The organism is Stenotrophomonas sp. YJH_SMC_27 (assembly GCF_059369815.1).
The window spans coordinates 338,687-394,532 of record NZ_JCAFTA010000002.1 but is presented as its reverse complement, the minus strand read 5'-3'; the positions used below and the strand labels follow the sequence as shown (position 1 = coordinate 394,532).

Below are 55,846 nucleotides of genomic sequence, written 5' to 3'. Positions count from 1 at the left end.
ATTGGCGGCCATGCCGACAAGGGCGTGATCGGTGGTGGTGGTTCGTCGATGGTGGGCGTGACCGCCAAGGGCACCAATGCGGTGCCGGGCGTGCTGCCGACCACCTGGCCGGGCCCGGTGATCTTCCACCCGTCCTCGCCGCTGGAATCGCTGCGCGCAGCGCGTCCGGACGCGACCATCGAGTACGTGGACGGCACCAACGTCGCCGCCGCGGCCAAGGCAGCCGCGCAGGCGGATGTGGCCATCGTGTTCGCCACCCAGTGGGCCGCCGAATCGGTGGATCTGCCGGACATGCAGCTGCCGGACAACCAGGACGCGCTGATCTCGGCGGTGGCCAAGGCCAACCCGAAGACCGTGCTGGTGCTGGAAACCAATGGCCCGGTGCGCACGCCATGGCTGGCACAGGTGCCGGCGATGCTGCAGGCCTGGTACCCGGGCATCCGCGGTGGCGAAGGCATTGCCGCGCTGTTGACCGGCCAGGTCAATCCGTCGGGCCGCCTGCCGGTGACCTGGGTGGTGGACGAATCGCAGCTGCCGCGCCCGCACATCGACGGCCTCGGCTTCAAGCCCGCCAAGCCGTTCGGTGATGTGTTCGATTTCGATATCGAAGGCGCCAACGTCGGCTACAAGTGGATGGCGGTCAAGGGCCTGACCCCGACCTTCGCCTTTGGCCATGGCCTGTCCTACACCTCGTTCGCCTATGACAACCTGAAGGTGAGCGTGGAAGGCTCGCGCCTGGTCGCCAGCGTGGACATTCGCAACACCGGCAAGCGCGCCGGTGCCGACGTGGCCCAGCTGTACCTGAAGCTGCCGGCCGGCAGCACCACGCCGATCCGCCTGATCGGCTATGACAAGGTGACCCTGCAGCCGGGCGAACAGCGCCGCATCCGCATCGAAGCCGAGCCGAAGACGCTGGCGCACTACGATGCGCAGGCCCGCCAGTGGAAGATCGACGGCGGCACCTACCAGGTGCAGCTGTCGCGCAATGCGGCCGAGCCGCTGCAGAGCGTGGACGTGCAGCTGGTGGAGCAGGTGCTGCGCTGATGCCTTGAAGACACGGCCCCGGAAGGGGCCGTGTTTGTTTGTGGGGTACCGCTGCGCTCGCCGGGCGTGGCCCGGCGCTACCAGGGCTGTGGTGATCGGGTAGCGCCGGGCCATGCCCGGCGAGCGCGGAAGTCACACAGGCGCGCTGCCAAACCACCCGCGCAGGAAATCGATCAGCTGCCGCACCTTCGGCGAGGGCTGCGTGCTGTGCGGGTAGACCGCGTACACGCTCTGCTGCGGGAAGCGGTGCTGGCGCAGCACCGGGCGCAGCCGGTCCTGGGCCAGGTCGTCCTCGATCAGCCAGCGTGGCAGCACGGTGACCCCGGCGCCGGCCAGGGCGAACGCGCGCAGGCTGCTGGCACCATCCACGCGTACCACCGCGTTGCCCGGGTTGGTGGCAAACAGGGCGCCGCTGCCATCAGGCGCGATCACCGGCACGTCGGCCAGGCGCGGGTAACCGAGGCGGGGCAGGGCGCCCAGCTGCACGGGGTCGTCGGCAGCATCGGCAGAGGGCAGGCGTGCCAGTAGGGACGGAGCCGCCACGGGGCACAGTGGATGGCGTTCCAGTTCGCTGGCGTGCAGGCCCGAATCCGGCAGGCGGCCAAGACGGATTGCCAGGTCGAACCGCTCGGGAATCAGGTCGGCCGGTGCCGGTGAGGTCGACAGGTGCAGCTGCAGGGCCGGGTGCCGCGCACGAAACGCCTCCAACGCAGCAATCAAGCGTAGCTGGGCGTACTCCGGCGTGGTGGTCAGGCGCAGCACACCCTGCAGCTGGTGCTGGTCGCGGCGCGCGGCATCGATGGCTGCCTGTGCGGCATCCAGTGCCTGCACGCAGTGTTGCAGGAACTGTTCGCCGGCCTCGGTCAGGGCCAGGTGGCGGGTACTGCGCAACAGCAGGGTCACGCCCAGCTCCTGCTCCAGCCGCTTCAGGTTGAAGCTGACCACCGCGCGGCTGAGGCCGAGGCGATCAGCCGCAGCGGTCAGGCTGCCGGCCTCGACCACGGCGCGGAAGATATCGAAGCGATCGAGGCTGACCATGGCAATTCATTGTCAAAGTGGATTTGACAGTGTTGCAGTTGCTGTCGTGTTTTTCCAACAAGGCCCGCACGGCATGCTGGCCGCTTCCCTGTTGGAGCGCCGCCGATGCCGTCTCCCCGCCTGCGCCATGAGGCGATCTTCCTGCTGGTGTTCGCTCTGGATCTGGTCAACATGTTCATCGCCACGGTGGCCTATCCGGTATTGGCAGCGGAGCTGCACGCCGATATCAGCACCCTGGCCTGGGTGGGCACCGCCTACATGCTGGGCCTGAGCGTGGTGATCCCGCTGGCGCCCTGGCTGGCCGCGCGCTGTGGTGAGCGTCGCCTGCTGCTGGTGGCGTTGCTGCTGTTCGCGGTTGCCGCTGCGCTGGCCGGCGCAGCAGCGGGTATTGGCTGGCTGCTGGGCTGGCGCCTGCTGCAGGGCCTGGCCGGTGGCCTGCTGATTCCGGTGGCACAGGCGGCAGCGTACCGGCAGTGCACGCCCGACCAGCGTGGCGCGCTGACCCGCCGCATCCTGCTGGTTGCGCTGCTGGTACCAGCACTGGCGCCCGCGCTCGGTGGGCTGCTGGTGCAGTGGTTGTCCTGGCGCGGCGTGCTCTGGGCCAGCCTGCCGCTGGCCGTGGTGGCGATTGGACTGGTGCTGGCGTGGATGCCGGCCGATGGCGCGCGCAGTGCGCCGCGCCTGCAGGCCTATGCGCTGTCCACCGCGATGCTGGCGCTGGGCGCGCTGCTGCTGGCGTTGACCTGGCTGGGTGAACCCGGCCATCGGGCCGCCGGTGCCGTACTGCTGTTGATCGCAATGCTGTTGGCGGCGGCCCACCTGCGGTATGCACGGCAGCAGGCGCAGCCCCTGCTGCGCTGGTCGCTGCTGTCCCATCGGGGCCTGCGCCTGGCGATGCTGGTCTATCTGGCAGTGCCCGGTGTGTTCATCGGCAGCCAGCTGGTCAGTACCCTGCAGCTGCACCAGGCCGGTTACAGCGCGGCACGCATCGGCGCGTTGATGCTGCCCTGGGCGCTGGCCTCGGCCGTGGCGATTACTGCCAGCAAACGCCTGCTGGCCGGTTTCGGCCCGGCCACGGTACTACGCGTGGGCATGCTGCTTCAGGCCAGCGGCCTGCTGTTGATGGCGCTGCTGCCACAGCCGGCCTTCGCGTTGGCCGGGCTGCTGTTCGCGCTGATGGGCGCCGGCGGCAGCCTGTGCAGCAGCACCGCGCAGACGCTGGCTTTCCACGGCGTGGAGGGTGAAGCGCTGGGCGATGCCAGTGCCCTTTGGAACCTCAACCGTCAGCTCAGTTTCTGCCTGGGTACTGCCGCCATTGCGCTGTTGCTGGCGCTGGCCATGCAGTGGCTGCCAGCACGCGCCACCAGCGTGGCTCTGGGTCTGGCCGCCGCAATGACGCTGTTGCCGATGGCGTTGCTGCGTCGGCCGCAGAGGATCACCCTTTCGCAACCGGAGAACACTTGATGGCTACGACCGCAGAACATGAAATCCACCACCTGCACGACAAACTGCAGGCCTGGTTCCGGGCCGAGGTGGCTGCGGATGCGCTGGATGATCTGATGGCGCATTTCTGCGCGGACTTCAGCATGGTCGGCATCGCGGGTCGCAGGCTGGACCGTAATGCCGTGCAGGCACTGTTCGCGGGTGGCCATGGCGCGCGGCCGGGGCTGCAGACTTCCATCGAAGCCGTGCAGGCGGTGGATGCGATATCACCGCTGGCGGTGCTGCGCTATCGCGAAGGTCATTCGATCGACGGTGGCGCACCCGCATGGCGGGAGTCGCTGGCGGTACTGAGGCAAGAACAGGGGCGCTGGTGCTGGCTGGCGCTGCATGAGGTAACGGCAGATTGATCGGTGGTGCCGGCCGCTGGCCGGCAACCGTCGTAACGTGCCGCAGGATCATGAAGTTGCCGGCCAGCGGCCGGCACTACCTGTCGTCGGCAAACGTAGCGGCACATGTGCCATCAGTCCTACCCGCATCCACCGCAGAATGCAAAGCCTGCACACACTTCACGGCCCGGGGCAGGAGTAGGCTTGAGGCTTTCCTGCCGGGAGGGGTTGTCCATGCGTGTGCGTGCCGTCGCTGTAGCCATTGCCCTTTGCCTGTCCAGCACCGTGCTGGCCGCCGATACCCCGCCGATGACCCCGGATATCAGCGGCAAGCCCTTCGTTGCCCCGGATGTCGGTCGCGACTACGACAAGCGCGTGGTGATGGTGCCGATGCGTGATGGCACCAAGCTGTATACGGTGATCGTGGTGCCCAAGGGCGCCCACAATGCGCCGATTCTGCTGACCCGGACCCCCTATGATGCTGCCGGTCGCGCCAGCCGCAGTGATTCGCCGCGCATGCGCGACCTGTTGCCGCAGGGTGACGAGGTGTTCGTCGACGGCGGCTACATCCGCGTGTTCCAGGATATCCGCGGCAAGTATGGCTCCGAGGGCGATTACGTGATGACCCGGCCGCTGCGCGGGCCATTGAACAACACCAAAGTCGACCATTCCACCGACGCCTGGGACACCATCGACTGGCTGGTGAAGAACGTGCCGGAGAGCAATGGCAAGGTCGGAATGCTCGGTTCGTCGTACGAGGGTTTCACCGTGGTGATGGCGCTGACCGACCCGCACCCGGCACTGAAGGTGGCCGCACCGCAGAGCCCGATGGTTGATGGCTGGATGGGCGACGACTGGCTCAACTACGGTGCGTTCCGCCAGGTCAACTTCAACTATTTCGCCATGCAGACCGAGAAGCGCGGCAAGGGTACGTCGCTGCCCAGCCTCGGCTACGACGACTACAGCACCTTCCTCCGCATCGGCTCGGCAGGCGACTACGCGCGTTTCACCGGCGTGGACCAGTTGACCTGGTGGAAGAAGCTGGTCGAGCATCCGGCCTACGACGGCTTCTGGCAGGGCCAGGCGCTGGACGCGGTGATGGCAAAGACACCGCTGAAGGTGCCGACCATGTGGCTGCAGGGCCTGTGGGACCAGGAGGACATGTGGGGTGCCAACCACGCCTACCAGGCGATGGAAGGACGCGATAGCGGCAACAACCGCAATTACCTGGTGATGGGCCCGTGGCGACACAGCCAGGTGAACTACAGCGGCAGCGAACTGGGTGCGCTGAAGTTCGACGGCGATACCGCGCTGCAGTTCCGCCGCGACGTGCTCAAGCCCTTCTTCGACCAGTACCTGGTGGATGGCGCGCCGAAGGCCGATACGCCACCGGTGCTGATCTACAACACCGGCGAAAACCACTGGGACCGCCTGAAGGGTTGGCCGCGCAGCTGTGACAAGGGCTGTTCCGCCAGCAGCAAGCCGCTGTACCTGCGCGCCGGCGGCAAGCTGGCGTTCCAGGCACCGGCGGCGGGCGAGGGCGACTTCGAGGAATACGTGTCCGACCCGGCCAAGCCGGTGCCGTTCGTGCCGCGCCCGGTCCGCTTCGGCGACCGCGACATGTGGACCACCTGGCTGGTCAAGGACCAGCGCTTCGTCGATGGGCGCCCGGACGTGTTGACCTTCATCACCGAACCGCTGACCGCGCCGCTGCGCATCGGCGGCGCGCCGGTGGTTCACCTGCAGGCTTCGACCAGTGGCACCGACAGCGACTGGGTGGTGAAGCTGATCGACGTGTATCCGGACCAGGAAGCGTCCACGCCGGAGATGGGGGGCTACCAGTTGCCGGTGTCGCTGGCGATCTTCCGTGGCCGCTACCGCGAGAGCTTCACCGATCCGAAGCCTCTGGCCGCCAACCAGGTGCTGCCGTATCGCTTCGATCTGCCCAACGCCAACCACACCTTCCAGAAGGGCCACCGGGTGATGGTGCAGGTGCAGTCCAGCCTGTTCCCGCTGTATGACCGCAACCCGCAGACTTACGTGCCGAATATTTACCTGGCCAGGCCGGGCGATTACCAGAAGGCCACGCAGCGCGTCTGGCATAGCGCGGCACAGGCGAGCTACATCGATCTGCCGGTGTATTGAGCTGCTCATGATGAAGCCGGGCCATGCCCGGCAGCACGTGGAAGTGCCGGCCGCTGGCCGGCATCCGCGATGGCGCAGGAGCGTGTCGACCAAGGTCGACACCTGCCAGGGCCCGGGCCTTCAGTCCACCTTCGATGGGCCCGTGCGCCAGCGGCTGGGCACCAGTCCGAAACGCTTGCGGAACGCCGCAGCGAAGTTGCTGGGATGGCGGTAACCACAGGCCGCAGCGGCCTGTTCAACTGTCCAGCCGTCCTCGCGCAGGCCCTGTTCGGCGTGGCGCATGCGCTGTTCGTGCAGATAGTCGAACACCGAGCTTCCATACTGCTGTGCGAAGTGGCGGCGCAGCGAACTGGGACTCATGCAGGCCAGCTGGGCCAGTTCGATCAGGCTGTGGGCATGGCTGGGGTCGTCATGCAGGTAGGCACGCACGCGCTCCAGCCGCTCGCGCTGGCCGGCGCGCAGTGTGCGTACATGCTCGGTCTGCATATCCTCGGCCTGGAGGCCGACGGCCAACACCTGCAGGGCCACGCCTTCGCGCCACAGCGCATCGATGTCGTCCTGCCAGGGACTGTCGAACAATTGGGCGAGCGTTGGCAGCAAGGCATGCGGAATGGCCCAGTGGCGGCACTGCAGAGGGGAATGAAGGACCCGTTGCAGTGCCGGCAGGCGCAGCGTGTCCACGTCCAGATCGGCCGGTACGCTCAAGCTGACCCCGCGCAGGTGGCTGCCACCAGGATGCAGACCGGCCATGGAAACAGGTTCATGGTGACTTGTGGTCATGCCTGTGCCGGCGCGCAGCGTGAACCCCTTGCGACGAGGAAACTGGACATCCACTTCGCCCTGCAGCATCAGGCGGATGGTCAGGCCGGCACCGTGCACAGCGGTGGCCGTGTAGGTGAACCGGTTGTGCACGTCCGAGGCGATCAGGCCCAGGCCACCGCGCAGTGACTGCTCGTGGACGTCGCCACGCCCTGCCCATTGGTCGTCGCGCAGTTCACTCCCTTCGATCCGGTAGTCGTAGCCATGGCGTTCGCCGAAGTGGCGGTAATCAGCAAAAGTGAAATATCGGGACATCGCTCTGCGCAAACACAGGTTGAATTGGATGTGTCGAAGAAACTGGAAGTGTTTCCCATTGTCGCCGCGATTCGCGCGCTTTTGACCTCAATAAGGTCAAAACGATTGGCGATTACGGCCAAAGTGAAATGCTGCCGAACATACGCCGGCGTTTTGCATGCATATCCGTACGTAATTCCATACATAAACTTCAGTTGAGGTCTTATGGCTGGAACGATCACCTGAAGATGCGATGTCAGCCTGGCCGTCACGGGCGCGCGCGTAGGGTGGGGCGGTTGGCTGTTGCAGGCCACTTGGATACCCCCCACCGACGGAGAACGCAGATGATTGACTACCAACTCACCGGCAAGACCGCGATCGTGACCGGCGGTGTGTCCGGCATTGGTCTGGCCGTGGCGCAGACCCTGGCGGCATCCGGCGCGCGGATCTCGGTCTGGGACTTGAAGCAGGATGCGGTGGATGCCACCGTGGCGCAGTTGCGCGATGCCGGTGCACAGGCGATTGGCATCGCGCTGGACGTCACCGACGATGCAGCGGTGGAGGCGGCGGTGCAGCGCACCATCAAGGAACTCGACGGCCTGCATGTGGCGGTCAACAACGCCGGTATCGGTGGGCCGGCGGCCAGCAGCGGTGACTATCCGATCGATGGCTGGCAGCGCGTGATCGACGTCAACCTCACCAGCGTGTTCCTGTGTCAGCGTGCGCAGATCCACGCAATGCGCGCTGCTGGAACCGGCGGCAGCATCATCAACATGGCCTCGATCCTGGGCCAGGTGGGCTATGCCGGTTCCACTGCTTATGCGGCGGCCAAGCACGGCGTGGTCGGGCTGACCCAGACCGCAGCGTGGGAACATGCGGGCGACGGCATCCGTGTCAACGCGGTGGGTCCGGGCTTCATCGGCACGCCACTGCTGGAGAAAATGGACCCGAAGGTGCGCGCCACGCTGGAAGGGCGGCACGCGTTGAAGCGGCTGGGTACGCCGCAGGAAGTGGCCGCGTTGGTAGCCTGGCTGGCCAGCGACGATGCCTCGTTCGCGACCGGCGCGTACTATGCCATCGATGGTGGCTATCTGGCACAGTGAGCGAATGCGGTCAGTAGATCCACGCCATGCGTGGATGAAAGCGTGCGGTGAAGAAGGCGTGCCATCGCCTTCACCGCCGTCCCACGATCGTCGCGCGACGCTCCGGGAAAATTCCGGACCTTTCCAATGGAACTTACCCAGGATGTCTCGATCCTGCTGCGCGTTGCCGCAGCGATGCTGTTCGGCGGCGTGCTCGGCGTCGAGCGCGAGATGGGCAAGCACGCCGCTGGCCTGCGTACGCACATGCTGATTGCCGGAGCAGCAGCATTGATCGTTGGCCTCGGCGACTCGGTGGCCGAACATTTCCAGCAGGAGCGCTACCGCGACCTGCTGCAGGTCGACCCGGTACGCCTCATCGAGGCCGTGGTGGCCTGCGTAGGCTTCGTTGCTGCCGGCACCATCCTGCGCGGCTCGCGCGAGGACCAGGTCAGCGGGCTGACCACGGCCAGCTCGCTGATCATGGCGGCGGCCATCGGGATTGCGGTGGGTATCAGCAAGTACGTGATCGCGATCGGGGTGAGCGTGCTGTGCGTGCTGGTGCTGGCGGTGATGCGGCGGTTGGAGAAGCGGATTTCGTAGGGAAGGTCGCGTTGCCGGCCAGCGGCCGGCACTACCATGAAGTTTGTAATGGTCGGACCAATATGACGGCTAGCCCTATGGTCTAATAGGCTCGTCGTCGGAGTGGCGGTTAAATCTGCTAGAAGTGGTCTGATCGAAATCATCAATGGTAATACCAATGATCGACGGCCACGGCGACCCACCGCTTGCGGTGGGCTCCTCCGTTCCCAGTCGAGAATCTTCATGCAGCCTTGGCAACACCTGTACGACCCCGCCGGCAACCTGTGGTTGTCCAGCCTGATCGCGCTGCTGCCGATCGCGTTCTTCTTCATTGCCCTGGCCGTGCTGCGCATGAAGGGCTGGCTCGCCGGCACGATCACCGTGGCCATCGCGCTTGGTGTGGCGCTGTTGTTTTACCGCATGCCGTTGGCCCAGGCGCTGGGCGCGGCCGGCTTCGGCTTCGTCTATGGCCTGTGGCCGATCGCCTGGATCATCATCGGTGCCGTATTCCTCTACAAGGTCTCGGTCAAGACCGGGCAGTTCGACATCATCCGCGCCTCGATCCTCTCGGTCACCGAGGATCAGCGCCTGCAGATGCTGATGGTCGGCTTCGCCTTCGGTGCCTTCCTGGAGGGCGCGGCCGGTTTCGGTGCGCCAGTGGCGATCACCGCGGCACTGCTGGTCGGGCTGGGCTTCAAGCCGCTGTATGCCGCCGGCCTGTGCCTGATCGTCAACACCGCACCGGTGGCGTTCGGTGCAATGGGCATTCCGATCATCGTGGCCGGGCAGGTCACCGGCCTGGATGCATTCGAGATCGGCCAGATGGCCGGCCGCCAGCTGCCGTTCCTGACCATCATCGTGCTGTTCTGGATCATGGCGATCATGGATGGCTGGCGCGGCATCAGGGAAACGTGGCCGGCGGTGCTGGTTGCGGGTGGCTCGTTCGCCATCGCGCAGTACCTGACCTCCAACTTCATCGGCCCGGAACTGCCGGACATCACCGCGTCGCTGGCGTCGCTGGTGTGCCTGACCCTGTTCCTGCGCCGCTGGAAGCCGGTGCGGATCTTCCGCTTCGATACCGAAACCAGCGCCGAGGCGGCCGCACAGGCACTGGAAGCGCCCCGCTACAGCATTGGCCAGATCGCCAAGGCGTGGTCGCCGTTCCTGATCCTCACCGCGATGGTCACGCTGTGGAGCATCAAGCCGTTCAAGTCGCTGTTCGCGGCGGGTGGCCCGCTGGAAAGCTGGGTGCTCAAGATCCCGGTGCCGGGCCTGGACCAGATGGTGCAGAAGATGCCGCCGATCGTGGATGCACCGTTGAGCTACGAAGCCGTCTACAAGTTCGACTGGTTCTCGGCCACCGGTACCTCGATCATCCTCGCTGCGATGATCGCGATCATCGCGCTGCGTATGCCGGCCCGTTTGGCGCTGCGCACCTTCGGCGAAACCGTGCGTGAGCTGCGCATGCCGATCTACTCGATCGGCATGGTGCTCGCCTTCGCCTTCATCGCCAACTATTCGGGCCTGTCGGCGACGCTGGCGCTGGCACTGGCGCACACCGGCGACGCGTTCCCGTTCTTCTCGCCATTCCTGGGCTGGCTGGGCGTGTTCCTGACCGGCTCGGACACCTCGTCCAATGCCTTGTTCTCGGCACTGCAGGCCACCACCGCGCAGCAGATCGGCGTGTCCGACGTGCTGCTGGTAGCGGCCAACACCACCGGTGGTGTCACCGGCAAGATGATCTCGCCGCAGTCGATCGCCATTGCCTGCGCGGCGGTCGGCCTGGCCGGCAAGGAATCGGATCTGTTCCGCTTCACGGTCAAGCACAGCCTGATCTTCACCACGATGGTCGGCCTGATCACCCTGGCCCAGGCTTACTGGCTGACCTGGATGATTCCCTGAGCCATGCGCGGCTGGCCAACCACCCGCTGCGCGCTTCGGGCCACAATGGCGCCATGAGCACGCAACGTATTTCGGACAAGGTGGCTGCGCAGCTGCGCGGCCTGGTGCAGGAACAACAGCTGCGGCCGGGCGACCGGCTGCCGGCCGAGCGCACCCTGGCGGTGCAGCTGGGGGTCTCGCGCACCGCGCTGCGCGAGGCCATCGCGCAGCTTGCCAGCCAGGGTCTGTTGACCGCACGGGTCGGTGGCGGCACCTACGTGGCCGAGCCTGCGGCACGCGCGCGGCAGGCACTGGATGAACCGCTGGCGCCGTACCTGCCGCTGTTCCAGGGCGACCCGGAATACCGCTTCGACGTGCTGGAGATCCGCCACGCGCTGGAAGGTGCCACCGCCTGGCATGCGGCGCTGCGTGCCACCGACGAGGACCGCGCGCGCATCGCACAGGCCTTCCAGACCATGATGGACGCGCACGGCAAGGACGACCCCACCGGCGAGGCGGAGGCCGACGCGGCCTTCCACCTGTCCATCGCCGAGGCCTCGCACAACCTGGTGCTGCTGCAGGTGATGCGCGGGCTGTTCGAACTGCTGCAGACCAACATCTCGCAGAGCCGCGAAAAGCTCTACACCTCGGCGAGGACCTTCTCGCCGTTGTCCGACCAGCACCGCGAGATGATGGACGCGGTGCTGGCGGGCGACCCCGAACGCGCGCGCGCCGCCGCGCATGCCCACCTCGAATTCGTGCACACCACGCTGCGCACCCTCGATGACAACGAAGCCCGGCGTGCGCGGGCCTCGCGCCTGCCTTCCCCACACGGTTGACCCCATGATCATCTCCGCCTCCACCGATTACCGTGCCGCAGCGCAACGCCGGCTGCCGCCGTTCCTGTTCCAATACATCGATGGCGGCGCGTATGCCGAGCACACGCTGAAGCGCAACGTTTCCGACCTGTCCGACATCGCGCTGCGCCAGCGCATCCTGCGCAACATGTCCGACCTGAGCCTGGAAACCGAGCTGTTCGGCGAAAGACTGGCGATGCCGGTGGCGCTGGCGCCGGTCGGCCTGACCGGCATGTATGCCCGGCGCGGTGAAGTACAGGCAGCGCGCGCGGCCGACAGCCGCGGCATCCCGTTCACCCTGTCCACTGTATCGGTGTGCCCGATCGAGGAAGTCGCCCCGGCCATCCAGCGGCCGATGTGGTTCCAGCTGTATGTGCTGCGCGACCGCGGCTTCATGCGCAATGCGCTGGAGCGGGCACAGGCCGCGGGCGTGACTACGCTGGTGTTCACCGTGGACATGCCGGTGCCGGGTGCGCGCTACCGCGATGCACACTCCGGCATGAGCGGCCCGAACGCCTCGCTGCGCCGTATCGGCCAGGCCATCACCCATCCGCACTGGGCGTGGGACGTGGGCCTGTTCGGGCGCCCGCATGACCTGGGCAACATCTCCACCTACCGCGGCAACCCGACCGGGCTGGAGGACTACATCGGCTGGCTGGGCAGCAACTTCGATCCCTCCATTTCCTGGAAGGACCTGGAGTGGATCCGCGAATTCTGGAAGGGCCCGATGGTGATCAAGGGCATCCTCGACCCGGATGACGCGCGTGATGCGGTCAAGTTCGGTGCCGATGGCATCGTGGTCTCCAACCACGGTGGCCGCCAGCTGGACGGCGTGCTGTCCACCGCACGCGCACTGCCGGCCATCGCCGACGCGGTGCAGGGCGACCTGAAGATTCTCGCCGATTCGGGCATCCGTACCGGCCTGGACGTGGTGCGCATGCTGGCGCTGGGTGCCGACACCGTGCTGCTGGGTCGCGCCTTCGTCTATGCGCTGGCTGCGCAGGGCGAAGCCGGGGTGGCCAACCTGCTGGACCTGATCGCCAAGGAAATGCGCGTGGCGATGACGCTGACCGGCGCGCGCCGCATCGCCGACATCGGCCGCGATTCGCTGGCCAGTCTGCCATGAGTGGCCACGATGCGGTGCTGGCGCAGTTGCGCGATACGGTCGGCGGTCGCCATGTACTGACCGGTGACAAGGCCACGCGCCGCTTCCGTCGCGGCTACCGCTTCGGCGATGGCCCGGTACTGGCGGTGGTGCGTCCGGGTACCTTGCTGGAACTGTGGCACGTGCTGCAGGCAGCGGTGCAGGGCGGCGCGGCGATCATCCTGCAGGCGGCCAACACCGGCCTGACCGGCGGCTCGACCCCGGACGGCGATGACTATGGCCGGCCGATCGTGCTGGTCAGCACGCTGCGCCTGACCGGCATCCAGTTGTTGAACGAAGGCCGCCAGGTGCTGTGCCTGCCGGGTGCCACGCTGGACCGCCTGGAGCAGACGCTGGCCCCGCTGGGTCGCGAACCGCATTCGGTGATCGGCTCGTCCTGCATCGGTGCCTCGGTGCTGGGCGGCATCTGCAACAACTCCGGCGGTGCGCTGGTGCGCCGCGGCCCGGCCTACACCGAGCTGGCACTGTATGCGCAGGTCGATGCGCAGGGCCAGCTGCAGCTGGTCAATCATCTGGGCATCGCGCTGGGTGATACGCCCGAGCAGATCCTGCAGCGCCTGCAGGCCGGTGACTACACGGCCGCCGACGTGGGCGATGGCGACGGCCGTGCGGCTTCCGACCCACGCTATGCCGAGGAAGTGCGCAAGGTCGACGCCGATACCCCGGCACGCTTCAATGCCGACCCCAGCCGCCACTTCGAGGCAGCGGGATCTGCCGGCAAGCTGGCAGTGTTCGCGGTGCGCCTGGACACCTTCGAAAAAGAGGCTGCAGAGGTCTTCTATATAGGCAGCAACCGCATCGACAGCCTCACCGCGATCCGGCGCCAGCTGCTGACCGGCTTCGAGCGCCTGCCGATTGCCGGCGAGTACATCCACCGCGATGCCTATGATATCGGCGAGCGCTACGGCAAGGACAGCTTCCTGCTGATCGACCGCCTTGGCACTTCCCGCGTGCCCGCCGCGTTCGCGTTGAAGAGCCGTGTCGATGGCTGGTTCGAGCGGTTGGGCCTGCGCGGCGTGACCGACCGTGTGATGCAGGTGCTGACGGGCCTGCTGCCCTCGCACCTGCCCAAGCGCATGGGCGAGTTCCGTCAGCGCTACGAGCATCACCTGTTGCTGAAGGTCTCTGCCCAGGACGCTGCGGAAACCGAGGCCTGGCTACGCAGCTTCTTCGCCGGCCACGAAGGCGGCTATTTCCACTGCACGGCGGAGGAGGGACGCAAGGCGTTCCTGCATCGCTTTGCCGTGGCCGGTGCCGCGGTGCGCTACCGTGAAGTGCATCGTGACCAGGTGCAGGACATCGTCGCGCTGGACATCGCGCTGCGACGTGACGATGCCGACTGGTTCGAACAGCTACCGGCGGATATCGACGCGCGCCTGCTGCACAAGCTGTACTACGGCCACTTCCTGTGCCACGTGTTCCACCAGGACTACATCGCGCGCAAAGGTGAAGACCCGATGGCGATCGAGCATGCGATGTGGGCGCTGCTGGACCAGCGTGGCGCCGAGTATCCGGCCGAGCACAATGTCGGCCACCTGTACCCTGCCAAGCCTGCGCTGGCGGGCTTCTACAGGCAGCTGGACCCGAGCAATACGTTCAACCCGGGCATCGGCCAGACCTCGAAGGCCAAGGGGTGGGGTGGCTGCGACTGTAGTGGGCATTGACGGATACAAACTGGCTTTGCTGTAGAGCCGAGCCTATGCTCGGCTGCTCTTTCCGACAGACAGCAGTCGAGCATGGCTCGACTCTACAACGGCAGCGGTTACCATCTGGATCCCACGAGCAGGAATCTCCTCAATGCCCATCATCGTTGCCCGCACGACCATGGGCGTCGCATTGCTGGCGACCCCGCTGCTGGCGCTGGCCCAGTCCGCGATCCTGCCGCAGCAGCGCGATACCGCCGGCAATGTGATGGAGCCGCTGGGACAGGTGCTGATCGCGAGTGAGACTGGACCGTCGGGGCTTTATGACTGCACGCGGGACGGCAACTGGTGCATGCGCGTGCAACCGGTTGCCGAGGAGGGTGACCGGCCGAGCGTGCTGGAAGTGCTTGAGAAGGTGCAGGGCCGGGGCAAGCCGCACACCTACCACGTCAGCATCGACGTGCCGCAGAAAGCGAGCTGTCGCTGTGGCCATGGATCGTGCGGCTGGCCCCTGGCGTGGGCAGCGATGAACCGGTGACCGACCCGCAGCAGCGCGCCCGCCAGAATGTGCTGGTGGGTGGCATCGTCACGTTCAGCACCATGTACTCCGGTGGAGGTGCCGACGCGTCCACGCTGCAGCTGGCACGCGTGCGCCACCTGCAGGACGACATCCAGGTGGACGACGACGTGCTGACCGTGCCATGGCTGGGCAATGCGATGATCCGCGCCTGTTTCAGCGAGCAGGACATCAGGCAGCGCGCCGGTGCCTGCCACGACGAATACGGCTTCTCGGCGAGGCTGGCGCTGGACACGGCTGCCGAGGGTATGCCGGTGCTGCGCTACCAGACCGTGGCGACCCGGTTCCCGGCCGGTGTTTCGCGCTTCGAGGATTCGCTGGCCAAGGGGCCGCTGAAGAAGAAAGACCTGCGCACCGAGCAGGATCCGGCGTGCACCTATACGCGGTTGTTCCACTTCCGCGAGGGCATGTTCCACCCGGACCAGGCGCTGCCGGACTGCGCCGGCTATACCGAACCCTGAAGTGTAGAGTCGAGCCATGCTCGACTCGGGTTCTCGCGTGGCCCGGCCGCAGAGCAGCCGAGCGTGGGCTCGGCTCTACAAAAACTGTGGCGGCGCTTACTCGCAGCGCGTGGACGTGATGACGTTGTCCTTGTCCACGAATACGCGCAGGCGGTCCTGGCGGATGTCCTTGGTGGTGATGGTGCTGGGGCCGATCGGGTTGACCAGGCCGGCACCACTCTCGCGGGACAGGCGGCGGATGTTGGGCTCATTGGCCGGCTGGCCGATCGCCCAGCCCAGCTGGCTGGCGTCGCAGCGGCCGCTGCCTTTGACTTCCGGGCCAGGGGTGCTGACGCAGGCCGACAGCAGCAGGGCAGAGGCTGGCAGCAACAGGGACAGACGGAATGCGGACATGCGAGCGCTCCTGCGCAGGGGAAGATGACGGGAACGATAGCACCGGGCGTGCGAACGGCGTCAGCGCCCCGGTCATTGCCGGCACAGCGTGGTCATTGCATAGTGGGAGCAATGGCTGGCAGTACGCCAGCAGGCAGGCCGGGCCCTTCCGGCGCAGGTGTTGGGTACGGTATGACGTCAGGCAGTTTCCGCGGCAAGAACAAGACGATGACGGCGCTGGCGCTGTCGTTGCTGGGCGTGGCGTCTGCCGCCTCCGCTGCCGATCCGGAACCTGCGGCGGTCGAAACCCCGGTGTTCGGCGCCTGGCGCAACCTGCAGACCGAAGCGGGCTACGAGCCTGCGCAGCGTAATCTGGCCTTTGCCATGCTGCCGCAGGCGGCGACCCGTGGCGACCGTTTCGCTATTCTCGACCGTGAAGGCAAGCGGACGGTGTGCTGCCTGCAGGTGGCCAGCCCCTCGCTGGGGGTGGCCGCGCTGCGTGAGCAGTACCACCTGCCGCAGGCCTGGGTGACCGACCTGAGCAATGGCCGCAGCCCGGTACGTCCCTATGTGCCGCACGTCTATGCGATGCAACGGGTGGACGAACTGGCCGACTACAGCTTCGCCGACGTGCCGTGCGCCTACAGCGACCTGGGCGGGCTGCTTATTCCCGAAGGTGCCGCGCTGGAGGCCGACGGCAGCGCCGTCCGCCTGGGAGACATTCGCTATCCGCTGCATTTCCAACGCCAGCCGCATGCTGATGACGATGGTGCGCTGGACCGCTACAGCCTGCAGGCGGGCGAGGGCGGGGCACCGATCGTGGTTGAAGTGCCGTTCGGCACCTACTGATTGCAGCAGCGCACTGGCTAGAATGCAGCGCGGCGCTGTGTGCCGTGCCTGTTCCGTGAGTTGTTTCCGTGTCCCTGCGCCCCTTCCTGCTGCCGTCCCTTCTGCTCTTGTCTGCCTGTGCAAGCGCGCCGCCGCCACCGGCTCATGCCGATGCGCTGTGGCGGTTGATCGAGCGTGACTGCCGTGGCGCTGGAGGGCCGCGGGGTGACTGCCTGCGGGTGGAGCCGGCCGCAGACCGCCGCGATGTGCTGGTCAAGGACGCGCACGGCGACTACCAGTTCCTGCTGATGCCGCTGGACAAGGTCAGCGGTATCGAGAGCCGCAGCCTGTACCAGCGCGGTGCACCGAACTACTTCGCTGCGGCCTGGCAGGCGCGCAGCCATACCGAGCAGGCCTTGCGGCAACCGCTGCCGCGCAACGTCGCGAGCCTGGCGTTGAACTCGCCGCACGGCCGTTCGCAGCACCAGCTGCACATCCACGTGGATTGCCTGCGTGCCGACGTGCTGCAGGCGTTGGACGCGCATGCCGTTGCCCTGGGCAGCCGCTGGGCACCGCTGCCGGTGCCGCTGCGTGGTCATCAGTACCAGGCCCGCCTGTTGCCGGGCGCGGAACTGACCGCCAATCCGCTCAATCTGCTGGCCTATGACCTCGCCGGCGTGGACGACGTGGGCCAGTGGAGCCTGGTGGTGGCGGGACGGGACCCGGTGCAGGGTGGCCCGGGTTTCATCCTGCTGGCCACCCGTGTGGACCCCGGCACCGGTAACGAGGCCAGCGCTGAAGAGCTGCAGGACCACGCCTGCGCGGTGCTGACCGGCGCAGGCGTATCGCTGGAGCGGGTCCGCTAACTCTCGGGGTGCTGGCGGCTGCGCCAGACCGGCGCGGTCAGCGCCAGCAGCTGGCGATCCTGCCAACCGTCCAGATCCAGGTGATGGTCGCGCAGCAGCCCTTCCTGTTCGAAGCCGAAGGCGTGCAGTGCAGTGGCGAACGGGCTGCTGCAGTCCGGTGGCAGCATCACGAACAGGCGGTGCACGCCCACATCCTCGAAAAGGAACGGGCACAGCGCCCGCAGCGCTGCATCCGCGTGCGGGTGCCAATGCTGCTGCGACAGCAGCTCGGCGCAGCGCGTCTGCAAGCACTGCAGGCGGACATGCAACTGGTCCAGTACTGTGCCGTGCTCGTCATCGAATACTCCCAGCATCAGCTGATCGTTGTCCTGCTCCAGCCGCGAACGGTGCATGTGGGCCAGGAAGCGGGCTTCCTCGTCGATACCCGCCGGATGGCGTCGGCCGCGCCGGCGGCGATCATCGAACAAGCGCCAGCGCGGCAGGTCGGTACGCTGGAACGGGCGCAGGGTGACCGGTGCGGCCTGCAGCTGCAGCAGGTGACGGCGCAGCACCGGCCGCAACGGGGGGAGAAGCGGGGTGGGATACGGGATCATCATCCCCGGCACGATGGCCGTGCCCGCCCCCCTGCACCATTCAAAACATTGCAAAAATGCGGTGAGCGGCGCCGGGGGACTGATTCGGTTCAGGCATAAGGCCATCAGGCCTGGTCATTTCCGTTGAAACCACCCATTCAGGACACTTTCGTTACGGGATCGTTATGTGCCCCACAGGCCGCTCCCGCTACCACCCGCCCAACTCCCCCCAGGAAGCCCATGTCCGCCTCCCCCAAGGCGCTGCGCCCGCGTCCGCTGGTGCTCGCACTGTCGTCCCTGATGCTGGTTTCGCTGCCGGCCTTCGCGCAGGAAAGCGCGCCCACCACATTGCAGGAAGTGAAGGTCACCGGCTCGCGCATTCCGCGCGCCAGTGTCGAGGGGCCCTCGCCGGTGACGGTGATCAGCCGCGAGCAGATCGACGCGCAGGGCTACCGCAATGCCTTCGATGCGCTGAGCGCGCTGACCGAGAACACCGGCAACGTGCAGGGCGAGGACTTCGGCAATACCTTCACCCCGGCCGCCAACACCATCAACCTGCGCGGGCTGGGCCCGAACCGCACGCTGGTGCTGGTCAACGGCCGCCGCCAGGCCGACTATCCGCTGGCCTACGAGGGCTCGGTGAACGTGGTCAACCTGGCCAACATCCCCAGTGCGCTGATCGAGCGCATCGAGGTGCTGGCGGCCGGTGCGTCGGCGGTGTACGGCTCCGATGCCATCGCCGGTGTGGTCAACATCATCCTCAAGGACCGCTTTGAGGGCGTGGACGTGAACGTGCGGGCCGGCGGCACCCAGCAGGGCGGGGGTGACAACCAGCGCGCGCAGGTGGTCGGTGGCAGTTCCGGCGAGCGCTGGGATGCCCTGTTCGGCTTCGAGTTCGACGTGCGCAAGGCGATCCATGCGCGCCAGCGCGATTTCATGGACTCGCTGGATGATGACCCCGCCGGCAAGGCGCCGCAGGCGACCGCGATCGCGTATCGCCGCAACGCCGCTACCGGTCGCAACATCGATCCGGGCGCCAATGGCTGCGACGCGGCGTCGGACATCTATGGCGGCAGCGTGTTCCGTGCCTTCAACCCGCGCCAGGGCTGGTACTGCGGCAGCAACGAGGCCGCCGCCAGCTACTGGACGGTGCAGACCGAGAAGCGCAACCTCAACGGCTACGGCCTGCTGACCTTCCACGTCAACGAGACCACCGACCTGTTCGCCGACCTGGCCGTGGGCAGTGCACGCATCACCAACAACACCCGTGCGCCCACCTGGACCTCGGCGCGCAACTACTTCTACAACCAGACCACCGGCAACCTGGAAAGCTGGTACCGCCGCTTTGCGCCCGAGGAAATCGGTGGCCTGCCGCGCAACGCCAACCGCTTCCTGGAAAACTCGTGGTCATTCAACGTCGGTGCGCGCGGCCAGATCGGCGACACTGGCTGGGACTATGAGGCGGTGTACGGCCGCTCGCGTTACGAGAACCGCACCCGCCGCCCGGTGCTGCTGGCCGGTATCAACGAATACCTGCTTGGCCCGAAGCTGGGCGTGCGCAATGGCGTAGAGGTCTATGCGCCGGATCCGGCGCGCCTGTTCCAGCCGCTGAGCCCGAACGAGTACCAGAGCCTGTCCGGCTACCAGGAGAGCCGCAACGCGGCGTGGCTGCAGACCTTCAGCGCCAGCGTCAACGGCCGGCTGTTCGCACTGCCCGGTGGCGACGCTGCGCTGGCCGCGGTGGTCGAGGCTGGCAGCCAGGGCTATCGCAATCGACCGGACCCGCGACTGGGCACCGGTGAATTCTGGAACACCAGCGCCGGTATTGGTGCCGGTGGCGAGCGCGACCGCTATGCTGCCGGCGTGGAGCTGCAGCTGCCGTTGCTGCAGTCGCTCACCACCACCCTGGCCGGGCGCTATGACCAGTACCGTGCCGGTGGTGAGCACATCGGCAAGGCGACCTGGAGCTTCGGCGTCGAGTTCCGCCCGATCGAGAGCCTGCTGATCCGTGGTACCGCTGCCACCAGCTTCCGGGCGCCGGACATGAACTACGTGTTCGCGACCGAGACGCGTGGTTACAACCCGGGCATGACCGATTACTGGCGCTGCCGCACCGCAGGCCAGTCGTATGACAACTGCGATTACAACGGCCTGTCGATCGACTACAGCAACCGCGCCAACGCACAGCTGCAGCCGGAAACCGCCAAATCCTATGGTTTCGGCGTGGTCTGGTCGCCGCTGTCCGGGCTGGATTTCAGTGCTGACTACTACGACATCCGTATCGACAATGAGGTCACCAGCCTCGACACCAGCCGTATTCTTCGTGATGAAGCCGATTGCCGCCTGGGCCGCACATTGGGTGGCGAAGCACGCGATATCGGTTCACCGCTGTGCCAGGACGCGCTGTCGCGGGTGATCCGCAACCCGTCCAATGCCACGGTGCAGCCGGACCAGGTAACCCGCGTGCTGATCAACCCGATCAACGCGGCCTCCGAATCGGTGCGCGGCCTGGACCTGAAGGGCAACTGGCGTTTCGATGCCGGCCACTATGGCCGGTTCACCACGCGCCTGGCCTACACCGTGGTGCTGGAGCACAAGTACCGGCAGTTCTCCGATGATCCGGAGCGTGACATCCGCAATTCGCTGGATGACTACCAGTGGCGCAGCAAGGCCAACGGCAGCATCACCTGGAACCAGGGTGACTGGACCACTACGCTGTACGGCAACCGCTTCGGCTCGCTGCCGAAGACCGATGGCAGTGGCCGCATCGCGCCGTACATGACGTACAACGCCAGCGTGTTCCGCCAGTTCGGCGAGAACCTGTCGGTGGGCGTGATCGTCAACAACCTGCGCGACAGCCGCCCGCCGGCGGACAGGAACGGTGGCGGCTGGCCGTTCTACCCGGTCGGCAACTACGACCCGTATGGCCGCCAGTACTGGGTGCAGCTGGACTACCGGTTCCGCTGATCGGGCGGGCAGACAGAAGGCCCGGCAATGCCGGGCCTTCTGCTGTGTCCCTATCCGCTGTGATGGCGCGCGCCGGCGGCCTAGGGCAGTGCCTGCTGCAGGTACGACTCGATGACGTAGCTGAAAGGCTGCTGCTGGCGGTCGCGCAACAGGGCACGCACCTCCAGGATCACGCCGCGGTCGCCTTCGCCCCGCGGCGGCCAGAACGTCTGGTCGGCCAAGGTCTGGCGCTGGAAACCGAGCGGGCCGACCACGCGACCGAAGGGTTCGTCGGTGCTGTCCAGCACCTGGTTCATGGCCGGGCTGAGATGGCCGGGCAGGTACCAGTTGTCGGCCTCGGACAGCACGCGGCTGCCGCAGACCAGCTGCACGCGGCGATAGCGCAGGTCGGCACCCGGCTTCACACCCAGCGCCTGCAGCACATCGGCCGGGGCAGGCTTGTCCTGGCCGTGCACACGCACCGCGCGGACCCGCGCCTGTTCGGCCAGGCCATGTTCGGCACACCAGTGTTCCAGCGTGGCAGTGGCGCTCTGCCCGGACAGCACGCGCTGGTGCAGGCGCTCGACCAGTGCAGCCGGGGCAATGCGCTGCTGGCCCGGCGGCGACTGCAGCGGCGCAGCGGCCGCCGCATCAGTGGCGGACAGGCTGGCGATCGGGGCGGCGGCAAGCAGGGACGCGGCCTGCCAGCGGCGGAGACGATCGTGGCGGTCGGACGGGCCCATGCGGCATCACAGCGGAAACAGGCGCCCATGTTACCCGTTCAGGGGTGTGCACGGCGTGGCTGCGACCGGTTGTCGCAGGGCAGTCATCGTTCTGGTGAATGCGTGCCATCCAGATATTTCGTTGGCCGATGGCTGCGGCGAGGCGCACGATGGCGCCATTCTTGGCATTCCGGGAGTTCCCGATGACCCTCCAGTTCGTCCATGGCGGTGTCGACCGCGACGGTGCGCCACTGCATTTCCATATCCGTGATGGCCGCATCAGCGGGCTTAATGGCGAGGCGGCGCCAGCCGACGGGGCGGAATGCGTCGACCTGCAGGGCTTCGCGGTGCTGCCCGGGCTGGTCGACGGCCACATTCACCTCGACAAGAGCTTCGTCGGCGACCGTTGGCACCCGCACCAGCCGGTGAACAGCCTGCGCGAGCGGCTGGCGGTGGAGAAGGCGGCGGTGGCGGGTGCGGCACCGATGGTGGACCGTGCCGAGGCGCTGATCCGCCAATGCAGTGCTTTCGGTACGGTGGCGATGCGCTGCCATGTCGATATCGACGGCAGCACCGGTCTCGGCCATCTCGAAGCGGTGCGCGAGGCGGCACTGCGCTGCGCCGACATCATGCGGATCCAGCTGGTGGCGTTTCCGCAGGCCGGGGTGATGTCCTGTCCCGGCACCGCCGCCGTACTGGAGCAGGCGCTTGCCGCGGGCGTGGAGGTGCTCGGCGGCATCGACCCGACCACGCTCGATGGTGATGCCGAAGGCCAGCTGGCGCTGCTGTTCGGCCTGGCCGAGCGTTACGGCGTGCAGCTGGACATCCATCTGCACGAGCCCGGCGAAACCGGCCTGGCCCAGCTGCTGCGCATCGCGGCGCGGACGCGGGCTGCCGGCCTGCAGGGGCGGGTTGCGGTCAGCCATGCCTATTCGCTGGGCGAAGTGCCGCTGGCGCGCGCGCTGCAGGTGGGCGAAGCACTGGCCACGGCGGGTGTGGCGATCATGAGCAACGCGCCGGGCGATCATCCGTTCCCGCCGCTGCGCGCGCTGCATGATGCCGGTGTGCGCGTGTTCGCAGGCAATGACAACATCCGCGACTGCTGGTGGCCGTATGGCAATGGCGACCTGCTGCAGCGCGCGATGTTGCTCGGCTATCGGTCGGGCTTCTACACCGATGCCGACCTGATGCTGGCGCTGGACATGGTCACCACCCATGCCGCGCAGGTGATCGGCCTGCCGCAGCATGGTATTGCCGAAGGCCGGCCGGCGACCTTCGTGGCCGTGCGTGCCGACCACGGCCCGGCCGCCGTGGCCGGGGTGCCGGTGGAGCGCAGGGTGGTGGTCGACGGCCGCTGGCTGTAGATCCACGTCATGGCGTGGACGGCACCATCGCGCGGTCTCATTCATCCACGCATGGCGTGGATCTACCCCGATATGCCGTCAGGCGTAATCGTCGGCGCGGGTAGCGACGAACTCTTCCAGCCACGCAAGCAGGTGGGCGATGTCGATGATCTCGCCCTGCTCCACGCGCTTGAGCAGCAGGGTGCTGGCGCCGATCTGCAGGCTGCTGTCGGCATAGCGCAGCACTGCATCGATGCCCCAGGCATCGGTGACCTGCATCCAGGCCAGGCCCGGCACGCGCTGGGCCAGGATGTCACCGAACGCAACGCCCAGCGCTTCCCAGCCATCGCCGTCGTCACGATCGATCAGCTCGGCATCGACCACGCGCTGCAGGGTGGTGGCCGCCAGCGGCCACTGCACCGGCAACGTCGGAAAGCCGGCGGCCACGCGCGCGGCGATCAGCGAACGCTGGTGCTGCAGATGCGTCTGCAGTGCAGCAGGCAGGGGATCGAAACGGGTGGGAATTTCGTCGGACATGGCAAGGCGCCGTGGAGCACGGAAACAAGAGTCACTGTAGCCGGCGATGTAGTGCCTTGGCGTGGCAGGTCTGATCAGATATCGATGATCAATGCGCGAACTCTGATTGCTCCCGCAGGTGCAGCATCAAGGTCCGTATACGTCATTCTGCGAGGCTCAATCGTGCTCTCATGGGCTCAGTTGGACTTTAGCGCTTGCTGGATGATGAGCTCCTCGAGGGCTTCAAGCAGATGATTGATCTCGATGGCCTCGCCTTCTTCGACGCGCTTGATCAACATGGTGACGGCGCTGACGATGCTGTTGGCCTCTCCATAGCGTAGAACCGCATCGACGCCCCAGGCATCGGTTACCTGGGTCCAGGCAAGTTCCGGTACACGCTGTGCTAGACAGTCACCGAATGCGACCCCTAGTGCTTCCCAACCGTCACAATCATCGCGATCGATCAGTTCTGCATCGACTACGCGTTGCAGCGTGCTCGGCAGCAGCGGCCATTGAACAGGAACGGTGGGGAACGCAGATGCGACGAGGGCAGCAACCTGTGCACGCTGCTGCTGCATGTGCACGATGAGTGCAGGTGGCAGCGGATCGAACCGCATGTCGGCTTCGTCCTTCGGAGCAGGGGTCAAAGTAACCTGGTACGTGCTGGTCATAGGCGGGGTAATCCGGAGAAGGGCGTTCACCACCCTATCGCCCAGACTTTGGGTACGCGATCAGTGGGCCGTTTGCGACAAGCATGTATTTGCTGGCGCACGAGCGCCCTTTCCGATGCCGGAGGGTCGTTTCCATCCACGCATGGCGTGGATCTACTGTGGTCAGTCCGGTTCGCGCCGTACCTGCCGCCACAGCTCGCTGGCCAGTGCCCGCACCGCATCATCGGCGTCGGCACGATGCAGCAGGCCGATCTCGTAGTTGTCGACCACCGGCAGCCCACGCTCGCCATCGATGATGCGGTGCTCGCGGCTGACCGCGCGGCGTGGCAGCAGGCTGATGCCGATGCCATCGGCCACCGCGCCCTGGATGCCGCTCAGCGACGAGCTCGTGAAGGCGATGCGCCAGCGCAGGCCCAGCGCTTCCACGGCATGGATCATCTCGTCGCGGTACAGTCCGCGCGGCGGGAAGGTGACCAGCGGCAGCGGGTCCTGCTGCAGGCAGCTGCTGCGCAGGCTGTCGATCCAGTGCATCGGCTCGCGCCGGCAATGCACCGCCTGGCGGCTGTTGCGGCGTTGCTTGACCAGCACCAGGTCCAGCTCACCGTGGTCGAAGCCCTGCGCCAGGTCGCGGCTGAGGCCGCTGCTGATCTCCAGCTTCACCTGCGGGTGGCGACGGCTGAAGGCGGCCAGCATGCGGGTGGTCTGCGCGTTGACGAAATCCTCGGGCACGCCGATGCGGACCGCGGTCTCCACGGTCGCACCGGCCAGCGCCTGCGCCATTTCCTCGTTCAGGTCGAGCATGCGCCGCGCGTAGCCGAGCAGGGTGTGGCCGGCATCGGTGGGGTGCACGTCGCGATGGCCGCGTTCGAGCAGGCGATGCCCGGCCAGTTCCTCCAGCCGGCGCACCTTCTGGCTGACCGTGGACTGGGTCGAATGCAGGCGCGTGGCCGCCGTGGTGAAGCTGCCGCAGTCGGCCACCATCACCAGCGCCCGCAGCAGGTCCAGTTCGAACAGAGTTCTATTCGATTTGGCACTGTCTTGCATTTGAACATTTCACTTCTGGATACCCGGGCCGACTTCTACCATGCAGGACAGGGGCCGGCAATGCCCGGCTGTTGCTACCGTCGCACGGCGTTCCGTGGCGACGGACATGAGGAGACACTGTCATGCGCGTCCATCATTCCGCTGGTTGGCCTGCGCCGTTCACGCGCGTGCTGCTGTTGTGCCTGCTGGCCATGGTCACCCCTGCCTGCACCGCCACGTCCAGGGCCGACGCAGACGCGCGCCTGCGGGATGCCGCCAGCCGCGGCGACGCCGATGCGGTGCGACAGGCGATCGAGGATGGCACCACGCTGGAGGCGCGCGATGGCCAGGGCCGCACCGCGCTGCTGCTGGCCACGCACGGCAACAACGTGGATGCCGCGCGTGAGCTGATCGAGGCCGGGGCGGGAGTCAACGCCAAGGACGCGTTGCAGGACAGCGCCTACCTGTACGCCGGCGCGCGCGGCCTGGATGAGATCCTGGCGATGACCCTGGCGCATGGCGCCGATCTGCGCAGCACCAACCGCTATGGCGGTACCGCGCTGATTCCGGCCGCCGAGCGTGGCCACGTCGCCACCGTACGTACGCTGCTGCGCGCGGGCGTGGCGGTGGACCATGTCAACCGCCTGCACTGGACCGCGCTGCTGGAAGCGATCCTGCTCGGCGATGGCGGTGCGCGCCACGTGCAGATCGTGCAGCTGCTGCTGGAGGCCGGTGCCGACCCGGAGCTTGCCGACGGCGATGGCGTGACGCCGCTCACGCACGCGCGCCAGCGCGGCTATGCCGGAATTGAGACCCTGCTGCGCCAGCACGGCGCGCTCCGCTGAATGCAAACCCCTTCCACCCGCACGCTGGGCGTGCCCATCAGGATGCTGTCCATGTTCCGTTCCCGTCCGTTGTCCCTTGCCATCCTCCTTGCGGTAGCACCTCTGTCGGCGTCTGCCGCCGAGCGCGCCGACCTGCTGATCCGCAATGCCACCGTGGTCGATGTCGAGCACGCCAGCACCCTGGCCGGGCAGAGCGTGGTGATCCGCGGCGAGGACATCGTCGCCGTCGGTCCAGATGCGCAGCTGCGCAGCCAGTGGAGCGCGGCCCGCCAGATCGATGCCAAGGGCAAGTACCTGATCCCGGGGCTGTGGGACATGCACGTGCATTTCGGCGGTGGCCCGGCGCTGATCGAAGAGAACAAGGCACTGCTGCCGCTGTACATCGCGCACGGCATCACCACCGTGCGTGATTGTTCCGGCGATCTGCCCGAGCAGGTGCTGCAGTGGCGTGGCGAGATCGCCAAGGGCACGCTGTTCGGCCCGCGCCTGCTCAGTTCCGGCGCGAAGATCGAGGGCATCAAGCCGGTGTGGAAGGGCACGATCGAAGTGGGCAGCGAGGCCGACGTCGACAAGGCGATTACCCGACTGCAGCACGACAAGGTCGATTTCGTGAAGATCACCGACAGCACGCTGACGCCGGAACTGTTCCTGTACTCGGCCAGCGCTGCGCGAAAGGCCGGCTTCAAGGCCTCGGGCCACATTCCAATGGCGCTGACCGTGGAGCAGGCGGTCGATGCCGGCCTGGCCTCGATCGAGCATCTGGACTACGCATTCAAGGCCGGCAGCAAGGACGAAGCGCAGATCGCCGCCGACTTCGGCGCCGGGCGCATCGATCGCGCCGAAGCCAATCGCCGCCTCGACGCCAGCTTCGACCGTGACACCGCGATGCATGCCTACCGTGATTTCGCCAAGCGTGGCGTGTTCGTGACCCCGACCCTCAACGGCGGCCGCATCCTCGATTTCCTTGACCAGGATGACCACGCCAACGACCCGTACCTGGCCTACATCGGCCCCGGCCTGCGCGCGACCTACCAATGGCGCGTGGACCGTGCGGCGAAGGCGACGCCGGCGCAGATCGAAGCGCGCCACGCGCAGTACCACCAGGTGGCCGCGGTGCTGCCGATGCTGCAGGAAGCCGGCGTGACGATCATCGCCGGCACCGATGCGGGCTTCCTCAACTCGTTCAACTTCCCGGGCATCGCCCTGCACCAGGAGCTGCAGCTGTTCGTGAAGGAAGGCCTGAGCGCGCCGCAGGCGCTGTCGGCCGCCACCCGTTCCGGCCCGGCCTGGTTCGGCCAGATGGACCGCTACGGTGGCGTCGCGCAGGGCAAGGCTGCCGATCTGGTGCTGCTGACCGCCAACCCGCTGCAGGACATCGCCGCCACCGAGAAGATCGACAGCGTGATCCTGCGCGGCAACGTGTATGACCGCGCCGCGCTGGACAGGATGCTGGCCGACACCAAGGCCAAGGTCGCGGCGTGGAATGCCGAGGCGGCGAAGGCCAATTGAGGGTGGGGCGGGGCGGAATCCACGCATGGCGTGGATCTACCGGTTGCCGTACGGGCATCCATACCCGCGATCAGCAGTAGATCCACGCCATGCGTGGATGATGCGGCCGATGACCTAACGCGGTGCCGGCCGCATGCCATGCAGCTGCGGCAGTGCGGCCTTCATCGCATCGATGAAGGCGCGCAGCCGCGGCGGCTGCTGGCGCGCGGCAGGAAACACGACATGCACCGGCAGTGCCGGCGCCTGCCAGTCCGGCAGCAGCTGCACCAGACGCCCTTGGGCGAGGTCGTCGGCCACCAGCCAGGCCGAGACCACCGCTGCGCCCAACCCGGCGCGTGCAGCCTGCTGCACCACGAACAGGTTGTCGCTGAGCAGGCGCGGGCTGATCGAAAGGGTATGCGCGCGCCCCTGCGCGTCATGCAGCAGCAGGCGTTCGCGGTAGTAGGTGACCAGCGAGATCCATGGCAGTGCCTGCGCCTGTTCCGGCGTACTGACCGCCGTGGCGTCCACCAGCGAGGGCGCTGCCACGACGATGCGCGGCACTTCGGCCAGCGGCAGTGCCACCATGCGCGGTTCGTCGACCGGTCCCACACGCACCGCGCAGTCGATGCCTTCGGCGATGAAATCCGGGCGACGATCTTCCAGGATCCACTCCAGGCTCAGCTGTGGGTGCTGGGCGAGGAACGCGAGCATGGTCGGAAGCAGCTGCGCCTGGCCAAAGGCATGCGGCACCATCACCCGCAGGCGTCCGCGCAGCGTTTCCGGTTCGCCGTTCAGTTCGGCCTGCAGCGACTCCCATTCGTCGACCACGCGTTGTGCATGACGCTGGCAGCGCAGGCCGTCCTCGGTCAGTTGCAGGCCGTGGGTGGAGCGCTGCAGCAGGCGCAGGCCGAGCTGTCGCTCCAGTGCCTGCAGGCGTCGGCTGACCGTCGGCTGGGTGGTGCCCAGCTGCAGGGCCGCAGCAGACAGGCTGCCGGCATCGACGATGCGCAGGAAGGTGCGCAGCAGATCCAGGCGATCAGCGCCAGCGGTGAGCTCGGTCATGCGTATGGCGTATGAATTATATGTATTTCAGCCTACTACAGACGTTGGGCGAATGCGGGCAGGATACGCCCACTTCTTCCACCGGACTCCCCCATGTCTACCCCCTCGCTGTCTGTTGCGGCCGCACCGGCGACCGTACCTTCCACCCCGTTGGTGCTGGCAATGGCTGCCGGTGCCGGCTTCTCGGTCGCGTCGCTGTATTACAGCCAGCCCATGCTGGGCCTGATAGCCCAGGACCTCGGCGCAGGTGAGCGCGCCGCCGGCCTGGTGCCAACCCTGACCCAGCTCGGCTACGCACTGGGCATCCTGCTGCTGGCACCGCTGGGCGATCGCTTTGACCGCCGCCACCTGATCCTGTTGAAGTCCGCGCTGCTGGCGCTCGCCCTGGGCGCAGCAGCAATGGCCGGGCAGCTGCCGGGCCTGCTGGTGGCCAGCCTGCTTGTCGGGCTGACGGCCACCCTGGCGCAGGACATCGTGCCCGCAGCGGCGGTGCTGGCGCCGGACGCGCAGCGCGGCCAGATCGTCGGCCGGGTGATGACCGGCCTGCTGCTCGGCATCCTGCTGTCGCGGGTGGTCAGTGGCGTGGTGGCTGAAGCGTGGGGTTGGCGCACGCAGTTCGTGCTGGCGGCGGTATCGGTGGCGGCGATGGGCGCGGTGATGGCGCGTGCGCTGCCGCGCTTCGCGCCGACCAGCACGCTGCGCTATCCGGCGTTGTTGGGTTCGTTGTTGGCGTTGTGGCGCGAGCAGCCGCAGCTGCGCCGTGCGGTGGCCAGCCAGTCGCTGCTGGCCGTGGGATTCAGCGCGTTCTGGTCGACCCTGGCGCTGATGCTGCATGCCCGCCTGGGGCTGGGTAGTGCGGCGGCGGGTGCGTTTGGTATTGCGGGTGCGGCCGGTGCACTGGCCGCGCCGTTTGCCGGCCGTTTTGCTGATCGACTGGGGTGCCATGCGGTGGCACGGCTGGCGATTGCGGTGGCGCTGCTGGGCTTCGGCCTGCTGCTGGCCGAAGCCTGGTTGCCGGCCGCCGCGCTGCTGCCGTTGCTGGTGGTGAGTGCGCTGCTGTTCGACTTCGGCTTCCAGTCGGCGCTGGTGGCGCACCAGACCCTGGTCTACGGCCTGGTACCGCCGGCACGCAGCCGGCTCAATGCGCTGTTGTTCACCGGCATGTTCATCGGCATGGCCGCCGGCGGTGCGCTGGGCAGCTTGGCGCTGGCGCAATGGGGATGGCACGGCGTGGCCTGGTTGGCGGTGGTGTGTGCGGGCAGCAGCCTGCTGCTGCGTTTGAAGTAGGGGGGTGTTTGGCAGGGCTTGCAGCCCTGCACCTGCTGGAGGCAACAGCAACAGCAACAGCAACAGCAACAGCAACAGCAACAGCGGGGTTACTGTAGGGAGGCGGGGTGGGTCCGGTTGCGGGGGACGCCGTGAATCCCCAGTCCGGCCCAGCCGCTGGCGGCTGGGCGTTCGGGCGCTTGCGAAGCAATGCTTCGCAAGCGAAGCGCCCTCACCCATGGGGGCTCGGTCGCGCCTTGCTCGTGTGCGCTGTCCTGCGCACACGGCAAGACCGGGGTTGGGCGTCCTGCCCAACCCGCCCGAGGCATGCCTCGGGCCCATGGCGCTCACGCCCCCGCAACCGGACCCACCCCGCCTTCGACAGGTTCCTGCGGTCTGTTGGAATGGCTCTTGGGGTCAGATCCGTTTTCCTTCGGAAAACGGATCTGACCCCTGATTGATTTCGATATCTGACAGAAGTGTCGACCAAGGTCGACACCTACCAACCGCCATCGGAATCTGTCAGAGGTGGGGCGGTGTCGGAGTGCGGGGTGTCAGCCGCATGGATGCGGCTGCCAAGCTTACAGGGACGTACTTGCAGCGTCCCCGCAGTCCGACACCGCCGCGCCATCCCACGGAGAGCCCGCTTTTGATTTTGCTGTTGAGGTTGCCGGCCAGCGGCCGGCACTACCGCGGGTGCAGGGCTGCAGGCCCTGCCGAACCACCCCCCCTAATCGTGACCGCTGTCGTCCAGGCTGATGATGCCGCGCCGCAGCGCCTGGGTGACCGCATGGGTGCGATCACCCACGCCGAGCTTGTCCATCAGGCTTTTCATGTGCGCCTTCACCGTCTGCTCCGAAATCTGCATGCGCTCGCCGATGCGCTTGTTCGACAGCCCTCCGGCCACGTACCGCAGTACCTCGGTCTCGCGCGGTGACAGGCGGTCTTCGATCACATGCGCGGCGATGCTGGCGGCCACCGCTGGAGGAATCGGCGCACGGCGGCCACCGGCCACCATGCGGATGGTGTCGACCAGTTCGTGGCGCAGCATGTCCTTCAGCAGATACGCGCTGGCGCCGGCCTGCAGTGCCCTCACCGCACGTACGTCACCGCGATAGGTGGTCAGCACGATGATGCGGGCGCGTGGGTCCAGCGCGCGGATCCGCACGATGGCTTCCACACCATCCAGGCGGGGCATCTGCAGGTCCATCAGCACCACGTCGGGCTGCAGCTGCTGGTAGCGTGCGATGGCTTCCTCGCCATCGGCGGCTTCGCCCAGCAGGCGCAGGTCGGCATGAGCGCCCAGCAGTGCCGCCAGGCCATCACGCAGCAGCGGGTGGTCGTCGACCACCAGCACGCCGATCGGGGCAGGGGACTCAGTCATGGTTTTCTCTACTCCAGGGCCAATGCCAACGCGATCGGCTGCGCTGATACAGCCGCCGGGCCGGAACTGCCAGCGCGACTTCGGTACCCAGCCCGGGGCGGGTCCACAGCTGCAGTTCCGCGCCGAGGCGCTGGGCGCGCTCACGCATGCCCTGCAGGCCCCAATGGCCATGGCCGGCATTTTCGTGGGTGATGCCCACGCCATCGTCGCGCACGTGCAGCAGGAAGCAGCGCGTTCCGTAGGAAAGTTCCACTTCGATGGCGCTGGCGTTGGCATGACGCAGCGCATTGCGGATGGCCTCGCGCCCGATCAGGAACACCTCCTCGGCCGCGTCGGCCTGCAGCGGTGGCGTCGCGCCTTCCACGGTCAGGCGCAGGGGATTGATGCCATGCCCGGCGTATTCGGCGTGCACGTCGGCCAGCGCCGAAGCGAGGTCGCGGCCCGCGAACGGCGCCTCGCGCAGCGCATTTACCCGCTCGCGACCCTCGGCCAGGTTGCGCTCGGCCAGCTGCATCGCTGACTCAAGCTGGCTGCGCACCGGTTCCGGCGTCTGCGCTGACTGGCTGATCGCGTGCAGGCGCAGGATCAGGCCCTGGCTACCCTGCAGCAGGGTGTCGTGCAGGTCGCGCGCGATGCGTTCGCGTTCGCCGTTGCGCTCCTGCAGGCGCGCGCGGAACAAGGCTGCCAGCTGGCCGCTGCGGATGCGTACGGCCAGCACCAGCAGTGCAAGCACGGCGGCGGTGCACAGCAGCTTGAACCACAGGGTCTGCATGAAGGTGGGAGCGATGCGGAAGCTGCGGCTGGCCGGTGCGGTGCTCCAGATGCCATCCTCGTTGGCGGCTTCAACCTCGAACCGGTAGCTGCCGGGCGCGAGGTTGGTGTAATACGCACGTGTGCTGCTGCCAGCGTCCTGCCAGCCGTCATCCACGCCCGACAGGCGGTAGCGGTAGCGGTTGCGCTCCGGACGTGCCAACGACAGCGCCACGTAATCGATCTGCAGCTGGCTGGTGCCGGCCGGGAGGCGCAGACCATCGCGTAGCGGCGCGTGCTCGCTGCCATACAGCACCTCGCCGATGCGCACGCTGGGAGCCATCGTATTGACGTGCGAGCGGGTGGTGTCCAGCCAGGCCAGGCCCTGGTTGGTGGCCAACCACAGCAGGCCGTCGTCGGCCAGCGTTGCGGTGGCGATCGGTCCGCTCTGCAGGGCAATGCCCGGCATGCCGTCAGCTGCGTCGAACAGGCGTGGCATGACCGGCAGGCCGCTGCGCACGGCGCGGCGCAGCAGGCCGGTTTCCAGGCGAACCAGGCCACGGCTGCCGTTGAGCCACAGGTATCCATGTGCATCGGTGACCATGCCGGTGATGCCTTCCAGTACGCCGGCCATGTCAGTGCGCACCGGAACGAAACGGCCATTGCCCAGGCGTGCTGCCAGCCCGGCCTCGCCGGCGATCAGCAGAAGGTCCCGGTGGTGCAGCATCGCGGTGATCGGCCCTACCGACAGGCCGTCCCCGGAGTCGAAGCTCTCGGTGCCATTCGCACCCAGGCGGCGCAGGCGGCCATCGGCATAGCCGAGCAGCAGCTGGCCATCGGCATCCAGCGCCAGCGATGAGCAGGCCTGCTCGGGCAGGCGGATTTCACGTTGCCACTGGTCATGCTGGTAGTGCAGCACCCCGCGTTCGCCGGTGCAGACCCAGGCCTGTCCGTCATCGGGGAACAACAGGGCATGCAGCGGCTGCCCGGTGAACGGCGCCGGCAGCGGGATCAATGTGGTGTGGCCGGCGACCGTGCGCGCGAGGTTGACCCAGTCGAACTGCCAGATCGGCGTGGGTGCCTGGCGCGCGGCAGCCTGCAGCTGCGTGGCGCTGCCATCCAGCAGGGTGCGCCGCAGGTCGTAGGGCTTGAGGTCTTCGCCATAGCCATACACGCGGCCATCGCTGGCCCGTACCAGCGAGCGGTAGGGATCGCTTGGACCCACCGCCAGGGTGTGCACGCTGCGTGCGCGGAAACGGTTGAGGCCGAGATTGGTGCCAATCCAGAGATTGCCTTCGCGATCGACGATGATCGGCACGGCCGAGGTGGCGGTCAGTCCTTGCGGCGAATCGAAGCGTTCCATGCGCACGGCCCGGGTGCCGGCGAAGGTGATGTGGGCAACGCCGCCGTGCGGACTCATCGTGGCCCACAGCGCGCCATCGGCAGTGAACTGCAGGCGCGCAGCGACCAGTTCCGGCAGCCGCCGTGCCTCACGTTCGCTGTCTGCCAGCAGACCCTGCGCGTTCGCCAGTGGCGAGGTGCCGCGCACCCGGTCGGCCAGCCACACTTCACCCTGCGGGCTTTCGGCCAGCGTCGCCATCTGCGAGACCGCGATGCCGGTGTCCTCGAACGCGGTCTGGCCCGCCGCGCGCATCCAGATCTTCAGGCCGGCCAGCACCCAGAACCTGCCCCGGCTGTCGTGCAGCACCCACTGCACACGGTGCTCGGGCAGGCCGGCAGCGGCCGGCAGTGGCTGCCAGCGGTGTCCGTCAAAGCGGCGCAGCCCGCCATTGATCGCCGCCCAGAGTTGGCCATCGCGATCCTGGCTGAAGCGCGGCACCACGCCGACCGGCACCCCCTGCTCACGGCCGTAGCTGTGCAGCCGTCCCTGCGCGAAGCGGCTGATGCCGGCCTGGAAGTAGCCGATCCACAGGGCGCCGTCGGCGGCATGCGCCAGCGTGACCATGTTGGTGGACGGGAACTGGCTACCGACGGGCGCTGCCTGCCGTTCGAAGCGACGGCCATCGAAGCGGTACAGGCCCGAGCCGGTAGCCAGCCACAACAGGCCCTCACGGTCCTGGGCAATGTCCCATATATCGCCTGGGGCGCCCTGGCCGACACGCCAGGCGGTATGTTCGTAATCGGGCAGGCCACCGCTCACCGGCGGGCGCTGCACGGCAAGGGCGGGCAGGGCGGTCAACAGCAGCAGGCACGTCAGCAGCGCCGGCAGGCGACGCAGGAACGGGAAGGGGCGGCCACGCATGGCGCGCATTCTGGCAGGTGTGGGGCAGCCCGGGGTGACCCGAACGGGGTAGGCGGTGGCCGCTGCGGTCGGCTATCACGCCGGCATCTCCTCCTGGAACCTGGCCATGCAGCGCCTGTTCGTGATGTTCCCTGATCGGGGGCCGGGCATCGGCCTGTTGTGGTTCCGGCTGTGCGTGACCGCCGCGCTGTGCGCGCCGGATGCTCATGGCAGTGGGTGGTCGGCGCTGTGCCTGCTTGCAGCGGCCATGCTTGCACTGGGTATGTTGACGCCACTGGCAGCGCTCACGGCGGCCGTGGGCCTGTTCGCGCAGCAGGCGCCCTGGCCACTGGTGGCATTGCCGCCGGCGCTGCTGCTTGTGGGGCCGGGGGCCTATTCACTGGATGCGTGCCTGTTCGGGCGCCGCCTGCTCGGCCGTCGGCCTCCCCCATTCGGGTAGGTGCCGGCCTCGACCGACGGGGGTAGGGCATCGCGCAACGGCCACGCACCATGGGGCACCCCCTCGCGGCGCCCCGCATGGCCACCGTCACTCCGCCCGATCCGCCCGCCGCGCCACTGGCACCGCAGCAGGCCGCCGCACTGCAGCGCGCCCTGCGCTATGTCGATGAGCATCTGTCGCAGCCGCTGCGGGTCACCGAACTGGCGGCCGCCGCCTGCGTCAGCCGCTTCCACCTTGTGCGCCTGTTCCGTAGCGGCACCGGCGCCAGCCCGCTGCGCTATGTGCGCCGTCGCCGCATCGAACGCGCACGCCAGCTGCTGCCTGGCGCGCAGTTGCCGATGGCGTGCCTGGCCCAGCAGCTGGGCTTCTTCGACCAGAGCCACTTCGTCCGCAGCTTCCGCGCGGAGACCGGCTGCAGCCCCGGCCAGTACCTGGCCGGCGATGCCGCCCTGTCGCTTCCCCTTGATCGTGTTTCCAACGGAGTCCATCCATGACCCATGCCACCGCCACGCCCGCCCCGGCCCTGCTGTCGCCCACCGACCATGCCCTGGTGCTGATCGACTTCCAGTCACAGATGGCGTTCGCCACCCACACCATCGATATCTCCACGCTGCGCAACAACGTGTCGCTGATCAGCAAGGGCGCCAAGGGGTTCAAGGTGCCGGTGGTGCTGACCACGGTCGCCGAAGCGTCGTTCTCCGGGCCGATGTTCCCGGAACTGCCGCAGATCTTCCCCGGCCAGCCGGTGTTCGACCGCACGTCGATGAATACCTGGGAAGACCGGCCGGTGATCGACGAGATCAACCGCATCGGCAAGCGTCGGCTGGTGCTTGCCGGCCTATGGACCAGTGTCTGCATCGTGGGTCCGGCGCTGTCGGCGCTGGCGCAGGGCTTCGAGGTCTACGTGATCACCGATGCCTGTGGCGATGTCAGCGAAGAAGCGCACGAGCGTGCGATCACCCGCATGGTGCAGGCCGGCGCGGTTCCGATGACCAGCGTGCAGTACCTGCTCGAGCTGCAGCGCGACTGGGCGCGGGGTGAAACCTACGACCTGACCACCGGCATCGCCCGCGACCACGCCGGCGGCTACGGCATCGGCATCCAGTATGCCAAGCGCATGTTCGGCGCGCAGGAAGGTGGGCACTGAGCATGCTGGCCGGCCATGGCCTTGACCTGGCCCTGCTGATGCTGCGCGTGGCGGCAGGAGGCTTCCTGCTGCCGCACGCGCTGGGCAAGCTGTTTGGCTGGTTCGGCGGACCGGGGCTGGCCGGCTTCGCCACCGAGCTGCGCGGTTTCGGGCTGCCGGCAGTGGCGCCGTTGCCGCTGCTGTTGTCCCTGCTGCAGGTGCTGTCCGGGCTGGCCGTGCTGCTGGGATGGCAGACCCGCATCGCCGCGCTTGCGGCGGCCGCCTTCATCGGCTTCACCGCACTGTTGGCCGTGCCCAGGGGCTGGTTCTGGATGCGCGGTGGCAGTGAGTACCCGTTGATGTGGACCACGGTGCTGTTGGCCATCGCGCTGGCCGGGCCCGGCAACTGGGCGCTGGACGGCCAATACTTTCCGGGAGATTTCACTTGAGCCACGATCCCCTCGACCACGGCCGCCGCAACGTGGTGCTGGCAAGCGGTGCCGCGGTTGCGCTCGGCCTGGCCGGTCGCGCCGGTGCCGCACTCGATTCCACTTCCAAGGAGCGTCGCATGAGCACGCTGGTCATCCGCAATGCCCGCATCACCACCCTCGACCCACAGCAGCCGCATGCACAGGCGCTGGCCGTGCAGGAAGGGCGCATCGTTGCCGTCGGCAGCGACGAGGAGATCATGCGCGGCTGGGGCAATGAAGCGACGCTGATCGACGCGCAGGGCAGGCGCCTGCTGCCCGGCCTCAACGACAGCCATACCCACCTGATCCGTGGTGGCCTGAACTACAACCTTGAACTGCGCTGGGACGGCCTGCGTTCGCTGGGCGACGCCCTGGACATGTTGAAGGCCCAGGTCGACCGCACCCCTGCACCGCAGTGGGTGCGCGTGGTCGGTGGCTTCACCGCCGCACAGTTCAACGAGAAGCGCCTGCCGACGCTGCAGGAGCTCAACGACATCGCGCCGGATACGCCGGTGTTCCTGCTGCACCTGTACGACCGCGCGCTGCTCAACCGCGCCGCGCTGCGTGCGTGCGGCTACAGCAAGGACACACCGGATCCGCCGGGTGGCCAGATCGTGCGCGATTCGCTGGGCAACCCGACCGGGCTGCTGCTGGCCAAGCCGAATGCGCTGATCCTCTACGCGACGCTGGCCAAGGGCCCGCGCCTGCCGATCGAGTACCAGGCCAACTCGACGCGCCACTTCATGCGCGAACTGAACCGGCTTGGCATCACCTCGGTGATCGACGCCGGCGGTGGCTTCCAGAACTACCCCGAGGACTACCAGGTCATCGAGCAGCTGCACCGCGATGACCAGCTGACAGTGCGCATCGCCTACAACCTGTTCACCCAGAACAAGGGCAAGGAAGTGGATGACTTCCGTGGCTGGAGTGAAATCCTGCAGCCGCGCCAGGGCGATGACCTGCTGCGCCACAATGGTGCCGGCGAGATGCTGGTGTTCTCCGCCGCCGACTTCGAGCTGTTCAACGAGCCGCGCCCGGAACTGCCGCCGGAGCTGGAGCCCGAACTGCACGACGTGGTGAAGCTGCTGGTCGAGAAACGCTGGCCGTTCCGTATCCACGCCACCTACGACGAGAGCATCACCCGCATCCTCGATGTGTACGAACAGGTCAACCGCGAGGTGCCGTTCGATGGCCTGCACTGGTTCATCGACCACGCCGAGACCATCACCCCGCGCAACATCGAACGCATCCGTGCGCTGGGTGGCGGCATCGCCGTGCAGCACCGCATGGCCTACCAGGGCGAAGCCTTCGTCGAGCGCTACGGTGTGCAGGCTGCGCGGCACACGCCGCCGGTCAGGCGCATGCTGGCCGAAGGCGTGCCGGTCGGTGCCGGTACCGATGCCACCCGCGTGGCCAGCTACAACCCGTGGGTGGCGTTGTCCTGGCTGGTGACCGGGCGCACCGTGGGCGGCCTGGCGCTGTATGGCGAGGAGAACCTGCTCGAACGCGAGCAGGCGTTGCGCCTGTGGACGCAGGGCAGTGCCTGGTTCTCCGGCGACGAAGCGGTGAAGGGCACGCTGAAAGCTGGCCAGCTGGCTGATTTCATCCTGCTCTCGGCCGACTTCTTCCGCGTTGATGACGCGCAGATCGCCGACATCACCAGCCTGCTGACCGTGGTCGGCGGCCGCATCGTGCACGCCGACGGGGATTACGCCGGCTTGGCGCCGCAGCTGCCGCCGGCGATGCCGGACTGGTCGCCGGTCAACCGCTTCGGTGGCTACCACGTCGGCGGTGCCGCCACCGGGTTAGCCGCCGCGCATCGCCACCATCACGGTGTGGCCTGTAGTACGCATGGTGCTCACGGCCATGCCGCGCTGCATGCGGCGCCCACCGACGACCTGAGCGCCTTCTGGGGTGCGATGGGATGCTCGTGCTTCGCGTTCTGAGCCTGGCGCTGCTGGCCATGCCATGGATGGCGCTGGCCTGTGACGCCCCCCGCTGCGCCGACGTGGGCGGCGGGCAACTGCAATGGGACGCCTCGCTGCGCCTCAGGGGGATGTACTACGACCCGGCCCGATTCGGTATCGGCGGCAGTGAAGACGGCTACGGCCTGCTGCGTGCACTGGCGTCGGCCACGTATGTCGAGGACAACTGGCAGGCACGGCTGCAGCTGGGCGTGCATGCCGAGAATGGCAAGGCAGGCGGCCCGGGCCGTACCGACAGTGGCGCGTTGGACGTGCAGCAGGCCTACTGGCGCTGGCAGCGCGGTGGGTTCCATCTGCAACTCGGTCGGCAGGAAGCCGGCTATGGCAGTTCGCGGCTGTTGTCGGTGCGCGATGGGCCGAACATCCGGCTGGCATTCGATGGCGCCCGTGCAGGCTGGAAAGGCCGCCTCGGCACGCTGGACCTGATGGCGCTGCGACCGCTGGAGAACCGACCCGGCGCCTTTGATGACCGCGGCGAACGCGGTGCCCACCTGTGGGGCGCGTATGCGACCACCGCGCGGGGTCGTGGCCCAGGGCAATGGGATCTGTACCTGCTGGACTACCGTCGTGAAGGCGCGCGCTTTGCGGCGGGCTCCGGTACCGAGCGGCGGGAGACCCTCGGTGCGCGTTGGTTCGGCCAGTTCGGTGCGCTGGACTGGAACAGCGAGCTGGTGGCGCAGGGCGGTGAACTGCAGACGGTTGCCGGCACGCTGGATGTCCGCGCCTGGACGCTCGCCACCGACACCGGCTGGCGCTGGACCGAGCGGCCGCTGCAACCGAGGCTGGGGCTGAAGGCGGATATCGCCAGTGGCGACGGCAAGCTGCATGACGGCCGCCTGGGAACCTTCAATGCACTGTTCCCTAAATCGGCCTACTTCAGCGAGGCCAGCCTGCTGGCCCCGGCCAACCTGATGGACCTGCAACCGACCCTGACCCTGCGCCTGCATCATGCGGTGACCACGGAACTGGGCGTACAGATGGCGTGGAAGCAGCGTCGTGCCGATGCGGTCTACACCACACCGGCACCGCTGCTGGCGTTGCCAGGGAGCGCCGGTGGCGCGCGCCGCATCGGCACCCAGTACAAATCTGAAACCCGCTGGCAGGCCAGCAAACACTGGCAATGGCAGCTGCAGCTGGCCTGGGTCGACGCCGGTCCTGCACTGAAGCAGGCCGGAGGCCAGGACACGCTGTTCGCCTCGATCGTTGGAGCATGGCAATGGTGAACGCAACCGCGTCGCAACACTCCACACAGGCCGCAGGCGCCTGGTCCCCGCTGAAGATCCAGATGTTCCGTTCGATCTGGCTGGCAATCCTGGCCAGCAACATCGGCACCTGGGTCAATGATGTAGCCGCCGCCTGGGTGATGGCCGAACGCACCGGTTCGCCGTTGATGGTGGCCCTGGTGCAGTCGGCCACCACTGTGCCGATCGTGCTGCTGGCGCTGGCCGCCGGAACGCTGGCCGACATCGTTGATCGCCGCAGGTACCTGCTGGCGACCCAGGGCTGGATGCTGCTGGTGGCCGCAGCGATGGCCGCGTTGACCGCGATGGACCTGCTGACCCCGCAGTTGCTGGTGCTGCTGACCTTCTGCATGGGCTGTGGTGCGGCGATGGCAATGCCCGCGCAGGCCGCCATTGTCTCCGAGCTGGTACCGCAGCCGATGCTGGCCTCGGCGGTGGCGCTGAACTCGATCGGCATCAACATCGCGCGCTCGATCGGCCCGGCCATTGGTGGCGTGATCGTGGCGCAGCTGGGTGCGGTGTGGGCATTCGGCTTCAACGCCATCACCTTCGCCGCGATGCTGTTCGTCGTGTGGGGCTGGACGCGTGATCCCAAGCAGTCCAGCCTGCCACCGGAAGGTTTCGGTGCCGGCTTGAAGGCGGGCCTGCGTTACGCCAGCCGCGCCGGGCGGCTGCAGGCGGTGCTGATCAAGTCGGTCGGCTTCTTCTTCTTTGCCGCGGCGATGAACGCGCTGTTGCCGGTGGTGGTGCGTGGGCAGATGCATGGCGGGGCGGGGCAGTACGGCATGCTGCTGGGCTGCATCGGCATCGGCGCAGTGGGCGGTGCGCTGCTGCTGCCGAAGCTGCGTGCGCAACTGGATCGTGACCTGTTGGTACTGCTGGCGACCTTGTCGCTGGCCCTGAGCCTGGTCGGGCTGGCGCTGACCCGCAGCTGGTACGTGCTTCCGGCGGTGATGCTGGTCAATGGATTTGCGTGGATCACCGTGCTGTCGTCGCTGCAGATCGCTGCGCAGACTGCGGTTCCGGCATGGGTACGTGCGCGTGCGCTGGCGCTGTACATCATGGTGTTCTCTGCCGGCATGGCCGCCGGCGGCCTGAGCTGGGGCGCGCTCGCACAGCGTACGTCGCCGGAGCTGGCGTTGCTGGTGGCTGCCGCAGGTGCGGTGATCGGCGGATTGCTGGTGTGGCGCGTGCGCATTGCTGGCACCGAGGATCTGAACCTGCGTCCGGCCGGGCACTGGCCGGCGCCGGAACAGTCGGTGCCGGTGTCGAATGATCGGGGGCCGGTGCTGGTTACCATCGAGTACCGCATCGACGATGCTGACCGTGCCACGTTCCAGGCGCAGATGCGCGCGCTGGGCACGATCCGTCGCCGCGACGGTGCGGTGGTCTGGGGTGTGGTCGAGGACGTGGCCAGCCCGGGCATCCACCTGGAGTATTTCGTGACCCCGTCGTGGCTGGAGCACCTGCGCCAGCACGAGCGCATCACCGCGGATGACAAGGCCATCCAGGAAGTGCTGCGGGAGCTGCATCGCGGCGAGCGCGCCCCCGTGGTGCGTCACTTCGTGGGAGGGCATGACCCGCTGCCTGCCGCCGTGCCGCATCACCACACCGACATCTGACCCGCAGGTGGCAGAGCCGGCCGCTGGCCGGCTCCGCGTGATCACGATGGATGATCGGGTTGCCGGCCAGCGGCCGGCACTACCGAAGGAGCGGCGGTGCCCTGGGGCGCCACCGCGGGACATCATTTGCGTGCGAACGCCAGCAGGTCGGCGTTGAACTGGTCGGCGTGGGTGATGGTCAGGCCATGCGGCGCGCCGGTGTACACCTTCAGCTCGGCGTCCTTGATGATCTGCGAGGACAGCTTGGCCGAAGCATCGAACGGCACGATCTGGTCGTCATCGCCGTGTACCACCAGCGCCGGCACGTCGATCTTCTTCAGGTCTTCGGTGTAGTCCACTTCCGAGAATTCGTGCACGCAGTCGTACTGGCCCTTGACGCCACCGAGCATGCCCTGCAGCCAGAACGCATCACGCATGCCTTGGGTGACGGTATTGCCATCGCGGTTGGCACCGAAGAACGGTGTGGTCAGGTCCTTGAAGAACTGCGAGCGGTCACCGCCCGTGCCCTTGCGGATGCCGTCGAACACCTCCAGCGGCGTACCGGCCGGGTTGGCATCGGTCTTCAGCATCAGCGGTGGCACCGCGCCGACCAGCACCACCTTGGCCACGCGCTTGCTGCCGTGGCGGCCGATGTAGTGGGCCACTTCACCGCCGCCGGTGGAATGGCCGACCAGGATCGCGTCCTTCAGGTCCAGCGCTTCGATCACCGCGGCCAGGTCATCGGCATAGGTGTCCATGTTGTTGCCGTTCCAGGTCTGGCTGGAGCGTCCGTGGCTGCGGCGATCGTGGGCGACCACGCGGAAGCCGTTCTGGCCCATGAACAGCATCTGCGGATCCCAGGCATCGGACGACAGCGGCCAGCCGTGGGCGAACACGATCGGCTGGCCGGTACCCCAATCCTTGTAGAAAATGCGGGCGCCGTCGGCGACGGTGACGAAGTTGCTCATTGCGGTTTCCTTGGCGGAAGGGAGGGAAGGCACTGGCAGTTGTGCCGGTGCCTCCGGCAGTACAGCGCAGCGCCAGAGCGGCGACTTGCACGGCTGTGCTGGATTGCGCCGGATGTGACGCATATCGCTCTAGCACGAAGCCGTTCCGGCATTGACGATGGCGGCTGCCCTGTCGAGGAGCCTGCAATGTCGCATGCGTTCTGGAGCCTGTGGGTGTGCCTGCTGCTGACCACGGCGGCGCACGCCCGGACCAACGTCTACAAATGCGTGGACGGGCCGCATCCTGTCTACCAGCAGACGCCGTGCCAGGGGCGTGCGGAATGGCGCTGGGAGGTGCCGCCGGAGCCGCCTTCGACAGGTGCGACCATGGCCAAGCCAGCGAGCCTGGCCTCAAGCCGTCCGCGTGTGGTGCAGCAGGGGCGTGCGCGGGCCGCTCTGATACCCATCAGCACCGATCCCGCCGCCTGTGAGCACGCGCGGCAGCAACGCGGAAAGGCGCTCGCCCAGGCGAAGCGCCTGGACTTCGTAAAGCGGCGGCAGCTGGATGACGCGGTGCATGACGCGTGCCGTTGAATCCAGGTGCCAGAAACGACAACGGCGCCCAAGGGCGCCGTTGAGAGCAGATGCCAGGTGCCGGACCTCAGCGACCGTCGCTGGCCGTCGCCGGTGCCGGCGAGGGCACGCTGTCCGGTTTGGGCAGGCTCAGCTCCGGGTTGCCCTGTTCGGCCTGCAGGATCTGGATGCGGCGCTGCAGGGCGTCCAGCTGGCTGTTCGTGCTCTGCACGTCGCTGCTCAGGCTGACTGCCTGCTGCTGGGCCTGCTGCAGGGCCGCGCTGACCTGGGCCGACTGCGCCTGCTGCTGTTCCATTTCCTGCTGCAGGGTGCGCAGGCGTTCCTCGTTGTAGGCCACCAGGCGCTCGGTATAGCGCTTGCCGGCTTCCAGGCGGGTGGTGTCGATGTAGACCTGGGCAAGCTGCTCGGACTGTTGCGCGAAGGTGCGGTAGACACGCTCGGCGTTGTCGACGGCGTCAGTCTTGATCACCCGCCAGAAATTCTTCTCCTGGAACAGGGCGACGTAGTAGGTCAGGGTGTTGGCGTTGAACAGCAGGCTGGCGCCGTAATTGCCGTTGTAGGTGGTGCGCAGCTCGGTCAGCTGGCGGGCATCCATCAGCTGCTTGAGCTCGTCAACGGTATTGCGCACCACCGGTGCGCTACGAGCGGCCGGCTCTGCGGCAGCTTCGCGGTCGCCACGGGCAGCCATCGCCGCTGGTGCCACCAGCATCATGCTCACGGCCAGCAGTGCCGCGCCGTACGCGCGCCGGGCGAAGACCGCGCCCCCTGAAGTTTCTCGCATGTCTAGACCATCCACGGATGAGTGTGGGTTGAGATGAAAGTGGTTCCCCGCCGGGAGTCTAGCATGTGCGCGGGCGCCGCCAAGGGCGCCCGTCACGGGTCAGTAGACCAGCTGTGCGGCGCTGCACTGGATCGACTGCACGTTGACGTCGGTGCGCCCCAGCTCCAGGCCCAGCACGCTGGCCAGCAGGTTGGTCAGCAAGGTGCCGACGCTGTTGAGGACCGGGCGCAAGGCGGACAGGATCGGCTTCAGCAGCGTGCACAGCAGGCCGCTGCAGCTGACCGTGCCATCGGGGTTGGTGACGCCGGTGTCGCCGGTGCCGTCAAGGAACCCGGCCGGCGCGGTCTGTATGTACGAGGCCAGGTTGTTGCGCACGCAGCCGTTGTAGTCGATCAGGTTGCCCAGCAGGCTGTCGCAGCGGTTGATCAGCAGGCCGCCCACCAGCGAGCCGAGCAGTCCATCGAGCACGCCCAGTCCTTGACCGGTGACCGTCACCTTGAACGCATCCCAGACCGGACCGTCCTTGTGGCAGGTGGACAGGTTCAGCAGGCCACAGGCGTAGGGCAGGCCTCCGGGTACGGTCCAGCTGTTGAGCGGGGCCAGTTGCCGGCTGGCGTCGCCATCGCGCAGCAGTGGAATCAACTTGTCCACCTCATACCGGGTGTTCGGCGGGAAGGTGGCCTGCAGGTAACGGTCGGCCAGGGCCTTGGCCGTGTCGTTGGCACTCATGCCCTGCTTGGGTGAACTGAGCATGCCCGAGAGCACGCGCAGCAGCTCATTGACAAGGTCGGATACTGCGTTGCCGAGAGCAAGTGGATTGATGCGCGTCGAGCCGGTTTCGCCAGCGGCCAGGGTGAGGTTCTGCGAGCTGGTCAGGGCCGGCAGCGTGATCTTGTCGTTGATCAGGGGTTGTCCGAGCAGTTTCAGCAGCTGTTCGTTGTTCAGCGTCGCGTCGCAGACATTGTTCTTCGAGAAACGCTGCGATGGATCGACGTTGCCGACGCAGGCCCGCAGGACCGACGAATCCACCTGGATGGTGGCCCTGGGTGGATTGGCGCCACACTGGATTCCGGTCAGCGTTCCCATTCCGTTGGCGACATCGACATGCAGCGGCAGGTGCAGGCGCGTGCCCAGCAGGTTCAGAAGTGGCCCCAGTGCGAACAGGTTGTTGCTGTCCACGTCTGCCACCAGCCTTACCTGCGCGTTGTAGGCGCGGCTGCCGACACCGCCGATGGCGATCGATGGCGGCTCGACAACGCCGGCCTGGATCTTGATGCCCAGCAGGTCCAGCCCCTTGACCGCCACGCCGTTGCCATCGTTGGCGATGGAGATCGCAGTGTTGATCAGGTTGAGCACGTTGATCTGTGACTCCAGTGCACTGCCGACCGTGCCGTCGGGCGAGACGACTTCGGCGAAAAGGCCGCCGCCGCCGGACTGGCTGCCCAGCACGATGTTGAGCTTGTTGATGTCCAGCTGGGTGGCAACCAGGTCGGACAGGGCGCGCAGCTGCACGCCCACCGTGGAGTCGCGGCCGACCACGGTGGCGGTGGCGTCGACCAGCTGCGCCAGCGAAACCTTGTTGACCGACAGAAGCCGGTTGAAGTCAGCCACGCTGAGGTTGGCGCTGACCGGGATGTTCAACGCCTTGAGCAGGCCCGATGGCGTGATGTTGGCCTGGGCGAGGCCGTCATAGGAGAGCACGGTGGCGTTGGTCACATCCAGGCCGACCAGTCGCAGGGTCGACAACAGTACCGAGTCGCCATTGGTGCGCAGTAGCTGCGAACCGACCGCAAACACGGCCGTCGGTTCGGAACGGCGGGCCACGGCCTCCACGCTGACGGTGGGCAGGGTGGTGTTCTGCCCGAAGAACGGCAGCACGCTGCGCTGCGCGACGACCTGCACGGCATTGCGCGGGTTGCTGGCATCGATGGTGGTGACGAAGCGGTTGGCGGTGGTGCGGTTGGCGCTCCAGTTGCCGCAGCGGATCTGCAGGCTCCCTTCGAACGTGTTCTGGGTGAGTGCGCTGTGCCGCGCAGCGCTGTTGTCGCTGTTGTCCGAGGTGCACAGCTCCAGTCGTTGCGCTCCGGCCAGTGCGGCCAGATCAGCAACTTTCTGCGCATCGCGCTTGGCCCAGAACAGGTAGCCGATCTCGATCAGGCCCAGCATCGCCAGCAACGCCAGCATGACCAGCATCATGGTGATCGACATGCCGCCCCGTGGGCGGCTGAAACTGAACTGGCGTGGGCGTTTCATGGCCTACCTCAGCGTCCGGATGAGGATGATCCCTTGGACTTGGCGACATCGGTTTCAAAGAAGTCCGGGATCTCGTGTTCGAAGCTCTTCATGTAGCGTGCGTAGCTCAGCGTCGCCTGGTCGCCGAGGATCGGCAGGTGCTGCCCGGCCTGCTGTCCGGACGCCTGCAGGCGGAACAGGTTGCGCGCGGTATCACCGATCTGGCTGCGGCCGGGTCGCGCGGTTGCAGCGTTGCCGTCGGTGATGTCCACTGCGGCAGGCGCCGCCTGCGGCAATGGTGCGGGCCGGGCCGCCAGGTCCACGGCGGGCAATGACTCGGACTGCAGCGGCTGCGCAGCCGGCGCTGCCGGTGTGCTGCGGCCAAGCATCTGTCCGGTGAGCGGCTGTTGCTGCGCCTGCACTGCGGCGGCCGGCAGCAGGCAGATCAGAGCGGGCAGCAGGCGTCGGGCCAGGGGCGTCGCGGTCATGGTGTGTTTCCGTTCGGGTGGTCGGAGGCGCTGAAGCGTTCCAGCATCGAGGGCGGCAGGCGCTGCGGATCGCGTTCGTCGCGGCTGTCGCGGCGTGGTTCCGCCGCCAGTCGCGTGGCGGCGGGCGGGTTGCCGACGGCATCTCTGGCGAGAGCACGCGCGGTGGCCGGCACGGCTGCGGCAGCGGCCGATGCGGCCTGGCGTTGCTGCAGGCGGGCACGGATCTGCGCCGCCTGCTGCTGGATGCTGAGCCGGGTCTCGTCGTTGAGGTTGGCCTGCTGGGCGAGGCGTTCGGCGGTGGTGGTGTCGCCACGCAGCACCGCCCACAGCGCGAGGTTGGCAGTGGCCTTGGCATTGCCCGGCGACAGCTCCAGCGCCTTGGCGAGGGGTTCGCGCGCGCGCTCGAACTGTCCGGCGCGCAGCCGCGCATAGCCGAGGTCGCCGAGATAGCTTGTATTCAATGGCTGCAACTCGGTCGCCCGCGCCAGTGCCTGCTCACTGCCGGCGTCGTCGTCGCGGCGCGCGGCAATCAGGCCCAGGCCATGTGCGGCCGCGGCGGCCTGGGGGCCGCTGGAAAGCGCGCGGTACAGTGCGATCGCGGCATCGGCCTGGCCGGTCTCGCGCAGCGCGTCGGCCTGCAGCAGACGCAATGCCGGCGGATCGCCGTAGCGCTGACGGAAGGCGTCGACGTGGGCGAGCGAGGCATACCATGCGCCTTGCTGCTGCATGCGTTCGATCAGTTCCAGGTAGGCATTGCGGCTGTCCTGCGGCGCCGGTTCGGGCGCGGCCAGGCTGGGCGCGCGCAGGTACTTCGGTGTGGTCGATGCACAGCCGCTGGCGCCGGCAACGGCGGCCAGGGCAACAATCAGGCAGGAAGTGCGCAGGGCAGGCATCAGGGCGATCCCATCTTGGACAGGGTAGTGGCCAGCGCGACCAGCGCCGGCCCGGCGAGCACCAGCATCAACGCTGGCAGCAGGGTCAGCATCATCACCACGGTCATCTTCACCGAGAGCTTGCCGACCTTTTCCTTCAACGTGTTGCGACGCTGCTCACGCAGGCGGAGGCTGAACTGCCGCAAGGGCTCCTGCACCGCACCGCCATGGGCATGCACCTGCAGGATCAGCTGCATCAGGCTGGTCAGGTCATCGTCGGCATAGACCTCGCTCAGCCGCCGCAGGGACTGCGCGCGCGTGCGGCCATGGGTATAGGCGACATTGGCCTCCTGAAGTTCGCTGCCGAGTACCGGCAATGCATCGCGAAGCTTGTCGCCGAGCGTCTGCAGGCTCTGGTCCATGCTGAAGCCTACGCCCTGCAGCAGGCGCAGCAGGTCGACCAGCAGCGGCAGCTCGGTTTCGACTGCACGCCGGCGCCGCTTCACCCAGGAAGAGAGAACGAATTTGGGCAACAGCAGTCCAGCGGCCAAGGCACCGATGATCACCATGATCCTGGCCAGCCCGGTGACGCTGCTGAATGTCAGCACCAGTGCCAGCACCAGCACGGCCAGCAGCAGGCGCAGGCCGAGGTAGATGGCCGTACCGCGACGGGTGTTCCACCCGGCCAGATCCAACAGCAGCCGATCTTCATTGGCCAGCAATGCCGTTTCCAGGCGGCCGCCGCTGAGGGCACGGCCGAAGCGTTCGAGCCAGCCCAGCGAATCGTGCCGTGCAGGTTCGGTGTCACGGGACGTCTCGCGCGGCTGCAGGGCGGTCTTCAACGTGGCCGTTGTACGCTGCTCACGATGGCTGCGTATCCAGCCGCCGATACCCAGCAGGGCGATGCCGGCAGCCAGCACGAGCAGGGAGAGGGCGAACCAGGCGCTGGCGCTCATCGGTCGTCTCCGGCTGGGCGGGGGTTCATAGCCATTTGGCCAGGCGATACAGCAGGAAGCCGCCGACAAGCTCCATGCCCAGTGCAAGCAGCAGGATCTTGTGGCCAAGCGGATCGTGCAGCACCGGCTGGAAGAAGTCCGGGCTGGCGATCGCCATCAGCACCGCGCAGGCCGGTGGCAGCAGGCCCAGCACCCACGCAGACATGCGTGTCTCGGAGGTCGTCGCCGAAAGCTCCTGCTGCGCCTGTTCCAGGTCGCGCATGAAATCACCCATGCGCTGCAGGATCTGGTCGGAGCGCCCGCCGATGCGCACGCTGACACCGATCACCACCGACAACACCTTCAGCACCTCCATGCGATAGGGTTGCGCGGCCTGCGCGAGTGCACGGTCCAACTCCATGCCGCTGCGCGCAAAGCGCACCGTGGTGTCCAACAGCCCGCGCAACGGCGCGCTGGTCTGCATCGACGCAACCTGGAACGCGGCCTGCAGGCTGTTGCCCAGTGCAGTCAGCCGCACCAGGTTGTCGAGGAAGTCCGGCAGCTGATGCAGCAGTTGCGCACGCAGCTTCGTGGTCCGCCGCATCATCCACAGCCAGCAGCCAAGCAGGTACAGCAGCAGGGTCAGCGGAAACATCCACGCGGTGCCCAGCCGCGCCATCGCTACCACCGACAGTACCAGCCCCGGTACCAGCAGCATGATGGGGATTTTCCAGCCGGTCTGCAGCCCTGCGCGCTGCAGCAGGCCATCCAGCGGCAGCACGCGGCGCCCGGTGCTGGCGGGCCGCGCCGGATCGTTGGCAGCGGTGACGGACGGCCCGGCGGGTGCCCCGCCCGTGGCGCTTCCGCGCGAAAGCTGCTGCTCGGCGTGCCGCATTGAAACCTGGCGTTGTTCACGGCTGCTGGCCGTGCCCCACAGCCAGGCTGCCAGCGCCAGCAGCACCGCGATGATGCTCAACATGCCCAGCAGCGCGCCGGTTCCCATGCTCAGAAGTCTCCGTAGAGCGATTCGCGCAGCTGTTGGCGGAACGGCTCCAGCTTGTGCGAGTGTGGATGGAAGCCCAGCCCGACCCAGCGATCGATCTCTTTGCCGTTGCCGTCGATCTGCAGTTCGTGGCGGAACATTTCCTGGGTGGTGATCAGGTTGTCGCTGACACCGGTGATCTCGGTGATCGATACCAGCACGCGGCGGCCGCTGCCCAGGCGCGAGATCTGCACGATGAAGTCGATGGCACTGGCGATCTGCCGGCGCAGGCTGTCCTCGCTGCCCTGGAAGCCGGCAAATCCAGCAAGCATCTCGATCCGGTACAGGCAGTCGCGTGGTGAATTGGCGTGGATGGTGGCCATCGAACCGTCGTGGCCGGTGTTCATGGCCTGCAGCATTTCCAGCACCTCGGCGCCACGCACCTCGCCCACCACGATGCGATCAGGGCGCATGCGCAGGCTGTTGCGGACCAGATCGCGGATGCTCACCGCGCCATGGCCTTCGGCGCCACCGATGCGGCTTTCCAGGCGGACCACATGCGGGTGGTTGAGCGAGAGTTCTGCGGTGTCCTCGACGGTGATCACGCGCTCGTTCGCGGGGACGTAGCTGGCCAGGGCGTTCAGCAGCGAGGTCTTGCCGGAGCTGGTGCCGCCGGATACCAGGATGTTGCAGCGGCCCAGCACCATCGCCTTCAGCAGGGCGTGCATCGGTTCGTCGAAGGTGCCCTTGGCCAGCAGTTCATCGGGAGTGAATGGATCCTTGCGGAACTTGCGGATGGACACCATCGGTCCGTCCACGGCCAGCGGCGAGATGATCGCGTTGAGACGGCCGCCGTTGGGCAAACGCGCATCGACCATCGGGTTGGAGTCATCCAGGCGGCGCCCGAGCGGGGCCAGGATACGTCGCAGGATGCGCAGCAGGTGCGTATCGTCGGTGAATCGCTGGGTGGCCCGCTTGAGCTGGCCACCCTGGGAAACATGCACATCCTTGAAACCGTTGATCAGGATGTCTTCGATGGACGGGTCGTGCAGCAGGTCGTCCAGCGGGCCAAAGCCGGTCAGCTCCTTGACCAGGCCGTCGGCGACCACCTGCATCTCTTCTTCGTTGATCGGGATGCGCCACTCCTGGATGAAGCCCACCGTCTGCACCTGCACCCAGCGGGCGATGGTGTCGGGCGCCCAGGAATCGATGTCGATGCGCTCGTCCTCGATGCTGTTGAGCAGGTGCTCATGCGCTGCCGACAGCACCTTCTGGTACTGCTCGGTCTGCGCGAACGGCTGATGGCCCGGCGTGCTTTCGGGCAGCACCGGCCGGGCAACGGCATGCGGGAAAGGGGTTACCTTGTCTTCCATTGCGATCCACCCAGGGCAAGGGAGAGTCTTTCCCGCAGGCCCTGCGCCTGCACCCGGCAAGCGGCCGGGTCCAGGCGCGAAACCAGTGGGGCGAGGGCACGCAGATAGGGGTCACGCGGCGCATCCTGCAGCAGCAGGTGGCCCTGGCTCGCTGACAGGCGCACGCGGGGGCGCTCGGGAAGCGTGGCCAGCAGGGGCACCTCGAAGCGGCGCGCAATCTGCTCCGGGCTCATTCCGCTGCTGTCATCGTGGCGGTTGATCACCAGTTGCAGCCGCTTCTCGCGTTCGCGTTGCCCGGCAAGGTGCTTCAGTGCCTGATCGAGCGACACCAGCGTGGCGATCGAGGCATCTGTGACCAGCCAGATCTCGTCGGCCTGGTCCAGCAGCAGCGGTGGCAGCTGGCGCACCGGGCAACCGCCGGCATCACACAGCACGCTGGCGAACACGGTGCGCAGGCGCTGCAGCAGCGCACCCGGATCGGACGGCGGCACCGCGTCGCTTCCGCTGGCGCGGTCCAGCAGCACCAGCCCGGAATCGTGCCGGGCCATGGCCGTGCGGGCGAGGGTGGCGTCGATGCGGCTGGCGTTGCGCAGCGCGTCTTCGTAATGGAAGCGGCTGTCCAGGTTGAGGTACAGCGCAAGGTCACCCGAAGGCTGGGCCAGTTCCATCAGCAGGCCGTCCTGCTGCACTGCCTCGCCCTGTGCCAGCGCACGGGTCTGCTGTGCCAGCACCGAAAGGTGCGCGGCCATCGTACTGGTGCCGACCCCGGCGCGCACGCCCAGCAGGACGATCAGGCGCGCCTTGTGCGCGTGCTGCGCGGCGGCAGCTGGTCGTGGTGACAGGGCACGACGCAGTGCGGCCTCGACACCGGCGTTGTCGCTGTCCAGGTCCAGTACGTCACGCAGGCCCGCCCGCAGTGCGATGACGACGCCCTCTACCTGTCCGGCACTGGTGGCACCGACGGCAACCAGTGCGAGGTCCGGTTCTGTCTGTTGCAGTTGCTGCGCCAGCACGCTGGAGGCGGCGGCATGCTCGGGGCGGAAGTCGAGCAGCACAAGGTTCTGCGGCCCGCGGTGCAGGTCCTGGGCGGAGGTCGGGGCGCTGCTGTCCTGCCAGTGCAGGGTGGTGGTCGGCGGCAGTTTGGCCGCCAGCCGGGGCAGCAGTTCGCGATCCATTCCGTACAGGACCAGGTTCATCGGCGGTCCTTGCGGATGCAGCGGCTGGGCAGTGGCGTAGGGCATGGGCGTGGTATCGCAGGCATCATGGAATCAGCGTGAGAAGCCGGGTACCGGGTCCTGGCTGATTGGACCCAGCAGCCAGGCACCCCATTCGGGCATGTGCGGCTTGGCTTCGCGGTCGCCGGGCAGTGGCAGTTCGGTGTTGCGGGCCAGCGGCTTCACCAGGCGTGGCGTGACGATGATCACCAGCTCCTTGTCCTGGCGCTTGTAGTCGAAGTTGCGGAAGAACGAGCCGATGACCGGCAGGTCACCCAGCAGCGGAATCTTGCCGACGCTGGAAACCACGTTGGAACTGACCAGGCCACCGATCACGAAGCTCTCGCCATCGCCCAGCTCGACCGTGGTGTCGGCGCGGCGGGTGGTGATCGATGGAATCTGCACGCCATTGAGCGCGATGGCGTTGCTGTAGTCCAGGTCGCTGGCTTCCGGCGCGACTTTCAAGGCGATGCGGTTCGGCGCCAGTACCGTCGGTGTCACGGTCAGGCCGATGCCGAAGGGCTTGTAGGTGATCGTGGTGGTGCCCAGCCCCTGCGGCTCCAGGATTGGCAGCTCGCCGCCGGCAAGGAAGCTGGCGCTCTGGCCGGACAATGCGACGAGGGTAGGTTCGGCCAGCACGCGCGCCATGCCATTGCTCTGCAGCAGGTCGACGTCGGCATTCCACAGGCCCTTGGTCGAGCCGAACACCAAGCGGAACGCCGAAGAAATGGGCGATTCGGCTTCGTTGCTGGAGTTGCCTTCCTGCATGCCGGGCAGGATGCCGGTGTTGCCCGGCAGCTGGCCGCCCGGGCGGGCGAATCCGTAGGCGAAGTTGCCATTGCGGTTCTGGAAGCTGATGCCGATCTGCTTCAGAGCGGTCTTGTTGAATTCGACCACCTTGACCTCGACCTGCACGACGCCGCCGCTGCTTACCGTCGATGCGTCGGCAAGCAGTCCGTCCTTGCCCAGGGCCATCGCGGCGGTCTTCTGTTCCTGCATGTGCGACAGCACACTGTCGGTGCTTCCCTGCAGCAGGCCCTGATTGTCCTGCTGGGTGAACACCAGTCCGTTCGCGCCCGCGTCGGCCGCGCCCTGCACCGCGCTTTGTACCCGCACCTGCAGGCGCTGTGGCTCGGCCTGCTTGCGGTGCCAGAGCAGGAGCGTGGTGGTGCCCGGTGCCTTGCCGACCAGCAGTGCCTGGCGCTGGCCGCGCAGCATCACGATATCGGCCACGCCCGGGTCGGCAATGGCCACCCGCTCCAGGTCACCCGGCAGGGGCCAGGGGCGCTGCTCGCGCGTCTGCAGTACCAGGTCGTCGGCGGCCACGCTCGTCGCCGGTGCCAGCAGCACCAGCAGCAGGGCCAGCCAGCGCTGGCGGGGGGAAGGGCGTGGACTGCGGCGACGTTCGGTCATGGATGCGCTCGATGCAGGTCAAAGGGAACCACGGGGGGCGGAGCTGTCACCCCGGATGATTTCGATACCCGATGCGCGCGGGGCGCTGCGCCGGGGTGCGGGTATGCGTGCCGTGGCATCCTGGGTGCTGCGGGCCGGCGTGTTGCTGCGGCCGGCCAATGCATCACCGTCGATGCCGGCGTAGGCGTGATTCTCCGGCCGTTGCAGCGCAAGCTGCTGTTCCGCATCCAGCCCCCGCAGCGGATCGATCACACCGCGTGCCTGCGGGAACAGCGCCAGATCGGGCTGGCCGGGATCGGCAGGGTTGCGCAGGGCCAGGAACAGTTTGCCCTGCTGCGCACCCAGCAACAGCCGGTTGGCGTCGGCCACCGGTACCGCCAGTACCGCGCTGCGTGCCGGCTGGGTGGTCTCGCTGCCCGTGCTCTGGGTGCTGCTGCTTCCGGTGATGTCGGCGGCGCGTGGATCGTTGCGCGCATCGGCTTCAGTGCTGGCGACAGCGCCAGCGTTGGCCAGGGCGATGTCCTGCTGGCCATAGCTGAGCACGCGCAGGCGCGACAACAGCAGGCGCGTCTGTGCTGCATCGGCCGGCCCGCTGGCGCTGGGTTGGGCGTTGCGCAGGTTGAGGAACACGTCGACAAAATCGCCCGGCACGATGCGGTTGCCGGCACCCACCAACTCGTCAACCGGTACCGCGAGTGCGCGCTCTCCGGGGCGCAGCTGCAGCGAGAATCCCTGCGCAAGCGCATTGCTGCTGATTGCCGTGCCTTCGGCAATGTCCTGCACCGGCACCTTTCCCACCACGGCGGAAATGCTGGAGGCGGCACCGGCAATCGGGGCGCTGCGCTGCGCCAGGCGCAGTCCATTGGCAGAAATGGGTTCGCCGGCCGGCAGTCGCGCCACCGCCTCCACCACGGTGATTGCCTGGGCTTCGCTCTGCGCGGCCGGGGCAGCCGTGGCCGGCGCGGCTTGCCTGCGCCCGATCATCAGGGCGATGACCGCCAGCAGCACGGCCAACCCGATCAGGGCGACGGCGGCGATGCGGGTCAACTTGAGCATGGAACCGTCTCCTGTAGCGATCGTCAGTTGCCGCTGCCGAGGTCGAGTTGCGCGACCGCCACGCTGCGGATGGGAGCCCGCATTACCCACTTGTAGAGCGTGGCGGTGCCGGGCAGGAAGGGATGGCTTGCGTAGTCGTAGCTGACGGTCACGGTCATGCACTGGGCGCTGGCCAGTCCGGCGCAGGGCGCCTGCGCGGAAACCAGGATGGCGTTGCTTCCCCCATTGCTGCAGTCGACGGACTGCCCGGAGAAGTTCAGCAGCCACTGCATCGAGCTGCGCGCCGCAATACACGCCGCGGTACGACGTTCATTGGCGCTGCCATAGCGCAGCGATGCGCGCGCACCCTCGGCCGAAGCGGTTGCCAGCGTCTGCTGGGCCGCCATGATCATCACGCCGGAGAACGTAAACAGCAGCAGTGGCAGCAGGCCCAGCATGAGCATCAAGGCGAACTCGATGCTGGCCGCACCACGTTGCCGGCGCGGGTTGGGGGTGTTCATGGCACACCTCCATACGTAGTGATGAGGATCCAGGCGATGGCCGACACGGCCAGGTAGGCTGCATAGGGAATGCCATGGCGTCCCTGGCGGGCGTTCTGCATGTCGCGGAGCGCCGGGTGTGAATGCCACTGCGAACTGGCCCGGTTCAGCTGGGCTTGCAGGCCGATGGGCAGTACTGGACCCACCCGGCGTGACGCCAGCACCAACGCGGCATGTGCGCCCGCTGCGAGGCTGGCCGCGATCCAGATCGGCAGCAGTGTCTGCCAGCCCAGCATCAATCCCAGCACGGAAAAGAACTTGACATCGCCGGCGCCCATCCAGCGCAACGCATGGAACGGCAGCAATGCGACCAGGCCGAGCGCCGCGCCGGCAACGTGGGAAGCCCACGGCAGGCGCGGCGCGTTGAACTGTCCGGCGATGAGCACGACAACGGTGATCGCGCATGCGGACAGCAGCCAGGCGTTGGGCACCCGCCGGACGTACAGATCGCTGATCGCGATCCGCAGGCATACGCCGATGGCCAATAAACCCAGCAGTGTCATCGCACACTCCGTCGCCCGTCAGTGGACGCTCAGCAGTTGCTGTCCCTGATCCAATCCAGGAGGCGGCTCAGGCGGGCGTGCTGCCTGAAGCCTTGTTGGCAAGCTTGGTGAGATTCTCAAAGAGCGTGCTGAAGAATGTCTGGATCTGCGTACTGCCCAGTGCGATCAGCACTCCCGCAATCACAGCGGCCAGCAGCCCGTACTCGAGCGCGGTGACACCATCTTCTTCCTTCAGGAACTTGCGGATCGATGCGTTCATGACGATTGTCTCCCTCTACCTGTCTGCTACAGGACACCTGTTGGGCGGTGGCCCGGCTCCGCCGGGATCGTCCGTGGACCTCCGCACGTCCTGGCGGAGGAGGCAAGGCGGGATGGGCCCGCTGTGCTCAAGCAGGGTGATCGCTTCCAGGCGGGACGCCGTTCGCACAACCGCGACCGCGCGGCGCGGGGCCGGTGGTCGACGTGTCGAGCGATACGTGCATGGTCATGCTGTCCCCCTGGGTGCGGTCATTATCAAAGACCGGATCACCGTGTTATCGACTTTGCCTGAATGGCGGCCGGCTGCAACCGGAACCTATATGCAAATTCGGCAGAATCCCTTCGGTCCTTAATTTTTCACGCGGGTTCTGTGACGGAAATCCGTTCGCTCGCACAACGATTCATCGACGTGCAGATAATGTGATTTTGGTTTCAGTCGAATGCGAGAACTGTGCCAATTACGTCAGCATGATTTTCACGTCTGTATCCATCCTGTTCGACGCGGGGCAGATGTTTACCCCGC

General features: G+C 67.2%; 50 protein-coding genes and 1 pseudogene (1 of these 51 only partly in view). 26 read left to right on the top strand and 25 right to left on the bottom strand.

Annotation, left to right across the window (positions count from 1 at the left end):
* A protein-coding gene (locus AC5P7R_RS05320) for a beta-glucosidase family protein (RefSeq protein WP_180877648.1) crosses the window boundary here: on the top strand, positions 1-1,044 show its 3' portion. It extends 1,752 nt beyond the left edge of the window; 1,044 of the gene's 2,796 nt are visible here — the last part of the coding sequence; its start codon lies off the left edge, out of view; its stop codon occupies positions 1,042-1,044.
* A 132-nt stretch (positions 1,045-1,176) separates the two neighbouring features.
* On the opposite strand, the gene AC5P7R_RS05315 is transcribed toward AC5P7R_RS05320, so the two are convergent.
* Positions 1,177-2,082, bottom strand: coding sequence for a LysR family transcriptional regulator (locus AC5P7R_RS05315; protein WP_134731501.1), 906 nt, complete (start codon positions 2,080-2,082; stop codon positions 1,177-1,179).
* Positions 2,083-2,187: 105 nt separating this feature from the next.
* Between AC5P7R_RS05315 and AC5P7R_RS05310 the strand changes: the two genes are divergently transcribed.
* From AC5P7R_RS05310 to AC5P7R_RS05300, 3 genes are all read left to right on the top strand, one after another.
* Entirely contained in the window at positions 2,188-3,546 is a 1,359-nt protein-coding gene (locus tag AC5P7R_RS05310) for an MFS transporter (protein ID WP_155029748.1), read from the top strand.
* On the top strand, positions 3,546-3,932 hold the full coding sequence (locus AC5P7R_RS05305) for a DUF4440 domain-containing protein (protein WP_478435892.1): 387 nt from the start codon (positions 3,546-3,548) through the stop codon (positions 3,930-3,932). The genes AC5P7R_RS05310 and AC5P7R_RS05305 overlap by 1 nt, the downstream gene beginning before the upstream one ends.
* Before the next feature lie 213 nt (positions 3,933-4,145).
* The gene (locus AC5P7R_RS05300) at positions 4,146-6,056 is read left to right on the top strand and encodes a CocE/NonD family hydrolase (protein WP_134731505.1); all 1,911 of its coding nucleotides are present in this window, start codon (positions 4,146-4,148) and stop codon (positions 6,054-6,056) included.
* A gap of 120 nt (positions 6,057-6,176) precedes the next feature.
* Here AC5P7R_RS05300 and AC5P7R_RS05295 read toward each other — a convergent pair whose 3' ends face one another.
* Positions 6,177-7,130 (bottom strand): helix-turn-helix transcriptional regulator, encoded by a 954-nt coding sequence (locus AC5P7R_RS05295; protein WP_111102366.1) that lies wholly within the window; start codon positions 7,128-7,130, stop codon positions 6,177-6,179.
* 323 nt (positions 7,131-7,453) lie between these two features.
* Here AC5P7R_RS05295 and AC5P7R_RS05290 point away from each other — a divergent pair, with 323 nt between their 5' ends.
* The 7 genes and pseudogenes from AC5P7R_RS05290 to AC5P7R_RS05260 all read left to right on the top strand — a co-directional run bounded on the left by AC5P7R_RS05290 (position 7,454) and on the right by AC5P7R_RS05260 (position 15,354).
* Entirely contained in the window at positions 7,454-8,212 is a 759-nt protein-coding gene (locus AC5P7R_RS05290; RefSeq protein ID WP_021204485.1) for an SDR family NAD(P)-dependent oxidoreductase, read from the top strand.
* 126 nt (positions 8,213-8,338) lie between these two features.
* Positions 8,339-8,791, top strand: a complete 453-nt coding sequence (locus AC5P7R_RS05285; protein WP_005413774.1) for an MgtC/SapB family protein — start codon at positions 8,339-8,341, stop codon at positions 8,789-8,791.
* A 222-nt stretch (positions 8,792-9,013) separates the two neighbouring features.
* Positions 9,014-10,672: an L-lactate permease gene (gene lldP, locus AC5P7R_RS05280; RefSeq protein ID WP_021204484.1), complete on the top strand. Its 1,659-nt coding sequence runs from the start codon at positions 9,014-9,016 to the stop codon at positions 10,670-10,672.
* A 53-nt stretch (positions 10,673-10,725) separates the two neighbouring features.
* A complete protein-coding gene (lldR, locus tag AC5P7R_RS05275; RefSeq protein WP_005417039.1) occupies positions 10,726-11,490 on the top strand; it encodes a transcriptional regulator LldR in 765 nt (254 codons plus the stop codon).
* A gap of 4 nt (positions 11,491-11,494) precedes the next feature.
* The gene (gene lldD, locus AC5P7R_RS05270; RefSeq protein WP_227853802.1) at positions 11,495-12,634 is read left to right on the top strand and encodes an FMN-dependent L-lactate dehydrogenase LldD; all 1,140 of its coding nucleotides are present in this window, start codon (positions 11,495-11,497) and stop codon (positions 12,632-12,634) included.
* The gene (dld, locus tag AC5P7R_RS05265; RefSeq protein WP_227853803.1) at positions 12,631-14,337 is read left to right on the top strand and encodes a D-lactate dehydrogenase; all 1,707 of its coding nucleotides are present in this window, start codon (positions 12,631-12,633) and stop codon (positions 14,335-14,337) included. Before lldD ends, dld begins: the two co-directional genes overlap by 4 nt.
* A 133-nt stretch (positions 14,338-14,470) precedes the next feature.
* A pseudogene (locus AC5P7R_RS05260) lies at positions 14,471-15,354 on the top strand (hypothetical protein).
* A 96-nt stretch (positions 15,355-15,450) separates the two neighbouring features.
* Here the strand turns inward: AC5P7R_RS05260 and AC5P7R_RS05255 are convergent.
* The gene (locus AC5P7R_RS05255) at positions 15,451-15,747 is read right to left on the bottom strand and encodes a hypothetical protein (RefSeq protein ID WP_005410030.1); all 297 of its coding nucleotides are present in this window, start codon (positions 15,745-15,747) and stop codon (positions 15,451-15,453) included.
* Positions 15,748-15,918: 171 nt separating this feature from the next.
* Between AC5P7R_RS05255 and AC5P7R_RS05250 the strand changes: the two genes are divergently transcribed.
* Together AC5P7R_RS05250 and AC5P7R_RS05245 are read left to right on the top strand one after the other, a co-directional pair.
* On the top strand, positions 15,919-16,575 hold the full coding sequence (locus AC5P7R_RS05250; protein WP_495213784.1) for a decarboxylase: 657 nt from the start codon (positions 15,919-15,921) through the stop codon (positions 16,573-16,575).
* 68 nt (positions 16,576-16,643) lie between these two features.
* Positions 16,644-17,420: a CDP-diacylglycerol diphosphatase gene (locus tag AC5P7R_RS05245; protein WP_019660211.1), complete on the top strand. Its 777-nt coding sequence runs from the start codon at positions 16,644-16,646 to the stop codon at positions 17,418-17,420.
* Here the strand turns inward: AC5P7R_RS05245 and AC5P7R_RS05240 are convergent.
* Positions 17,417-18,016, bottom strand: a complete 600-nt coding sequence (locus AC5P7R_RS05240) for a GNAT family N-acetyltransferase (protein WP_478435890.1) — start codon at positions 18,014-18,016, stop codon at positions 17,417-17,419. The two genes, AC5P7R_RS05245 and AC5P7R_RS05240, sit on opposite strands and share 4 nt — an antisense overlap.
* A gap of 216 nt (positions 18,017-18,232) precedes the next feature.
* Here AC5P7R_RS05240 and AC5P7R_RS05235 point away from each other — a divergent pair, with 216 nt between their 5' ends.
* Positions 18,233-20,959, top strand: a complete 2,727-nt coding sequence (locus tag AC5P7R_RS05235) for a TonB-dependent receptor plug domain-containing protein (RefSeq protein WP_134735542.1) — start codon at positions 18,233-18,235, stop codon at positions 20,957-20,959.
* A gap of 80 nt (positions 20,960-21,039) precedes the next feature.
* Here the strand turns inward: AC5P7R_RS05235 and AC5P7R_RS05230 are convergent, their stop codons facing one another.
* The gene (locus tag AC5P7R_RS05230; RefSeq protein WP_111099211.1) at positions 21,040-21,681 is read right to left on the bottom strand and encodes a hypothetical protein; all 642 of its coding nucleotides are present in this window, start codon (positions 21,679-21,681) and stop codon (positions 21,040-21,042) included.
* Positions 21,682-21,863: 182 nt separating this feature from the next.
* Between AC5P7R_RS05230 and AC5P7R_RS05225 the strand changes: the two genes are divergently transcribed.
* Positions 21,864-23,024: an amidohydrolase family protein gene (locus AC5P7R_RS05225; RefSeq protein ID WP_478435889.1), complete on the top strand. Its 1,161-nt coding sequence runs from the start codon at positions 21,864-21,866 to the stop codon at positions 23,022-23,024.
* Positions 23,025-23,102: 78 nt separating this feature from the next.
* Here the strand turns inward: AC5P7R_RS05225 and AC5P7R_RS05220 are convergent, their stop codons facing one another.
* The 3 genes from AC5P7R_RS05220 to AC5P7R_RS05210 form a co-directional block, all read right to left on the bottom strand.
* The gene (locus AC5P7R_RS05220) at positions 23,103-23,540 is read right to left on the bottom strand and encodes a DUF3806 domain-containing protein (RefSeq protein WP_313312349.1); all 438 of its coding nucleotides are present in this window, start codon (positions 23,538-23,540) and stop codon (positions 23,103-23,105) included.
* A gap of 176 nt (positions 23,541-23,716) precedes the next feature.
* Positions 23,717-24,190: a DUF3806 domain-containing protein gene (locus AC5P7R_RS05215; RefSeq protein WP_495213783.1), complete on the bottom strand. Its 474-nt coding sequence runs from the start codon at positions 24,188-24,190 to the stop codon at positions 23,717-23,719.
* Between the two features lie 162 nt (positions 24,191-24,352).
* Entirely contained in the window at positions 24,353-25,234 is an 882-nt protein-coding gene (locus AC5P7R_RS05210; protein WP_478435887.1) for a LysR substrate-binding domain-containing protein, read from the bottom strand.
* A gap of 122 nt (positions 25,235-25,356) precedes the next feature.
* Between AC5P7R_RS05210 and AC5P7R_RS05205 the strand changes: the two genes are divergently transcribed.
* The gene (locus AC5P7R_RS05205; protein WP_478435886.1) at positions 25,357-26,058 is read left to right on the top strand and encodes an ankyrin repeat domain-containing protein; all 702 of its coding nucleotides are present in this window, start codon (positions 25,357-25,359) and stop codon (positions 26,056-26,058) included.
* A gap of 51 nt (positions 26,059-26,109) precedes the next feature.
* Positions 26,110-27,567, top strand: a complete 1,458-nt coding sequence (locus AC5P7R_RS05200; RefSeq protein ID WP_478435885.1) for an amidohydrolase family protein — start codon at positions 26,110-26,112, stop codon at positions 27,565-27,567.
* A gap of 114 nt (positions 27,568-27,681) precedes the next feature.
* On the opposite strand, the gene AC5P7R_RS05195 is transcribed toward AC5P7R_RS05200, so the two are convergent.
* Positions 27,682-28,611 (bottom strand): LysR family transcriptional regulator, encoded by a 930-nt coding sequence (locus tag AC5P7R_RS05195; protein ID WP_478435884.1) that lies wholly within the window; start codon positions 28,609-28,611, stop codon positions 27,682-27,684.
* Positions 28,612-28,704: 93 nt separating this feature from the next.
* On the opposite strand from AC5P7R_RS05195, the gene AC5P7R_RS05190 reads away from it, so the two are divergent.
* Positions 28,705-29,898 carry an MFS transporter gene (locus tag AC5P7R_RS05190; protein ID WP_111099204.1) on the top strand — a complete coding sequence of 398 codons (1,194 nt, stop codon included), beginning with the start codon at positions 28,705-28,707 and terminating at the stop codon, positions 29,896-29,898.
* Positions 29,899-30,607: 709 nt separating this feature from the next.
* Here the strand turns inward: AC5P7R_RS05190 and AC5P7R_RS05185 are convergent.
* The gene (locus tag AC5P7R_RS05185; RefSeq protein WP_021204301.1) at positions 30,608-31,261 is read right to left on the bottom strand and encodes a response regulator; all 654 of its coding nucleotides are present in this window, start codon (positions 31,259-31,261) and stop codon (positions 30,608-30,610) included.
* Positions 31,254-34,283 carry a sensor histidine kinase gene (locus AC5P7R_RS05180; protein ID WP_495213782.1) on the bottom strand — a complete coding sequence of 1,010 codons (3,030 nt, stop codon included), beginning with the start codon at positions 34,281-34,283 and terminating at the stop codon, positions 31,254-31,256. Before AC5P7R_RS05180 ends, AC5P7R_RS05185 begins: the two co-directional genes overlap by 8 nt.
* 97 nt (positions 34,284-34,380) lie before the next feature.
* Between AC5P7R_RS05180 and AC5P7R_RS05175 the strand changes: the two genes are divergently transcribed.
* From AC5P7R_RS05175 to AC5P7R_RS05145, 7 genes are all read left to right on the top strand, one after another.
* On the top strand, positions 34,381-34,713 hold the full coding sequence (locus AC5P7R_RS05175; RefSeq protein WP_164145131.1) for a hypothetical protein: 333 nt from the start codon (positions 34,381-34,383) through the stop codon (positions 34,711-34,713).
* A gap of 50 nt (positions 34,714-34,763) precedes the next feature.
* Positions 34,764-35,207 carry a helix-turn-helix transcriptional regulator gene (locus AC5P7R_RS05170; protein ID WP_058982409.1) on the top strand — a complete coding sequence of 148 codons (444 nt, stop codon included), beginning with the start codon at positions 34,764-34,766 and terminating at the stop codon, positions 35,205-35,207.
* Positions 35,204-35,860, top strand: coding sequence for a hydrolase (locus tag AC5P7R_RS05165; protein WP_019659975.1), 657 nt, complete (start codon positions 35,204-35,206; stop codon positions 35,858-35,860). Before AC5P7R_RS05170 ends, AC5P7R_RS05165 begins: the two co-directional genes overlap by 4 nt.
* Before the next feature lie 2 nt (positions 35,861-35,862).
* Positions 35,863-36,288, top strand: a complete 426-nt coding sequence (locus AC5P7R_RS05160) for a DoxX family protein (protein ID WP_155029733.1) — start codon at positions 35,863-35,865, stop codon at positions 36,286-36,288.
* Between the two features lie 119 nt (positions 36,289-36,407).
* Positions 36,408-38,255, top strand: a complete 1,848-nt coding sequence (locus AC5P7R_RS05155) for an amidohydrolase (RefSeq protein ID WP_478436573.1) — start codon at positions 36,408-36,410, stop codon at positions 38,253-38,255.
* A complete protein-coding gene (locus AC5P7R_RS05150; RefSeq protein ID WP_478435882.1) occupies positions 38,234-39,517 on the top strand; it encodes an alginate export family protein in 1,284 nt (427 codons plus the stop codon). Before AC5P7R_RS05155 ends, AC5P7R_RS05150 begins: the two co-directional genes overlap by 22 nt.
* Complete coding sequence (locus AC5P7R_RS05145) at positions 39,511-41,157, top strand: MFS transporter (RefSeq protein ID WP_478435881.1); 1,647 nt, start codon at positions 39,511-39,513, stop codon at positions 41,155-41,157. The genes AC5P7R_RS05150 and AC5P7R_RS05145 overlap by 7 nt, the downstream gene beginning before the upstream one ends.
* Positions 41,158-41,279: 122 nt before the next feature.
* Here the strand turns inward: AC5P7R_RS05145 and AC5P7R_RS05140 are convergent, their stop codons facing one another.
* Positions 41,280-42,104: an alpha/beta fold hydrolase gene (locus AC5P7R_RS05140; RefSeq protein WP_134731538.1), complete on the bottom strand. Its 825-nt coding sequence runs from the start codon at positions 42,102-42,104 to the stop codon at positions 41,280-41,282.
* A gap of 186 nt (positions 42,105-42,290) precedes the next feature.
* Here AC5P7R_RS05140 and AC5P7R_RS05135 point away from each other — a divergent pair, with 186 nt between their 5' ends.
* Complete coding sequence (locus AC5P7R_RS05135) at positions 42,291-42,677, top strand: hypothetical protein (RefSeq protein WP_021204292.1); 387 nt, start codon at positions 42,291-42,293, stop codon at positions 42,675-42,677.
* 67 nt (positions 42,678-42,744) lie between these two features.
* Here AC5P7R_RS05135 and AC5P7R_RS05130 read toward each other — a convergent pair whose 3' ends face one another.
* The 13 genes from AC5P7R_RS05130 to AC5P7R_RS05070 all read right to left on the bottom strand — a co-directional run bounded on the left by AC5P7R_RS05130 (position 42,745) and on the right by AC5P7R_RS05070 (position 55,324).
* Positions 42,745-43,458, bottom strand: a complete 714-nt coding sequence (locus tag AC5P7R_RS05130) for a DUF2968 domain-containing protein (RefSeq protein ID WP_019659968.1) — start codon at positions 43,456-43,458, stop codon at positions 42,745-42,747.
* A 99-nt stretch (positions 43,459-43,557) separates the two neighbouring features.
* On the bottom strand, positions 43,558-45,711 hold the full coding sequence (locus AC5P7R_RS05125; RefSeq protein WP_478435880.1) for a TadG family pilus assembly protein: 2,154 nt from the start codon (positions 45,709-45,711) through the stop codon (positions 43,558-43,560).
* A gap of 8 nt (positions 45,712-45,719) precedes the next feature.
* Positions 45,720-46,178: a DUF3613 domain-containing protein gene (locus AC5P7R_RS05120; protein WP_478418647.1), complete on the bottom strand. Its 459-nt coding sequence runs from the start codon at positions 46,176-46,178 to the stop codon at positions 45,720-45,722.
* The gene (locus tag AC5P7R_RS05115; RefSeq protein WP_021204289.1) at positions 46,175-47,071 is read right to left on the bottom strand and encodes a tetratricopeptide repeat protein; all 897 of its coding nucleotides are present in this window, start codon (positions 47,069-47,071) and stop codon (positions 46,175-46,177) included. Before AC5P7R_RS05115 ends, AC5P7R_RS05120 begins: the two co-directional genes overlap by 4 nt.
* On the bottom strand, positions 47,071-48,006 hold the full coding sequence (locus AC5P7R_RS05110; protein WP_478435879.1) for a type II secretion system F family protein: 936 nt from the start codon (positions 48,004-48,006) through the stop codon (positions 47,071-47,073). The genes AC5P7R_RS05115 and AC5P7R_RS05110 overlap by 1 nt, the downstream gene beginning before the upstream one ends.
* Before the next feature lie 25 nt (positions 48,007-48,031).
* Positions 48,032-48,988, bottom strand: coding sequence for a type II secretion system F family protein (locus AC5P7R_RS05105; RefSeq protein ID WP_478435878.1), 957 nt, complete (start codon positions 48,986-48,988; stop codon positions 48,032-48,034).
* 2 nt (positions 48,989-48,990) lie between these two features.
* On the bottom strand, positions 48,991-50,340 hold the full coding sequence (locus AC5P7R_RS05100) for a TadA family conjugal transfer-associated ATPase (protein ID WP_019659962.1): 1,350 nt from the start codon (positions 50,338-50,340) through the stop codon (positions 48,991-48,993).
* Positions 50,325-51,581 (bottom strand): CpaE/TadZ family protein, encoded by a 1,257-nt coding sequence (locus AC5P7R_RS05095; RefSeq protein ID WP_019659961.1) that lies wholly within the window; start codon positions 51,579-51,581, stop codon positions 50,325-50,327. Before AC5P7R_RS05095 ends, AC5P7R_RS05100 begins: the two co-directional genes overlap by 16 nt.
* A gap of 27 nt (positions 51,582-51,608) precedes the next feature.
* Complete coding sequence (locus AC5P7R_RS05090; protein WP_111102426.1) at positions 51,609-52,967, bottom strand: type II and III secretion system protein family protein; 1,359 nt, start codon at positions 52,965-52,967, stop codon at positions 51,609-51,611.
* Positions 52,968-52,985: 18 nt separating this feature from the next.
* Positions 52,986-54,023, bottom strand: a complete 1,038-nt coding sequence (gene cpaB / locus AC5P7R_RS05085) for a Flp pilus assembly protein CpaB (RefSeq protein WP_478435877.1) — start codon at positions 54,021-54,023, stop codon at positions 52,986-52,988.
* A 23-nt stretch (positions 54,024-54,046) separates the two neighbouring features.
* Entirely contained in the window at positions 54,047-54,523 is a 477-nt protein-coding gene (locus AC5P7R_RS05080) for a TadE/TadG family type IV pilus assembly protein (RefSeq protein ID WP_058982316.1), read from the bottom strand.
* Entirely contained in the window at positions 54,520-55,065 is a 546-nt protein-coding gene (locus AC5P7R_RS05075; protein ID WP_478435876.1) for an A24 family peptidase, read from the bottom strand. Before AC5P7R_RS05075 ends, AC5P7R_RS05080 begins: the two co-directional genes overlap by 4 nt.
* A gap of 67 nt (positions 55,066-55,132) precedes the next feature.
* Positions 55,133-55,324 (bottom strand): Flp family type IVb pilin, encoded by a 192-nt coding sequence (locus AC5P7R_RS05070; protein ID WP_021204284.1) that lies wholly within the window; start codon positions 55,322-55,324, stop codon positions 55,133-55,135.
* Between the last annotated feature and the right edge of the window lie 522 nt (positions 55,325-55,846).

What these genes read in the sequence shown, in the direction of transcription:
- AC5P7R_RS05175 (WP_164145131.1), top strand. Translation starts at nt 34,381, where the DNA reads ATGCAGCGCCTGTTCGTGATGTTCCCTGATCGGGGGCCGGGCATCGGC.
- AC5P7R_RS05235 (WP_134735542.1), top strand. Translation starts at nt 18,233, where the DNA reads ATGTCCGCCTCCCCCAAGGCGCTGCGCCCGCGTCCGCTGGTGCTCGCA.
- AC5P7R_RS05195 (WP_478435884.1), bottom strand. Translation starts at nt 28,611, where the DNA reads ATGACCGAGCTCACCGCTGGCGCTGATCGCCTGGATCTGCTGCGCACC.
- dld (WP_227853803.1), top strand. Translation starts at nt 12,631, where the DNA reads ATGAGTGGCCACGATGCGGTGCTGGCGCAGTTGCGCGATACGGTCGGC.
- AC5P7R_RS05145 (WP_478435881.1), top strand. Translation starts at nt 39,511, where the DNA reads ATGGTGAACGCAACCGCGTCGCAACACTCCACACAGGCCGCAGGCGCC.
- AC5P7R_RS05080 (WP_058982316.1), bottom strand. Translation starts at nt 54,523, where the DNA reads ATGAACACCCCCAACCCGCGCCGGCAACGTGGTGCGGCCAGCATCGAG.
- AC5P7R_RS05290 (WP_021204485.1), top strand. Translation starts at nt 7,454, where the DNA reads ATGATTGACTACCAACTCACCGGCAAGACCGCGATCGTGACCGGCGGT.
- AC5P7R_RS05220 (WP_313312349.1), bottom strand. Translation starts at nt 23,540, where the DNA reads ATGTCCGACGAAATTCCCACCCGTTTCGATCCCCTGCCTGCTGCACTG.
- AC5P7R_RS05215 (WP_495213783.1), bottom strand. Translation starts at nt 24,190, where the DNA reads ATGACCAGCACGTACCAGGTTACTTTGACCCCTGCTCCGAAGGACGAA.
- AC5P7R_RS05210 (WP_478435887.1), bottom strand. Translation starts at nt 25,234, where the DNA reads ATGCAAGACAGTGCCAAATCGAATAGAACTCTGTTCGAACTGGACCTG.
- AC5P7R_RS05300 (WP_134731505.1), top strand. Translation starts at nt 4,146, where the DNA reads ATGCGTGTGCGTGCCGTCGCTGTAGCCATTGCCCTTTGCCTGTCCAGC.
- AC5P7R_RS05190 (WP_111099204.1), top strand. Translation starts at nt 28,705, where the DNA reads ATGTCTACCCCCTCGCTGTCTGTTGCGGCCGCACCGGCGACCGTACCT.
- AC5P7R_RS05135 (WP_021204292.1), top strand. Translation starts at nt 42,291, where the DNA reads ATGTCGCATGCGTTCTGGAGCCTGTGGGTGTGCCTGCTGCTGACCACG.
- AC5P7R_RS05100 (WP_019659962.1), bottom strand. Translation starts at nt 50,340, where the DNA reads ATGGAAGACAAGGTAACCCCTTTCCCGCATGCCGTTGCCCGGCCGGTG.
- lldD (WP_227853802.1), top strand. Translation starts at nt 11,495, where the DNA reads ATGATCATCTCCGCCTCCACCGATTACCGTGCCGCAGCGCAACGCCGG.
- AC5P7R_RS05310 (WP_155029748.1), top strand. Translation starts at nt 2,188, where the DNA reads ATGCCGTCTCCCCGCCTGCGCCATGAGGCGATCTTCCTGCTGGTGTTC.
- AC5P7R_RS05165 (WP_019659975.1), top strand. Translation starts at nt 35,204, where the DNA reads ATGACCCATGCCACCGCCACGCCCGCCCCGGCCCTGCTGTCGCCCACC.
- AC5P7R_RS05075 (WP_478435876.1), bottom strand. Translation starts at nt 55,065, where the DNA reads ATGACACTGCTGGGTTTATTGGCCATCGGCGTATGCCTGCGGATCGCG.
- AC5P7R_RS05090 (WP_111102426.1), bottom strand. Translation starts at nt 52,967, where the DNA reads ATGACCGAACGTCGCCGCAGTCCACGCCCTTCCCCCCGCCAGCGCTGG.
- AC5P7R_RS05155 (WP_478436573.1), top strand. Translation starts at nt 36,408, where the DNA reads ATGAGCACGCTGGTCATCCGCAATGCCCGCATCACCACCCTCGACCCA.
- AC5P7R_RS05285 (WP_005413774.1), top strand. Translation starts at nt 8,339, where the DNA reads ATGGAACTTACCCAGGATGTCTCGATCCTGCTGCGCGTTGCCGCAGCG.
- AC5P7R_RS05225 (WP_478435889.1), top strand. Translation starts at nt 21,864, where the DNA reads ATGACCCTCCAGTTCGTCCATGGCGGTGTCGACCGCGACGGTGCGCCA.
- AC5P7R_RS05255 (WP_005410030.1), bottom strand. Translation starts at nt 15,747, where the DNA reads ATGTCCGCATTCCGTCTGTCCCTGTTGCTGCCAGCCTCTGCCCTGCTG.
- AC5P7R_RS05125 (WP_478435880.1), bottom strand. Translation starts at nt 45,711, where the DNA reads ATGAAACGCCCACGCCAGTTCAGTTTCAGCCGCCCACGGGGCGGCATG.
- AC5P7R_RS05240 (WP_478435890.1), bottom strand. Translation starts at nt 18,016, where the DNA reads ATGATGATCCCGTATCCCACCCCGCTTCTCCCCCCGTTGCGGCCGGTG.
- AC5P7R_RS05160 (WP_155029733.1), top strand. Translation starts at nt 35,863, where the DNA reads ATGCTGGCCGGCCATGGCCTTGACCTGGCCCTGCTGATGCTGCGCGTG.
- AC5P7R_RS05130 (WP_019659968.1), bottom strand. Translation starts at nt 43,458, where the DNA reads ATGCGAGAAACTTCAGGGGGCGCGGTCTTCGCCCGGCGCGCGTACGGC.
- AC5P7R_RS05305 (WP_478435892.1), top strand. Translation starts at nt 3,546, where the DNA reads ATGGCTACGACCGCAGAACATGAAATCCACCACCTGCACGACAAACTG.
- AC5P7R_RS05150 (WP_478435882.1), top strand. Translation starts at nt 38,234, where the DNA reads ATGCTCGTGCTTCGCGTTCTGAGCCTGGCGCTGCTGGCCATGCCATGG.
- lldR (WP_005417039.1), top strand. Translation starts at nt 10,726, where the DNA reads ATGAGCACGCAACGTATTTCGGACAAGGTGGCTGCGCAGCTGCGCGGC.
- AC5P7R_RS05140 (WP_134731538.1), bottom strand. Translation starts at nt 42,104, where the DNA reads ATGAGCAACTTCGTCACCGTCGCCGACGGCGCCCGCATTTTCTACAAG.
- AC5P7R_RS05120 (WP_478418647.1), bottom strand. Translation starts at nt 46,178, where the DNA reads ATGACCGCGACGCCCCTGGCCCGACGCCTGCTGCCCGCTCTGATCTGC.
- AC5P7R_RS05170 (WP_058982409.1), top strand. Translation starts at nt 34,764, where the DNA reads ATGGGGCACCCCCTCGCGGCGCCCCGCATGGCCACCGTCACTCCGCCC.
- AC5P7R_RS05205 (WP_478435886.1), top strand. Translation starts at nt 25,357, where the DNA reads ATGCGCGTCCATCATTCCGCTGGTTGGCCTGCGCCGTTCACGCGCGTG.
- AC5P7R_RS05315 (WP_134731501.1), bottom strand. Translation starts at nt 2,082, where the DNA reads ATGGTCAGCCTCGATCGCTTCGATATCTTCCGCGCCGTGGTCGAGGCC.
- AC5P7R_RS05110 (WP_478435879.1), bottom strand. Translation starts at nt 48,006, where the DNA reads ATGAGCGCCAGCGCCTGGTTCGCCCTCTCCCTGCTCGTGCTGGCTGCC.
- cpaB (WP_478435877.1), bottom strand. Translation starts at nt 54,023, where the DNA reads ATGCTCAAGTTGACCCGCATCGCCGCCGTCGCCCTGATCGGGTTGGCC.
- AC5P7R_RS05295 (WP_111102366.1), bottom strand. Translation starts at nt 7,130, where the DNA reads ATGTCCCGATATTTCACTTTTGCTGATTACCGCCACTTCGGCGAACGC.
- lldP (WP_021204484.1), top strand. Translation starts at nt 9,014, where the DNA reads ATGCAGCCTTGGCAACACCTGTACGACCCCGCCGGCAACCTGTGGTTG.
- AC5P7R_RS05105 (WP_478435878.1), bottom strand. Translation starts at nt 48,988, where the DNA reads ATGGGAACCGGCGCGCTGCTGGGCATGTTGAGCATCATCGCGGTGCTG.
- AC5P7R_RS05200 (WP_478435885.1), top strand. Translation starts at nt 26,110, where the DNA reads ATGTTCCGTTCCCGTCCGTTGTCCCTTGCCATCCTCCTTGCGGTAGCA.
- AC5P7R_RS05185 (WP_021204301.1), bottom strand. Translation starts at nt 31,261, where the DNA reads ATGACTGAGTCCCCTGCCCCGATCGGCGTGCTGGTGGTCGACGACCAC.
- AC5P7R_RS05180 (WP_495213782.1), bottom strand. Translation starts at nt 34,283, where the DNA reads ATGCGCGCCATGCGTGGCCGCCCCTTCCCGTTCCTGCGTCGCCTGCCG.
- AC5P7R_RS05070 (WP_021204284.1), bottom strand. Translation starts at nt 55,324, where the DNA reads ATGAACGCATCGATCCGCAAGTTCCTGAAGGAAGAAGATGGTGTCACC.
- AC5P7R_RS05095 (WP_019659961.1), bottom strand. Translation starts at nt 51,581, where the DNA reads ATGCCCTACGCCACTGCCCAGCCGCTGCATCCGCAAGGACCGCCGATG.
- AC5P7R_RS05250 (WP_495213784.1), top strand. Translation starts at nt 15,919, where the DNA reads ATGACGTCAGGCAGTTTCCGCGGCAAGAACAAGACGATGACGGCGCTG.
- AC5P7R_RS05115 (WP_021204289.1), bottom strand. Translation starts at nt 47,071, where the DNA reads ATGCCTGCCCTGCGCACTTCCTGCCTGATTGTTGCCCTGGCCGCCGTT.
- AC5P7R_RS05230 (WP_111099211.1), bottom strand. Translation starts at nt 21,681, where the DNA reads ATGGGCCCGTCCGACCGCCACGATCGTCTCCGCCGCTGGCAGGCCGCG.